The sequence below is a fragment of the Streptomyces sp. NPDC003038 genome, from assembly GCF_040611115.1.
In the GTDB taxonomy this organism is placed as follows: Bacteria; Actinomycetota; Actinomycetes; order Streptomycetales; family Streptomycetaceae; genus Streptomyces.
On sequence record NZ_JBEXNN010000005.1, the window covers coordinates 85,094 to 140,446 of the forward strand.

The following is a 55,353-nucleotide window of genomic DNA, read 5'->3' on the forward strand; positions in this document are numbered from 1 at the left end:
CCGGTCAGCTCCCACAGCTTCTGGCCGTTCGAGGCTTCCCAGCCCTGTACGCCGCCACCCCGCGTGGCGGTGACGACCGTGCCGCGGTCGGCGCGCAGCGCGTACACCCAGGCGTCGGTGGACAGCCGCCACCGCTCGGATCCGTCGGTGGCGTCGAGCGCGTAGAGGGAGGGTCCGTCGGAGGCGTGGATCCTGCCGTCCGAGACGGCCATCGACCAGGCGACGTCGCGCGTCTTGAACTGGCGGCGGCCGCTGGCCACGTCCAGGGCGTGCACCTCGAAGGAGGTGACGTAGAGCAGGTCGCCCGCGACGGTCGGGGTGCCCCAGACCTCGTTGGACATGCGGAAGCGCCACGGGCGCCAGCGGCCGCTGTCCGGACCCGGGTGCCCCGGGCTCGGTACGGCCGGCAGGGCCGAACCCGGGGGAGACGGTGACGGGGACGGAGACGGGGACGGTGGCGCGGACGCCGCGCCGCCGGGCGGGCGGACCCAGCCCGTCGCCAAGTCCGCGGCGGCGGGGGCGGGGGCGTGCGCGGCGGCCGGCGCGGCGGCCGCCGCCCGCGGTCCGGGCCCGATCGGCACCGGGGAGCCACCGATCCGGACGGGCTCGCCCGAGCGCACGGGGGACATCGGCGGGTGGTGCGGGCGCTGCGGGACGGCCTGGCCGGTGCGCGGGTCCACCCAGGCCTCGCCGCCACGCGGACGGCGGTGGGTGGGGGCCGCCGGGGCGGGCCCGCGGGATCCGGCGCCGCCGGGGCCACCAGGGCCGCCGGGGCCGCCGGGGCCGCCGGGGCCGGGTACGACCGGTGCGGGAGGCGTACGGTTCCCCGCCCGCCGGGCCTCGATCATCGCGACGGCCCGCCCGGGCAGCCACGCCGAGGCGGTCCCGCTGTCGTCACCGCCGTCGAAGAGGTGCGGGGCCAGCTGCGCCTGGAGGTCGGCCGGGGTCGGGCGCTGAGTGGCGTCCATCTTCATGCACGACTCGATCAGCGGCCGCAGCTCCTCGGGCAGCCCTTCCAGGTTGGGTCCCTCGCGCAGCAGCATGAAGACCGTCTCCACCGGGTTCGCCCCGTGGTACGGCGGGTGCCCGGTCGCCGCGAAGACCAGCGTCGAGCCGAGCGAGAAGACATCGCTGGCGCCCTTGACGCTGCGCGAGTCCTTCGCCTGCTCGGGCGACATGTAGGCGGGGGTGCCGACGGCGACGTTCGTCATGGTCAGGCGGGTGTTGGAGACGCCGCTCGCGATGCCGAAGTCGATCACGCGGGGCCCGTCCTCGACGACGAGCACGTTGGACGGCTTCAGGTCGCGGTGGACGAGACCGGCGCCGTGGATGGACTGCAGCGCCTCGGCGATTCCGGCCGCGAGCCACCGTACGGCCTGGGCTGGCATGGGCCCGCACTCGTTGACGATCTCCTCCAGGGAGGGCGCCGGGACGTACGCGGTGGCCAGCCACGGCACGGCCGCCCGCGGATCGGCGTCGACGACGGCCGCGGTGTAGAAGCCGGACACGGCGCGCGCCGCCTCCACCTCACGGGTGAACCGCACCCGGAACAACTGGTCCTCGGCGAGCTCGGTGCGCACCGTCTTGATCGCGACCCGCCGTCCGGACGCCGACCGCGCGAGATAGACCAGCCCCATGCCGCCGGCGCCGAGCCGTCCCAGCACCTCGAAGGGGCCGATCCGTCTCGGGTCGTGCTGCGTCAGCTGCTCCACCACTCGCCTCCACACCTCCCCGTACGGGCCCTCACCGGGCCCGCTCCACCAGCACGCGCACCGGTACTCGCACACGTACACGCACACGCGCCGGCACGGGGCCGTGCCCCGTGCAGCGTCTCACCCCGGGCGCCGCCCGGGTCGCGCAACCCGATTCTGTCAGGCCCGCGCCCGGTCCGGCCCCGGCCACACGACCGGGTGCGGGATTGCTCACACGACCTCGTGGCCGACGCGGTGCGCGGGGCCGGTGGGGGAACCGGTTCCGAACGGGGTGCGACACCTGATGCGGGGCGCGTACGAGACCCGGGCGAGGCCTCGTGCGAGACCCGGGCGAGGCCTCGTGCGAGACCCGGTGCGCGGCGGTCGCGCGGCAGCTAGACGACCGGCTTCGACCGCGGTTCCGAGAGCAGCCCGAAGACCGCCCCCTGATTGTCGGCGACAACCGCGATCCGCCCGTACGGCGTGTCGAAGGGGTCGGCGGTGACCCTGCCGCCGAGCCGCTGCGCCATGGCGACGGACTGGTCGCAGTCCGGGACGGCGAAGTACACGAGGAAGTGCGCCGGCATGATCTCCGGGAAGGCGTCGGTGATCAGGCTGCGGCCCATGACGGCCGTGTCCGTTCCGGGCGTGCTGCCGGGCGGGGACCAGAGGCGGTACTCGACGCCGGCGTCGTCCTGGTCCTGCGGGACATAGCCGAAGACGTTCGCGTAGAAGACGTCGACGGCGTCGCGGGCGCGCGTGTAGACCTCGCTCCAGCAGTACGTGTACGGCTCCTGCTGGGCCTCGAAGCCGTAGTGGGTGCCGGGCTGCCAGAGGCCGAAGACGGCTCCGCCGGGGTCGGCGGCCATCGCGGCCGTGCCGTACGGGCCCACCGGCATCGGGTCCATCACCATCTGGCCGCCGGAGGCACGGATGCGGGCGGCGCACGCGTAGGCGTCGGCGGTGTAGAGGTAGACCCCCCACACGGTCGGCATCCGGCCGTCGGGCTTGGGGGCGAGGGCGGCGACGTTGCGCCCGCGGCTGTAGGCCTGCGTGTAGTTGCCGTACTCGGCGCCCGAGCTGTCGCCGAAGGTCCACCCGAAGAGCTCACCGTAGAAGCGCTTGCCCGCCTCGACGTCCGGAAGCGAGGCGTCGACCCAGCAGGGTTCGCCTTCCGCGAATGCGGCCATGAGCCCGGTTCCTTCCGTTGTGCGGGGTTATGTTCCTGCCCACCTGTCCCACCTGCCCCACCCGTCCTACCTGTCCCACGCCTCCCGATACCTGTCCCACCCCTCCCGGCCATGTTCCGCCCGAAAACTTGTCCACAGCCTGTTGATAAGACTATTCGGGGGATATCGCGAGGTTCCGGACGACGCGACCGGATGACGGGACCGAGGGCGCGGCGAAGGCTGGACGCCGCCGGGGAGCAGGGCGCGCGCGCGGGGCATGTGGGGCGCGCGTAGGGCGTACCCGGGGCGTATGTGGGGCGCATGCGCGGCACGCGCCCGGCCGGAATCCGCCCCCACGCCCTGCCAGGACCGGCTCCCACCCGGGCCGGAGCCCCCGTAGCCCCATTTGCAGGCGGCCGAATAGCGCGCCGATCACCCCTCGGTAAGCTGACGGCATGACAGGACAAGTACGCACCGTCGACGGGCGTGTCGCCGGCCGGCGCGGCCAGGCGACGCGGCAGAAGCTGCTCGACTGCCTGAGCGAGATGCTCAGCTCCTCGCCGTACCGCGACGTCAAAGTGATCGACGTCGCCCGCAAGGCCGGTACCTCCCCCGCGACCTTCTACCAGTACTTCCCGGACGTCGAGGGTGCCGTCCTGGAGATCGCCGAGGAAATGGCCACGGAGGGCGCGCAGTTGACGTCGCTCGTCGAAGGCCGGACCTGGGTCGGCAAATCCGGCTGGGCGGCCGCCGAGGAACTCGTCGAGGGATTCCTGGACTTCTGGCGGCGCAACGACGCGATCCTGCGGGTCGTGGACCTCGGCGCGGCCGAGGGCGACAAGCGCTTCTACAAGATCCGCATGAAGATCCTGAACTCGGTCACCAACTCCCTCACGGAGTCGATGAAGGAGCTCCAGGCCAAGGGCAAGGTCGACAAGGACATCAGCCCGGCGGCGATGGCGGGTTCACTGGTCGCGATGCTGGCCGCGGTCGCCTCGCACCAGAAGGGCTTCCAGACCTGGGGTGTCAAGCAGACCGAACTGAAGCCGAACCTGGCACTGCTCGTCCACCTCGGCATCACCGGCAAGAAGCCGTCCAAGTAACGGCGGACCCTTCCCGGGGTCCGCCGTCGAGGGTCCGACGTCCCGGGTCCGCCGTCGAGGGTCCGAACGCCCCGGGTCAGACGTCCCGGGTCAGACGTCCCGGGTCCGACGTCGAGCGTTCCGCCGTCCGCGGGCGGCTTCGTACCGTCGCGCGCGTGGGAGTGCCGTCGTTCGTTCGTCCTGCTCCATACCGTCCCGTGCGTCGTATCGTCGTGGGGCGTACAGCGGCGGGTGGCGGGGCGTACCGTCCTGGGCCGTAGCGCCGTAGGGCGTGGGCCCGTGTGCCGTGGGGCGTACCGTCGTGGGCCGTGCGCTGTGATCAGCGGCGCTCCAGGCGGAACAACCGGATCTCGCGCTCTATGCGCGCCTGGTACGTCGCGTACGGCGGCCAGAACGCCAGCACCGCCCGCCACGCCGCCGCACGATCCTCGCCTTCCAGCAGCCGGGCCCGCACAGCGATGTCCCGGCCCTTCCAACTCACCTCCGCGTCCGGGTGCTTGAGAAGGTTCCCGGTCCACGCAGGGTGTCCGGGCCGGCCGAAGTTCGAGCCGATCAGCAGCCAGCTCGCGCCTCCGTCCTCCGGCATGCACGCGAGCGGGGTGGTGCGCGGTTCGCCGGTCTTGGCCCCCTTGGCGGTGAGGATCACGCCCGGCAGCATCTGGGCGCTGAGCATGACCTTGCCCCGGGTCAGTTTGTGCACAGCTTTGTCCATCGCCGGGATGAAGTGCGGTGCGACCTTGGCGAACAGCCCCGTCGAGGAGACCTTCTGCATCAGCTTGACGCCGAGAGCCATCAGACGGCCACCTTCTCGCTCGGGGGTGGGGGCGTGACGCCGGTGGCGGGGGCGGGGGCCGTCGCGGGGGGGGGGGGGGGGGCCGTCGCGGGGGCGAAGAGGCCCGCGCGGGTGGCGGCGTGCGCCCGCAGCCGGTGGACGGGGCCGAAGAGCAGGTCGTCGGCCGCCGCCCGCTTGAAGTAGAGGTGCGCGTCGTGCTCCCAGGTGAAGCCGATGCCGCCGTGCAGCTGGATCGCCTCGCCCGCGGTCGCCCGAAGGGCCTCCAGCGCCTGGGCGAGCGCGAGGCCGCCCTGGTCCGGGTCCCAGGCGGCGTAGTAGGCCGCCGACCGGGCCGCCTGCACCTGGACGTACAGGTCGGCGAGCCGGTGTTTGACCGCCTGGAAGGAGCCGATCGCCCGGCCGAACTGCTCGCGCTGCCGTACGTACTCCACGGTGCGGGCGAGCGCCTGTCCGGCCGCACCGACCGCCTCGGCGGCCAGCACGGCGGAGGCGGTACGGCCGGCGGCGGCGAGGGCCCGGAGCGCGTCGCCCCCTCCCTCTTCGCTGACGCCGTCGCCGCCGAGCAACTCTGCGGGGGTGTCCCGTAGTTGGATCTTTGCCTGCGGGCGGGTCTCGTCGAGTACGGACTGCCGTGACCGTACGAGGCCGGGCGCGTCCTCCCGTACGAGGAACAGCAGCGTACGGCTCCGCGCGAAGCCCCCGGCGTGGGCGGCGACCAGCAGCAGCGAGGCGCTGTGCCCGTCGAGCACCTGGGCCACCTCCCCGTAGAGCCGCCAGCCCCCGGCGGCGGCGCCGTCTGCCCCGCCTGCGGCGTTGCCGCCCGAGGCGGGGGCGGGGCGTGCCTGGACGCCGCCCGCGCGGCCGCCGCCGGCCCACTCCCCGGCGGCGTTCTCGCCGGTCAGCGCGAGCGCGGTGGCCAGCGCCGGGCCGGGCACGGCGAGGGCGGCGGTCAGGTCGCCGGCCGCGAGCGGCGGGAGCAGCGCGGAGCGCTGGGCCGCGGTGCCGAGGGCGGTGATCAGCGGCACGCAGAGCGCGGCGGTGGCCAGTAACGGCGAGGGCAGCAGCGCCCGTCCGGTTTCCTCGCAGGCCAGGGCCAGGTCGGCGGGTGTGCAGCCGACGCCGCCGTACTCCTCGGCGATGGCGATGCCGGGCAGCCCGAGCTGCCGGGCGAGCTGCCGCCACAGCTCGCGGTCGTGTCCGGCGGCGGTGCGGACGGCTGCCTTGACGTCGTCCGGGCCGCAGCGTTTGCCCAGGATCTCGCGCAGGGTGCGGCGTATCTCGTCCTGCTCCGCGGTGAAGGCGGCATCCATCGTCGGGCTCCTCCCCGTATCTGACGGGCCGTCATGTTAGGGCGAGCGGCGGCAGAAGCACAGGGGTGGGACGGGCGGGGTGCCGAGGGGTCGGCCGCGGGGGCGGGTCACGGGGGTCGGTCGCAGGGGCGGTCGCGGGGGCGGTCGCGGGCGCCTGTCGCAGGGGCTCGTCGGGGAGGTCCGTCGCGGGCGCCTGTCGCCGGGGTCCGTCGCGGGGGTCCGTCGCGGGCGCCTGTCGCCGGGGTCCGTCGCGGGGGTCCGTCGCGGGCGCCTGTCGCCGGGGTCCGTCGCGGGCGCCTGTCGCCGGGGTCCGTCGCGGGGGTCCGTCGCGGGCGCCTGTCGCCGGGGTCCGTCGCGGCGGTCTGTCGCAGGGGTCCTGTATCTGATGCATCGTCAGATATTATGGGCCGGTCGCTCGCTGATGCTGATCGCTGGAAGGCGCCGCCCGCGGAGGACCCATGCCCACGCCGTTGCCCTTGCCGTCGTCGTTGCCCGCACCCTCACCCTCACCCGGCTCCGGGCCACCCGAGCTCCGCTCCCGTCCCCACACCGGACGCCGGGTCGCGGTCGTCGGCGTCGCCCTCTCCGACTGCGGGCGCGTGGACGGCACCACCCCGTACGCCCTGCACGCGCAGGCCGCCCGCCGCGCCTTGGCCGACTCCGGCCTGGACCGTTCCGTCATCGACGGCTTCGCCTCGGCCGGCCTCGGCACGCTCGCCCCCGTCGAGGTGGCCGAGTACCTCGGCCTGCGCCCCACCTGGGTCGACTCCACCTCGGTGGGCGGCTCGACCTGGGAGGTCATGGCGGCCCACGCGGCGGACGCGATCGCGGCCGGGCACGCCGAAGCCGTCCTGCTGGTCTACGGGTCCACCGCCCGCGCGGACATCAAGGCCCGCCGGCGGACCTCGAACCTCTCCTTCGGCGCGCGGGGACCGCTGCAGTTCGAGGTCCCGTACGGCCACACGCTGGTCTCCAAGTACGCGATGGCCGCGCGCCGCCACATGCACGAGTACGGGACGACGCTGGAGCAGCTCGCCTCGGTGGCCGTCCAGGCCCGGGCGAACGCGGCCACCAACCCGGACGCGATGTTCCGTACCCCCATCACGGTCGACGAGGTCCTGTCGGGGGAGATGATCGCGGACCCCTTCACGAAGCTGCACTGCTGCATCCGCTCAGACGGCGGCTGCGCGGTGCTCCTGGCGGCGGAGGACTACGTACCGGATACCGCGAAGGCGCCGGTCTGGATCCTCGGCTCGGGCACCTCGGTCTCCCACACCACCATGTCGGAATGGGAGGACTTCACGGTGTCCCCCGCCGCCGTCTCGGGCCGCCGGGCCTTCGAGCGGGCGGGACTCACCCCTGCGGACGTGGACCTCGCGGAGATCTACGACGCCTTCACCTACATGACCCTGGTGACCCTGGAGGACCTCGGTTTCTGCGCGAAGGGCGAGGGCGGCTCCTTCGTGGAGAAGGGCCGCCTGCTGCGCGACGGCGAACTCCCGGTCAACACCGACGGCGGCGGCCTCTCGGCCTGCCACCCCGGCATGCGGGGCCTGTTCCTCCTGGTCGAAGCGGTCCGCCAGCTCCGCGGCGAGGCGGGCCCGGGCCAGGTCACCAGGCGGGACGGCCACCTCCCGGAGGTGGCCCTCGCCTCGGGCACGGGCGGCTGGTTCTGCTCGTCGGGGACGGTACTCCTGGGCCGGGGGTGAGGGTTCGGGCGGCGGCATGCAGTCGGCCGGGATCAGGGACGTCTTGGGGGTTTCCGGCACAAGCCGCCGGTCGACGACCCTGCGGCTGCCCATGTCAGCCCTTGAGTGCGCCCACCAGCTGGGCCCTGGCGCGCAGGTCTCGTACCGCCCGGACGCTTCCGTGTGGGCGGAGCCGTAGGTTCATCACCTCGAAGTGCTCGTCACCCCGCGCGGACGACAGCGCCTCGTACTCGTCGAGAAAACGACCCCATGACTCGCAGGCGGCCTCCACATGGCCGATGGACAGCTGACGCTGGGCGAGGATCCCGTAGGCGTGTAGGCGACCCTGCCGCTCGTGCGCGGGCTGCACCCGGATCGACTCCCGCAGTGTGCGGACCGACCCCGGCACGTCCTTCGTCTCATTCTGTACGTGGGCGACGTGGAAGAGATAGGCAGTCCGGTCGTACCCTCCTACGCTCTCTCGCCGATCGTCCGCGCGCGAGAGCGCTTCCTCGGCTTCCCTGAGCCGAGCGAAGGCCTGTCGCTTGTCGCCGACCATCGCCGCCCCGTGGGCCTGCTGCCCCCGGAGGAACGCGACCAGTCGCGGCCCGGCCGCCGGTGCGGCCTCGGCCGCCGAGTCGGCTAGCTCCAGGGCGCGTCGGCCGTAGCCGAGGTTCGAGGCCTGGAGGGACATGCCGCGCAGAGTGCGGCAGTAGGTAACGTGCTCATGCGCTTCCCCGGCGAGCTTCAGCGCTGACACGTAGTAGTCCTGGCCGAGGCGGTGTTGCCGCTCGTACATCGCCATCCACCCGGTCAGATAGACCAGGTCGGATGCCGCAGCGAGCAGGCTCCGCCGCACCGGGGCCGACGACTCGGCCTTCAACCACGGCCCGACCGTGTTGACGAGGAAGGCCGCCGCCATGGGGCGCGCATGCCCGGCGCCGAGCTCGTCGAGGATGCCCGCGATCCGGTCGGTCATGGTTCGGACAGCCGTGACCTGCGCCTGTCCCACTCTTGTGGTGGCCTTCCCGGGCCTTATGGGGTCCGGGCTGTCCGCCCGGGCGAGAGCCGGGAACAGGGGGATGGCGAGTGCTGCCGAGAAGACGCCTGCGGCGATCACGCGGCGCCGGGATGGATCCATGTCGGCCCGTCCGAGGTCAACGAGGTCCCGAACGGCATCCGCTTCCCCCGCCCCGCCGGGCGGTGTCATCCCCACCTCGGCATAGGTGACCGGACGCCCGAGTTTGCGCTCGAACGCCTCGACAATCAAGGCACTGACCTGCGGGCGTGGTTGATGGCCGGCGACCCACTGGGACACGGCGGGCTGCCCGTAGGTGAGGGTGAGTCCGGCTTCGGCGCCGATCCGGTTGATGATCGAGGCGAACTGTCGTCGAGACCATCCGGTCTGTTCAAGCAGCTGTTGGAGACCGGCATTTCGTGTGCGTGAGTGTTGCGCCATGGGCTCTCCCGACAGATGCATGGCTTGCATACTTCTCCGACCCTTCAACGGTACTCGCGGAGGGTGCGCGTGCGGTTACCTCTTCACACCGAGTAGTGATCGAGCGGCAGTTATCGGCCGCTGACGACGGTAGGGAGCACCGGCATGGCGAGCACGCGCGCCGATCTGGACATGGGTACGGCCCTCGTGAGGAGGGCCCTCGTCCCGTACAACCAGAAGCCCGACGAGGCGGAGATCGACACCCTGGTCGGGGACCTGATGCGTCACGGCGAGTTCCTCCTCGCCGACGTCGCCCCTCTCGACGAGGCGGCGGCGGCATTGGGCGACTGGGCCGCGCTCGTGAGGGACGGGCCCGAGGACACCGCTCTGGGAACCTGGAACCACGCCCGGGCGCTGGCCCGGACCGTACGGAGTCTCCACCGCGCCCTCCACCACGCGAGTTCCCAGTGAGCGCTGGCGAGTTCTGCATCGCCGTGATCCGGTCGGCTTCCCGGACTGCGGCCCCCACGATGGGCCCTGTCGGCAAGGGCGATCAGCCCGTGGGTCACGCCTGTGTGTGCGTCCATGGATGCGCGGCCTAGCCTGGCGGCATGACTGGTGAGATCAACAGCGACGACTTTCACGCCACCCTGCACTCCCTGCGCGTGTGGGACGTTCCGCTGCCCGGCTTCGACGCCGGGGCCGCGCCCGGCGAGCCGTTGCCGCTGTTTCGTGAGTGGTTCACGCATGCCGCGAAGGCGGGGCAGCCGGAGCCGCACACCATGAGTCTGGCGACGGTGGACGGCGAGGGGCGGCCCGACGTACGCACTCTGATGCTGCACGACGCCGATGCGCGCGGCTGGCACTTCGCGTCGCACTCCACCAGCGCCAAGGGCCGGCAGCTGGCCGCGCGGCCGCAGGCCGCGCTCGGGTTCTACTGGCCGGCCGTGGGCCGCCAGGTGCGGATCCGGGGCCGGGTCACCGCGTGTGGGCCGCAGGAGAGCCGCGCGGATCTGGCCGTCCGCTCGCGGGGTGCGCTCGCCGCCGCGCTCACGGGCCGCCAGAGCGAGGTCCTCGACTCCCGGGAGGAGCTGGCGCGGGCCTCGGCGGCCGCGTGGGAGCGGGCCGCCGTCGAGCCGGACGCGCCGGCCCCGACCTGGACGCGGTACGTCCTCGACGCCGCCGAGGTCGAGTTCTTCCAGGGAGACGCCGCCCGCCGCCACATCCGGCTGCGCTACCGCCGTAACCCTGAAGGCACGTGGACGCGCGAGCTGCTGTGGCCCTGACCGCCCCCTGACGGGGCCCCCCTCACTCGGGCTGGTGCCGGGTCTGCGTGGACCGGTAGCCGGACGGGGAGATTCCGTACCGGCTGGTGAACGCCTGCCGCAGGGACTCCGCGGTGCCGAAGCCGCAGCGGGCGGCCACGCTCTCCACCGGCAGCGTGGTCGACACCAGGAGCTGCGCGGCGGCCTCGGTGCGGGCACGGCGGACGTACCGGCCGGGTGCCTGGCCGAGGTGCTCCGTGAACAGCCGGGTGAGGTGGCGCGGGGTCACTCCCGCGCGGGCGGCCAGGGCCGCCGTGCCGAGGTCGTGGTCCGGGTGGGCGGCGATGTGCGCGACGAGCTCGCGGACCAGGTCGTTGCGGGGCGGCGGGGCGGCGGTGAACAGGCTCATCTGTGCCTGGTTCCCCGGCCGTTGGAGGTAGGTGACCAGGTCCCGGGACACCTGGCGGGCCAGGTCGGGGCCGTGGTCGTCCTCGATGAAGGCGAGGGTGAGGTCGAGGGCGCTGGTGATCCCCGCCGCCGTGTACACGTTCCCGTCGCGGATGTAGATGGGGGCGGCGTCCACGGTGACCCGCGGATGGCGGGCGGCGAGTCGGGCGGCGAACCGCCAGTGTGTCGTGGCCCGGCGGCCGTCCAGCAGTCCGGCGGCTGCCAGAACGGCCGCCCCCGTGCACACCGAGGCCACCCGCCGGCTCTCCCGGGCGAGACGTCGGACGTGCCCGACGAGCCGCGGATCGGCGGCCGCCCGTTCGAAGCCCATGCCGCCCGACACGATCAGTGTGTCCAGCGGGCCGACGAGCCGTTCGAGGGACTGCTGGCTGTTCAAGGTGAGCCCCGATCCGCAGACGATCGGACCGCCGCCCGGGCCGGCCACGCTCACCCGGTACGGCACCGCCGGGTCGCCGATGCCGTTGGCCATGACCAGGCTCGTGGTCACGCACGCGATGTCCAGCAACTCCGCCGATTCGTAGCCGACCACCACCATGTGCCGCTCCGCCATGCGGCGACCCTATGCCGGAAGGACCCGCACCCCAAGGCCGCGGACCGATGTACGGCCGGCGTGCGCGGCCGGTACGGGCCGAGCCGGACAGTGGGACGCAGGGCCGCCCAGCGGTCCCCCATGGCCCCGCACGACTCGGGAGACTCGACGATGACCGACTCCACGCGCGACGAACGGGACGACATGCCGCGCACGACGCGCACGACGCCCGCCCGGAACCACCGGCACCCTTCGCCCTCCGCCACCGCCAGCGGCCTCCTCGGCGCGCTCGGCCACCGATGGCCCACGGCGCTGGCCCTCGCCCTGGCCGTCGCCACCTTCGTCGACGGCATCCCGCCCCTGGGGTTCCTGGCAGGCCTCCTCGTCGCCATGCCGCTGTGCTACCTGCTCTTCGGAGCACTGCGCGGCGAGCTGGGCCGGCCGGGCGTCCTCGCCCTCCAGGCCGCGGGGCTCCTCGGCTTCGGAGCCGTGGCGCTGGCCGCTCTGGCGGTCGACGAAACCCTCGGTCTGCGCCTTGTCGCCGCCGGCTGGCTGACCCACGCCGTCTGGGACTTCGCCCACCTCCGGACCGGGAGGGTCGTCCCCCGGGCATGGTCGGAGTGGTGCGGCGTCGTCGACGCCTCCGGCGCGATCGCGATGGCCGTACTGGCTTAGGTCTTGTCCGGGCGGTCCTTTCGGATCTCACCTTCGGATCTCGTCGGTCCAGCCCGCGGTGTCTGCCGCCGTGCACGGCAAGGCGGAGCCTTCGTACTCACCCCCGGACGGGCCGGGCCGGGCGGAAGACCGGGATCACGACGCCCTGCGCCGCCTCGCGGAAGGTGACCGTCAGCGGCATGCCGATGCGCAGGTCCGGCGGCTCACAGGACACCACCTCCGTCATCATCCGGGGGCCCTCGGCCAGGTCGACCACGGCCGCCGTGTACGGGACGCGCGTACCGAACGGCGGGAGGTCGTTGCGGTGGATCACCGACCAGGTGTAGAGGGTCGCGCGGCCGCACGCCCGCTCCCACGTCACCCGGTCCTCCCCCGCCCAGCAGAACGGGCAGAACTCCCGCGGGTAGTGGTGCGCCCGCCCGCAGGCGGCGCAGCGGCGCAGCAGGAGGCGGCCTTCGGCGGCCGCGTCCCAGTAGGGGCGGGTGAAGTCGTCCGCCTCCGGGAGGTCGTAGCGGACCGTGCCGGTCACAGGAAGAGGCCGATCGCCGCGTCGAGGGACCAGGTCTGCCAGCCCATGGCGAAGAGCGCGACGAGCGAGATGAGCGCCATCATCGCGTTCTGGCCCTGCTCGGCCCAGTCGTGGATCATCAGCACGAGGTAGAGCAGGTTCAGCAGGAGTCCGCCGACCAGTGCGACCGGCGTCAGGAATCCGAGCACCAGGCCCAGTCCGAGGGCGAGTTCCGCGTAGACGACGATGTACGCCATCGTCTTCGGGCGCGGCTTGACGACGAGCTCGAAGCCGCCCCTCACGAACGTCCAGCGGTGCTTGCTCGCGACGTCGGCCGCCCACGCGATGCCGGTGCCGCGTTCGAACCAGCCCTTCTTGTCCTTGTGCCGCCAGCTCTCCAGCCACCACAGGCCGAGGCCTATCCGGAGCACGGCGAGCCATTCGGCCCCACTGAGCCAGACGGTCTGCATCGGCAGCCCCCACCCCTTCCACTCACCAGGTCAACTGACGGTACGTCACTTCAGCTGTACGCAGTTCATCGGATCAGGAGCGATCTCGCAAGGTCCCGTCGCGCGACGGGCCTCGCCGGGCCCCGGGAAACATTCCGTGATCGATCCGCAACCGATTCCCTCCTCGTCCGAGACCCATCTACGCTGCGTGGCGATACGCTCACACCTCATGCCCGCCGACCCCGCAGCACCCGACATGACCACCCAGCCCCGCCCCGTGTACGTCATCGGCGCCGGCCCGGGCGGTCTCGCCGTCGCCGCCGCGCTGCGCGCCCGAGGGGTCCGCGCGGTGGTCATCGAGAAGTCCGAGTCCGTCGGCGCCTCCTGGCGACGGCACTACGACCGGCTCCACCTCCACACGACACGCCGGCTCTCCGCCCTGCCGGGCCTGGCCATGCCGCGCCGCTTCGGGCGCTGGGTCTCCCGCGACAACGTCGTGCGCTACCTGGAGAAGTACGCGGAGTTCCACGAGCTGGAGCTCATCACCGGCGTCGAGGTGACCCGCATAGAGCCGGCCGCCGAGGGAGCCTGCCAGGGAGACGGACAGGGGCAGGCGGACGCGGCCGGGCACGGAGGCGAAGGGAAAGGCGGAGCGGGGGACGGGCACCCGGGCGGCTGGACGCTGCACGCCAGCGGCGGGCGGGTGCTGGCCGCCGGGGCCGTCGTCGTCGCCACCGGCTTCAACCACACCCCCGCCCTGCCCGACTGGCCGGGCCGCGACACCTTCGGCGGCCGGCTGCTGCACGCCGCCGACTACCGCAACCCCCAGCCGTACGCCGGCCAGGACGTCCTCGTCGTCGGCGTCGGCAACACCGGCGCCGAGATAGCCGTCGACCTCATCGAGGGCGGCGCCTCCCGGGTGCGACTGGCCGTGCGCACCGCCCCGCACCTCGTGCGCCGCTCCACCGCCGGCTGGCCCGCGCAGCGCACCGGAATCCTGGTCCGGCGGCTGCCCGTGGGGCTCGTGGACCGGCTCGGCGCGCTCGTCGCCCGGGTCTCCGTCCCGGACCTGTCGGCGTACGGGCTCCCGCGCCCCGCCACCGGCCTGTACAGCCGGGTCCGGGAGGGGGCGATCCCGGTCCAGGACGTCGGCCTGATCGACGCCGTCCGCAGCGGCCGGGTGGAGCCGGTCGCCGCCGTCGAGTCCTTCGACGGCGCCGAGGTGGTACTCGCGGACGGCTCGCGGATCACCCCGGACACGGTGATCGCGGCCACCGGTTACCGGCGCGCGCTGGAGGGCCTGGTCGGTCACCTCGGCGTACTCGACGAGCGCGGCCGGCCCCGTACGGCCGGCGGTCGCGTGCCGGGCGCCCGTACGCCCGGCCTCTACTTCACCGGCTTCTCCAACCCCATCAGCGGAATGCTGCGGGAGCTGGCCCTGGACGCCGAGAAGATCGCCAAGGCCGTCGCGCGCGATCACCGCGGCGCCGGAAGCCGGCGGGCCCGGCAGCCCCGGCGGCCCAAGCGGCCCCGCCTGCCCCGGACCTGACGGCCGCCCCCGAGCCGAACGACGCGCCCCGACCCCCCACCAGGGGCGCCGGGCCGGAAGGGCGCTCTGGACCCGCGCCGGAGGCGTCTGGCACCGTACACACATCACCTCCACCACCTTTTCCGCGCAGCCCTGTTCCTGACGACACGTCAGTTCAGTAATCTGACTACGCGTCAGTTACTGAGTTCGTCGAGCAGGAGCGGGGCGGAACGATGCTTGGATCTACTCACGGCACCTTCACCACCGACTTCCGCGCCCGTGTCGAGGCCTGCGGGGAGACCCCCAAGGCCGCCGTCCACTCCACGGCGGCCCCCTCCGCCGAGGACGCGGTCGCACTGGACGTCAGCGGACGCCCCCTGTACTCCGATGTGCCCGACCTGGACCGGTTCTTCCGGCCGGAGTCCGTGGCCGTCGTCGGCGCCTCCGACGCCGACGGCAGACCGAACACCGGGATCACCCGCCAGCTCATCGCCTGGGCCGGCCGCGTCGGCGCCCGGATCCACCCCGTCCACCCCACCCGCCCCGCCGTCTTCGGGCTGCCCTGCCACGCCTCCGTGGCCGACCTGCCCGAGGACGTGGACCTCGCCGTCCTCCTCGTGGGCGATCCGCTGCCGGTGATCGAGGAACTGGCGGACACGAAGGTCAAGTTCGCCGTGGCCTTCGCCTCCGGCTTCGCCGAGACCGGCGACGCGGGAGCGGCCGCCCAGGCCCGCCTCACCGCCGCCGTACGGCGCTCCGGCCTGCGCCTCCTCGGCCCCAACACGAACCTCAACGCCTTCGAGGAGTTCCGGGACGACCTCGACGGGCCGGCGATCGCGCTGATCACCCAGTCCGGCCACCAGGGCCGGCCCGTCTACGCCCTCCAGGAGCTGGGCATCCGGCTCTCCCACTGGGCGCCCACCGGCAACGAGGCGGACCTGGAAACCGCCGACTTCATCTCCTACTTCGCCGAGCAGCCCGAGGTCGGGGCGATCGCCTGCTACGTCGAGGGCCTCAAGGACGGCCGCTCCTTCCTCCTCGCCGCCGACCGGGCGGCGCGACGCGGGGTCCCCGTGGTCGCCGTCAAGGTCGGCCGTACCGAGACCGGCGCGCGGATGGCCGCCTCCCACACCGGGAAGCTGACCGGCGCCGACACCGTGGTGGACGCCGCCATGCGGCAGTTCGGCGTCATCCGCGTCGACGGGCTGGACGAGCTCCAGGACACCGCCGCCCTGCTCGCCCGCGCCCGCAGGCCGAAGGCCGACGGAGTCGTCGTGTACTCCATCTCCGGCGGCACCGGGGCCCACTTCTCCGACCTGGCGACGGAGGCGGGCCTCACGCTGCCCACGCTCTCCCGGGCCCGGCAGGACGAGCTCCACCAGTGGATACCGCAGTACCTGAACGTCGCCAACCCCGTCGACAACGGCGGTCACCCCGTCGGCGACTGGCGCGGCCGGAAGATCATCGACGCGATCCTCGCCGACCCGTCGGTGGGCGTGCTGATCTGCCCGATCACCGGCCCCTTCCCGCCGATGAGCGACAGGCTCGCGCAGGACCTGGTGGACGCCGCCGAGCAGACGGACAAGCTGATCTGCGTGATCTGGGGCTCCCCCGTGGGCACCGAGGAGGCCTACCGCACCACGCCTCTCGGCTCCTCCCGCGTCGCCACCTTCCGTACCTTCGGCAACTGCATCACGGCCGTACGCGCCTACCTCGGCCACCACCGCTTCACGGCGGCCTACCGCTCCCCCTTCGACGACGCCCCCCGCACGCCCTCGCCCTCCTTCCGCAAGGCGCAGGCGCTGATGCGCCCGGGCCAGCAGCTCAGCGAGCACGCGGCGAAGCAGCTCCTGCGGGCGTACGGGATACGGGTGCCCCGCGAGCAACTGGTGACCAGCGCGGCAGCCGCGGTGCGGGCGGCCGGGCTGGTCGGGTACCCGGTGGTGATGAAGGCGTCGGGCCCGCAGCTCGCGCACAAGACGGAGATGGGGCTGGTGAAGATCGGGCTGACCTCGGCGAGCCAGATCCGCGACGCCTACCGGGAGCTGACCGACATCGCGCGCTACGAGAACGTCCCCCTCGACGGCATCCTCGTCTGCCAGATGGTCGAACGGGGAGTGGAGATGGTCGTCGGCGTCACCCAGGACGACCTCTTCGGCCCGACGGTCACGGTCGGCCTCGGCGGGGTCCTCGTAGAGGTCCTGCACGACGCGGCGGTCCGCGTGCCGCCGTTCGGCGAGGACCAGGCGCGGGCGATGCTGACCGAACTGCGCGGGCACGCGCTGCTGGAGGGCGTACGGGGAGCGCCCCCGGCCGACGTCGACGCGCTGGTCGAGGTCGTCCTGCGGGTCCAGCGGATGGCGCTGGAACTGGGCGAGGACCTGTCGGAGCTGGACATCAACCCGCTGATGGTCCTCCCCCGCGGCCAGGGCGCGGTGGCGCTGGACGCACTGGCCGTCTGCCGCTGACACCACGCCGCCGCACCGCATGTTCAGCCTCGCCGGCGTTTGAGGCGCGGGGTCCGGGGCCGGGCCCCGGGAAACGGAGAAAGGGCGGGGCGGGGACCAGCTCCGCGCAGCGGCACCCCGCACCTCGCGCCGCACCCGGCCCGCCGGCCCGCCCACCACCTGCCCAGCCCCGAAGGGGAGTTCACTCCATGGCCAAGGCCGCCACCCCGGACGACATCCTCCACCGCACCGACAACGCCGTCTCCTGGATCACCCTCAACCGGCCCGCCGCCATGAACGCCCTCACCTGGTCCCAACGCGAACGCGTCATCGCGCTGCTCGCCGACGCCTCCGCCGACCCCGCCGTCCGCGCGGTCGTCGTCACCGCCACCGGCAAGGGCTTCTGCGCGGGCGCCGACCTGCGCGGCGCGCCCGACGCCACCGCCGACGCCACCGCCACCGCCACCGCCCGCGAACGCGTCGCCGGCGACGTGGCCCGCATGATCCGGCTCGGCGCCCAGCGCCTGATCACCGCCGTGCTCGACTGCGAGAAGCCCGTCATCGCCGCCGTCAACGGCACGGCCGCCGGAATCGGCGCCCACCTCGCCCTCGCCTGCGACCTCGTCATCGCCGCCGAAACCGCCCGCTTCATCGAGGTGTTCGTGCGCCGCGGGCTGGTCCCGGACGGCGGGGGCGCGTACCTCCTGCCCCGTCTCGTCGGCCCGCAGAAGGCCAAGGAGCTGTTGTTCTTCGGCGACGCCGTCCCGGCGGCGGAGGCCGCCCGCCTCGGCTTGGTCAACAAGGTGGTTCGGGCCGAGGAGCTGGAGGCCGCGGCCCGGGAGTGGGCGGAGCGTCTCGCGCAGGGCCCGACGCGCGCCCTCGCCATGACGAAACAGCTGGTCAACGCCTCCCTGGACAGTGACCGGGCGGCCGCTCTGGCCGCCGAGGCCACCGCTCAGGAGATCAACATGACCACCGCCGACGCGAACGAGGGCGTGGCGAGCTTCGTGGAGCGCCGCCCGCCCACGTTCCGCGGGGCCTGACGCCCTTATACCTGCCGCGGGTTGGGCTTCAGCAGGGCGAACACGGCACCGGCCGGGTCGGCCGCCCACGCGATCCGCCCGACGTCCGGTACGTCCGCCCCCGGCATGAGGACCGATCCTCCGTTCTCCTCGACCGCCCGGGTGGTGGCGTCGACGTCGGGCACGTTGAAGTACGGCACCCAGCGCGCCTCTTCGCCCGCGCCCTCACCCAGCGGCGCGACCCCGCCGAAGGAGCCGTCCTCCTGGTTCCCGTCGGCGGTGCTCAGGACGCGGTACGTCATCCCGGGTGCCTGCATCTCGGCGTGCCGCCACCCGAAGAGCCCGGCGTAGAAGGCGATGTCGGCGACCGGGTCCGGTACGTGGAGCTCCGCCCACACCAGCGTGTTGTCGGCGGACGCCACCTCGAAGCCGGCCGTCTTCCCGGGCTGCCAGCAGGCGAACTCGGCGCCCTGCGGGTCGGTGAACTGCGCCAGCCAGCCCTCCCCCATGACGTCCATGGGCTCCATGCGGACGCGTCCGCCGCCGGCCCTGACGTCCTCGGCGGTGGCCTGGACGTCGGGACTCTGGAAGTACAGCATCCAGGCGGACTTCGCACCTTCCTCGGCGAGCGGGCCGAGCGCGGCCACGGTCTTGCCGTCCAGCTGGAAGAAGCCGTACCCGCCGGCGTCGGGGCCGGCGGAGACGAACTGCCACCCGAAGACGTTGCGGTAGAAATCGGCGGCGACGCTGGTGTCGGGGCTGCCGAGGTCGAGCCAGTTGGGTGATCCGGTACGGAAGTCGGTGCCGAGCATGGGGGCCTCCCGGGAGTACGGCGGTCGAACGCAGTCGGTGGCCACGATGCCGAGCCCCCACGACCGGGCGGGTGTACGGGCCTTCGGCGGCGGGGCGTTTCACCCGTGTGGAGGCACGGCGGGGGGCGTTTCCGTCAGGGCGGGCTTCCACCCCCCTTCCTATCTGACACACCGTCAGCTTCAATCGTCGGTGTGATGGGACACGCAGGGATGGCGGCCACCGTCGTCCGATACCTCAGATCAGTCGGCTCCGCCACCTCCGCCGCGCCGGAGCCGGAGTCCGTCGACACCCTGCCGCGCCCCGATCTGCGGGCCGTCGGCGAAGACGAACGCGCACCCGTCAGCCCGGCCGAATTCCGGACCGTGCTCGGGAACTTCGCCAGCGGGGTCACCGTCATCACCGCACCGCCCGGCGACGGCGAGGAGGGACCGGCCGGCTTCGCCTGCCAGTCCTTCGCCTCCCTGTCCCTCGACCCGCCCCTGGTCACCTTCATGGTGGCCCGTACGTCGACCACCTGGCCCCGGATCGCCCGCGCCGGGGTGTTCTGCGTCAACATCCTGGGGGCCGAACAGGGCGCGCTGTGCCGGTCCTTCGCCGTCAGCGGCGCCGACAAGTTCGCCGGGGTCGCCCACACCCCCGCCCCCGTCACCGGGTCGCCGCAGCTCGACGCCGTGCCCGCCTGGATCGACTGCCGGATCCACGCCGTCCACACCGGCGGGGACCACCTCATCGTCGTCGGCCGGGTCGTGGCCATGGGCGCGGCCGGTGAGGCGGGTCCGCTCCTCTTCCACAAGGGCCGCTTCGGCCGCATCGCCGGGTGAAGGGGCCCCTCCCCCTACGAGCGCTACGAGCGCTACGAGCGCTGCGAGTGCCCCAGGGCCCCTGCCCGTCCTCGGGTCAGAAGGTGAGGACGCCGCGCGCCACCCGCCCGTGGTGGGCGTCCTCGACCGCCTGGGCGAAGTCCTCGACCGGGTAGACCTCCGTCACCAGCTCGTCCAGCAGCAGCCGGCCCTGCCGGTACAGCTCGGCGTAAAGCGCGATGTCGCGCTGCGGGCGCGAGGACCCGTACCGGCAGCCCATGATCGTCTTGTCCAGGTACATCGACGAGACGAGGAAGGACGCCTCTTCCTTGAAGCCGGGCACACCCAGCAGGACCGCCTGCCCGTGCCGGTCGAGGAGGTCCACGGCCTGGCGGATCAGCTTCACGCTGCCCACGCACTCGAAGGCGTGGTCGGCCCCGGTCGGCAGGATCTCCCGCACCGCCGCGCCCGTGTCCGCCACCGCCGACGCGTCGATGAAGTGCGTCGCCCCGAACTGCCGGGCCACCGGCTCCTTCCCCGGGTTCGCGTCGACCGCGACGATGGTCGTGGCCCCGGCGATCCGGGCGCCCTGGAGCACGTTGAGCCCGATGCCGCCGGCGCCGATGACGACCACCGACTCGCCGCGGTCCACCCGGGCCCGGTTCAGGACCGCCCCGACCCCCGTCAGGACGCCGCAGCCGATCAGCGCCGCCGACGTCAGCGGGATGTCCTGCGGGATCTTCACCGCCTGCACGGCTCTGACGATCGTGCGCTCCGCGAAGGCGGAGTTGGAGGCGAACTGGAACAGCGCGCTGCCGCCCCGGGAGAACGGCTGCCCCGGCCTGCCGATCGCCTTGCGGCACATCGTCGGCCGGCCCCGGTCGCAGTCGGCGCAGGCCCCGCAGTTGGCGAGGGTGGACAGGGCCACGTGGTCCCCGGGCGCCACGTGCGTGACCCCCGGGCCGACCGCCTCGACCACGCCCGCGCCCTCGTGCCCGAGCACCACCGGCGGCGGGAACGGGATGGTCCCGTCGATCACCGACAGGTCGCTGTGGCACAGCCCGGCCGCCGCTATCGCGACCAGCACCTCCCCCGGTCCCGGTTCGCGGATCTCCAGGTCGTCGACGACCCGGGCCTGCTCGCCGTCGAATACGACACCTCTCACGTGGACTCCTTGGGCAGGCCGAGCACGCGCTCGGCGATGATGTTCCGCTGGATCTCGTCCGAGCCGCCGTAGATGGTGTCGGCGCGGGTGAAGAGGAAGAGGCGCTGTGCCTCGTCGAGCCCGAGTTCGTACGGGAGGTTGGGCGCCCAGGCCGCCGGACCCGCCGTGGCCGCCGCGCCGCGGACCTCCACCGCGAGTTCACCGAGCCGTCGGTGCCACCCGCCCCACAGCAGCTTGGCCACGCTCGGAGCGCCCGTGTCCCCGGCCGCCCCCAGGGTCCGCAGGGCGTTCCAGCGCATGGTGCGCAGCTCGGCCCACTGCCGTACGAGGCGGTCGCGCAGGGCCGGATCCCCGGGGGGAGCCGTGGCCGGCGCGGCACCCGTGGCCCCGCCCGCGTACGCCGCCCCGCCCGACCCCGCGTACGCCGCCAGCACCCGCTCCAGTTCCGCCGCGAAGCCGATCTGCTGGACCAGCGTCGAGACCCCCCGCTCCAGCGCGAGCAGCCCCATGGCGACGGTCCAGCCGTCCCCCTCCGCGCCGACGACCTCGGCCGCCACCGCCCCGTCGAAGAACACCTCGTTGAACTCCGACGTCCCCGACATCTGCCGGATCGGCCGGACCTCGACCCGGCCCGGCTGGTCCATCCGTACGAGGAGGAACGACAGTCCCCGGTGGCGCCGGGATCCCGGCTCCGTGCGGGCCAGCACGAAGCACCAGTCCGCCTCCCGGGCCAGGGAGGTCCAGATCTTCTGCCCGCTGACGCGGAAGAGCCCGGCCGCGCCGCGGGAGGGCTCCCGTACCGCTGTCGTACGGATCCCCGCCAGGTCGGATCCGGCGCCCGGCTCGCTGTACCCCTGGCACCACAGCTCCTCGCCCCGCGCGATGCCGGGCAGGAAGCGGGCCTGCTGTTCCCGGCTGCCGTACGCGATCAGGGTGGGCGCGAGGAGGTTCTCGCCGATGTGGCCGACCCGGCCGGGCGCGCGCAGCGCCGCGTACTCCTCGGCCCACACCACCTGCCCGGTGAGGGAGAGCCGCTGCTGTCCGTACTCCCCGGCCGGGAGGTCCCAGCCCTGCCCGATCCAGCCGCCGCGCCCCAGCTCGCGCTCCCACGCGCGCCGCGCCGCCACGTCCTCGTGCTCGCTGCCCGGCCCGCCGCGGCCGACGGCCTCGGCGTACGGCCCCACCAGGTGCTCCGCCAGCCAGGCCCGGGCGCGGGTACGCAGTTCCTCGTCCTCGGCCCCGAAACTGAAGTCCATCCGGTCCCGCCCCCTACGCGTTGGGGCGGTCCTTGGCGGCCGCCGCCTTGGCCATGGCCTCGATCTGCGCCAGCATCGGCATCGGGTCGGTGCCGACCGTCCCGGGCAGGAAGTCGGCGATCTTCTCCGGCGTCCAGGAGCCCTCGGCGTATCCGGCGCGCAGCTCTCGCGGCTGCGCCCAGACGGCGATCTTCGGGCCGGCGATCGTGTACACCTGTCCGGTGATCCTCTCGCCGCCGACGGCGACGGCCTTGTCGCTGAGCAGATAGGTCACCAGCGCCGCCACGTCCTCGGGCTCGCCGATCTCCTTGAGCTCCATGGGGACGTTGGCCGACATGCGGGTGCGGGCGACGGGTGCGACGGCGTTGGCGGTGACCCCGTACTTGGCCAGCCCGAGCGCGGCACTGCGTACCAGGGAGATGATCCCGCCCTTGGCGGCGCTGTAGTTGGCCTGGGCGACCGAGCCCTGGTGGTTGCCGCTGGTGAAGCCGATCAGGGTGCCCGTCCCCTGCCTGCGCATGACGGCGGAGGCCGCGCGGAAGACGGTGAAGGTGCCCTTGAGGTGGGTGGCGACCACGGGGTCCCACTCCTCCTCGGACATGTTGAACAGCATCCGCTCGCGCAGGATGCCGGCCACGCACACGACGCCGTCGACGCGTCCGTAGCGGGCGAGCGCCGTGTCGACGATGCGCTGTCCTCCGGCCATGGTCGAGATGTCGTCGGCGACGGCCACGGCCTCGCCGCCCGCCGCGGTGATCTCCTTCACGACGGTCTCGGCGATCTCGCTGGTGGGCTCGCCGCCCTCGATGCCGACGCCGTAGTCGTTGACGACGACCTGGGCGCCCTCGGCCGCCGCGGCGAGTGCCACGGCCCGCCCGATGCCCCGGCCTGCGCCGGTGACGGCGATGACCTTGCCTGCCAAGAAGTTCCCCACGCCCGGCCCCTTCCCGCGTTTTCTGACGGACCGTTAGATTCTATGGGCAGCCGGATACGCGAGCACAAGCCCCGGTCGCCGTTCGTTCCCACACAAGGAGCTGATGAGGCCCATGACTCTGCCCGCCGCATTCCATGAGATCGCCGAGCGCGTCAACAACTGGGGGCGCTGGGGCGCCGACGACGAGATCGGCACCCTGAACCTCATCACCGACGAGGTCGTACGGGCGGCCGCGGCCGGAATCCGCAGCGGCCGCCGGATCCCGCTCGCGCTCCCGCTCAAGGAGGACGGCGTGCAGGCCGGCCTGATCCCGGGGCGGATCAACCCGCTGCACACGATGGTGCAGATCAACCAGGAGATCTTCGGCCCGGGCACGGTGGCGTGCAGCGACGACGCCGTCTCCATGGGCCTGCAGGCAGGCACGCACTGGGACGCCCTCACGCACGTCTCGCACTCGGGAAGGATCTACAACGGCCGCCCGGCCTCCTCGATCACGGCGCACGGCCGCGCCCGGTTCAGCGGCATCGACAAGGCCGGGCACATCGTCTCGCGCGGCGTCCTGCTCGACGTCGCCGCCGCGAAGGGCCAAGGCCGCCTGGCGGGCGGCCACGCGGTGACCCCCGAAGACCTGGAGCAGGCCGAGGAGTTCGGCGGGGTGACGGTCCGTCCCGGCGACATCGTCCTCGTCCGCACCGGCCAGATCCAGGTCTACCTGGCGGGCGACAAACACGGCTACGGGTTCCCGTCCCCCGGCCTCTCCGTCCGCACGCCGGAGTGGTTCCACGCCCGGGACGTCGCCGCGGTCGCGAACGACACCCTGACCTTCGAGATCTTCCCGCCGGAGATCGAGAACCTGTGGCTGCCGGTGCACGCGCTCGACCTGGTCGAGATGGGCATGCACCAGGGCCAGAACTGGAATCTCGAAAAGTTGTCCACAGCCTGTGCACAAGAAAACCGCTACGCGTTCCTGCTGTCCGCGATGCCTGAGCCCTTCGTCGGCGCCACGGGCACCCCGGTGGCGCCGGTCGCCGTTCTCTGACGGCGCGTCCGATCGTCCCTGGCGACCCGGGCCCGGCCGGGACCGTCCACATCAGCCAGGCCGTCCCCTCGATCGGCGGGCCGACCTGGGCGCCGTCGCCGCCCCACGGGGCAGGGTCGTGGGACTGATCTGCGGGTGGCGGCGGCGCACGTGCACGCCCCGAGCGCGGCACGGCAGCCGCCACCCCGCGACCCGCACTCGTCAAGGCGTGCCCTTGGCGTCCCCTCGCGTCGAATCGCTCCACACCAGAGTGATCAACATGTTACGAACCGTCAACACCTCGTTAGAGGTACACGCGCGGTTCCCGCCTCGGGCCACATTCTTCCGACACGCCGTCGGGTCCGTCCGCCGCGCAGTCGGCCGCGGGCTTCTCCGCGCAGTCGATCTCGCACCAGATCCGCTTGCCCGCACCCTCGCGCTGCCAGCCCCAGCGGTCCGCCAGCCCGTCCACCAGCTCCAGTCCGCGTCCGCCCGTGTCGTCCCCGGCGGCCTGCCGGGGACGCGGGGCCCGGTCGCTCGTGTCGGCCACCTCGACCCGCACCCCCGGCCCGCCGAACAGCATCCGCAGCACGGCCGGACAGCCCGTGTGCACGACCGCGTTGGTGACCAGCTCGGAGATCAGCAGGATCAGCGTCTCGGCGAGCGGCTCGTCTTCCCCTATGCCGGACCCTGCCAGCCGTGACCGGGCCCACCGGCGGGCCCGGCCGACCTCGGCGGGATCCGCTCCTACCTCCAGCTGAACCTGAAGCACCTGCACCGCTCACACCATCCGAACCGGCGGACACTTCGCCTCGCGACAGGACGGGATCACCCCAAGTGATCCCCTTGCGGAGGAGCATGGTTGACCTACAGTCACCACAACAAGCGCTTCGGGCATATTCCCGCGCGAAGGAGGGGGCGTGGTGCATACTGTGCGACGCTCGCGCCGCTCAACCGCTCGCATTCGTGGGAGCGTACCGGAGCAGGCCCCCGACTCCGGTCCGTTACGGCTCGGGCTAAGGACACAAACCGATATCAACTCTCTGTAATCGGACATGCGTCCCGCGCCGTTCCTGCCGCACCTTCCCCACGCCCCTTCCGCGCCGTTGCTCCCGCACCTTCCCCGCGCCGCTTTCCCCACGCCCCTTCCCCGCGCCCTTCCGTAACGGCCGGCTACGGCGGTGAGCCCGCCAGGAGTTCCGCCGCCAGCAGTTCCTCCGCCTCGGGGGCCGTACGCCACTGCTCGGCCCGTACCCAGGCCCGCTTCAGGTGCAGGTGCACATCCGCCTCCCAGGTGAAGCCCATCCCGCCGTGCACCTGCAGGCAGTCCCGCGCATTGCGTACGGCCGCCTCGTCGGCGAGGAGCTTCGCCGCCGCGATCTCGCCCCCCTCCGCCGTCACCGCCGCCGCGTAGACCGCCGTACGGGCCACCTCCGCCCGCACCAGCATCCGCGCGCACAGGTGCTTGACCGCCTGGAAGGCCCCGACCGGCTGCCCGAACTGCTCGCGCTCGCTTCCGTACGCCACCGCCAGCTCCACCGTCCGCAGCGCGCTCCCCAGCTGGAGCGCGGCCGTCAGCAGCGCGCCCTCCTCCCGGAACTCCGCCACGTCGCCCCCGGCCGCCATCCGGTGCAGCGGTGTCAGCGGGTCCGCCGAACGCACCGGCTCGCCGGCCGGCACCGCCGGCGCCCCGAGCACCGCGTCCGCCTCGCCGAGGTACGCCACCAGCGACTCCCCGAGGTCGAAGGCCGTCACCACCGCGGTCCCCGCCGCGGCCCCCGGGACCGTCCCGGCGGCCAGGTGCGTGGCGACCAGCGGTCCCGGCACCAGCGCCCGCCCGGCCTCCTCGAAGACGAGCACCGCCTCGGGCAGCCCGAGCCCGACCCCGCCGTCCGCCTCCGGGAGCCGCAGCGCGAAGAACCCCGCCCCGCCGAGCTCACGCCACAGCGCCCGGTCCACGGCGGGTCCGCGGTCCACCGACGCCCGGAGCTCCTCGCGCCCGTACCGCCCCGCCAGCAGGTCCCGTACGCCTGCCCGCAGGTCCCGCTGCTCCTCGGTCGGCTGGAAGTGCATGCCGTCACCGGCCCTTCGGGAGGCCGAGGATCCGCTCGGCGACGATGTTCCGCTGGATCTGCGAGGTGCCCGCCGCGATGGTGTAGGACAGCGACGACAGGCGGTCTTGGACCCATTCCTCCTCCAGGGCGAGGGAGCCGGCCCCCAGGACTTCCGCCGCCGTGTCGTACAGCTCCTGGCGGGCGTGCGAGTAGGCCAGCTTGAAGACGGAGCCGCCGGTGCCGGGGACCGGGCCCGTGCTCCGCGACTCGCTCACGTTCCACTGCGTGAGCCGCCACAGCGCGCCGAACTCCCCGTACAGCCGCCCGAGCCTGCGCCGCAGGACCGGATCGTCCCAACGGCCGTTGGCCTTCGCCGCGCGCGCGAGCTCGCCCAGGGTCCGGCGGCAGGCGACGACCTCGCCGACGAAGGCGGTGCCCCGCTCGAAGGACAGCGTCACCATGGTGACCCGCCAGCCGTCGTTCTCGGCCCCGACCCGGTTCGCGACGGGGACCCGTACCCCGTCGAGGAACACCTGCGCGAACTCGGCCGTCCCGGCGAGCGTGCGCAGCGGCCGGACCGTGATCCCGGGCGCGTCCATTGGCATGGCCAGCCAGGAGATACCCCGGTGCTTCGGGGCCTGCCCGTCCGTCCGTACCAGCAGCTCGCACCAGTCGGCGACTTCCGCGTGCGAGGTCCAGATCTTCGACCCGGTGACGACGTAGTCGTCGCCGTCCCGGACCGCTCGGGTGCGCAGGGCGGCCAGGTCGGAGCCCGCCTCCGGCTCGCTGAAGCCCTGGCACCACACCTCGTCGCCGCGCAGCACCGGGGGCAGCCAGCGCGCCCGCTGCTCGGCGGTGCCCTCGGCGGCGATGGTCGGGCCTGCGTGCAGCAGCCCGACGAAGTTGGCGCCGACGTACGGGGCCCCGGCGCGCTCCGTCTCCTCCAGGAAGATCAGGTGCTGGGTGGGGGTGGCCCCGCGGCCGCCGGCGTCGAGCGGCCAGTGCAGCCCCGCGTAGCCGGCGTCGTAGAGCCTGCGCTGCCAGCCGAGGTCGTAGGCGCGCCGCCCCGGCCAGTCGTCGGGCGACGGCTTGGGGGGCAGTTCGGGCAGCACCGCGGCGAGCCAGGCGCGCAGCCTCGCCCTGAAGTCCTGCTCCTCCTGCGTGTAGGCCAGGTCCACTACTTGACCCGCTCCCGGCCCAGACCCGGATCGAGGTCCGGATCGAGGTCCGGATCCAGGCCCAGTTCCCGGTGCAGATCGAGATCGAGGCCGAGCATGCGGATGGCGTTGCCGCGCATCAGCTTGTAAACGGTCTCCTCGTCGAGGCCCTTGACGTGGTCGAGGGCCACCTCCTTGGTGTGCGGGAAGGTCGAGTCCACGTGCGGGTAGTCGGTCTCGAAGGTGGCGTTGTCGCGGCCCACCACGTCGAGCGAGGCGATCCCGTGCTTGTCGCGGAAGAAGCAGCAGAACATCTGCCGGTAGTAGTACGTGGACGGCGGCTCGGGGATCAGGTCGCGGACCCCGCCCCAGGCGCGGTGTTCCCGCCACACGTCGTCGGCGCGCTCCAGGGCGTACGGGATCCAGCCCATCTGGCCCTCGCTGTAGGCGAGTTTCAGCGTCGGGAACTTCACCAGCACCCCGCTGAAGAGGAAGTCCATCATCGAGGCCATGGCGTTGTTGAAGCTGAGCGCGGCCTGCACGGCGGGCGGCGCGTCGGGGGAGGCGGCGGGCATCTGGGAGCTGGACCCGATGTGCATGTTGACGACCGTCCCGGTCTCCTGGCAGACGGCGAAGAAGGGGTCCCAGTAGCCGGAGTGGATCGAGGGCAGGCCCAGGTAGGTGGGGATCTCGGAGAAGGTCACGGCGCGGACCCCACGCGCCGCGTTGCGCCGGATCTCGGCGACGGCCAGGCCGATGTCCCACAGCGGGATGATGCACAGCGGGATCAGCCGGCCGCCGCTGTCGCCGCACCATTCCTCGACCATCCAGTCGTTGTAGGCGCGTACGCAGGCCAGCGCGACCTCCTTGTCCCGCGCCTCGGCGAAGGTCTGGCCGCAGAAGCGCGGGAAGGTCGGGAAGCACAGGGAGGCCTCGACGTGGTTGAGGTCCATGTCGAGCAGCCGCGCCTTGGGGTCCCAGCACCCCCTGCGCATCTCCTCGCGGGTGATGCCCTCCAGGGTCATGTCGTCGCGGTCGAAGCCGACGGCGGCGATGTTGCGCTTGTACGGGAACTTCAGGTCCTCGTAGATCCACCAGTCGGTCGGCGGGCCGTCGGGGTCCATGGAGATCACGTACTTGCCGCCCGTGTACTCGAGCTCGCCGATGCCGGCGGTGAGCGCCTTGGGCCCCCGGTCGCGGTACTTGGCGGGCAGCCACACGTCGAACAGGTGGGCGGGCTCGATCACGTGGTCGTCAACGCTGATGATCCGAGGCAGTTCCATTGATCTCCCCAATCTGATGGATCGTCAGAAACAAGCTAGCCCCGGCACCCCTGGACCGACAAGCGCCGGAGCCCTACGCTCCCGCTTGATCTGACTTACCGTCAGGTGGGGCCAAGGGGAGGTCTGGGATGACGGACACCGCGCACACCGCGCACACCGCGCACACCGCGACGGGCGCCGCGTCGAGTGCCTCGACACGCGTCGCGACAGAACTGAGCCGGTCCCGCACCCTGTGGGAGCTGGTCACCCGCCGGGCCGCGCTGACCCCGGACACCACGGTCCTGATCGAGGCTGCCGACACCGCCCCGGCGGACCGCCGGCTGACCTTCGGAGAGCTCCACGCCCGCTCCGAGCGCGTGGCGGCCGGCCTCCACGCCGTGGGCGTACGCCCCGGCACGGTCGTCGCCTGGCAGCTCCCCACCCGCATCGAGACCGTGCTGCTCTCGATCGCCCTCGCCCGGCTCGGCGCCGTCCAGTCGCCCGTCATCCCCTTCTACCGGGACCGCGAGGTGGGCTTCGCGCTCCGCGAGTCCAAGGCCGAGTTCTTCGCCGTCCCGGGCGTCTGGCGGGGCTTCGACCACGCGGCGATGGCCCGGCGGCTCGGCGCCCGCGGCGTCTTCGAGGCGTACGGGACCCTGCCCGAGGGCGACCCGTCCGTACTCCCGCCGCCCCCGGCCGACGGCACCGACGTCCGGTGGATCTACTGGACCTCCGGCACCACCTCCGACCCCAAGGGCGTCCTGCACACCGACCGCTCCCTGATCGCGGGCGGCTCCTGCCTCGCCCACGCCCTGCGCCCGAGCCCGGCCGACGTCGGCTCGATGGCCTTCCCCTTCGCGCACATAGCCGGGCCCGACTACACCGTGATGCTGCTGCTCTACGGATTCCCCGCGGTGCTCTTCGAGAGGTTCGCGATGCCGGACGCACTCGACGGCTACCGCCGCCACGGGGTGACGGTGGCCGGCGGATCAACCGCCTTCTACTCCATGTTCCTGGCCGAGCAGCGCAAGGCTCCCGACGTCCCGCTCATCCCCACCCTGCGCCTCCTGGCCGGCGGCGGCGCCCCCAAGCCGCCGGAGATCTACCACGCGGTCGTCCGCGAACTCGGCTGCCGGCTGACCCACGGCTACGGCATGACCGAAGTCCCGATGATCACCATGGGCGACCCGGACGACACCGCCGAGAACCTCGCCACCACCGAGGGCCGGCCCCCGGCGGCCATGTCCATCCGCATCACCGCCCCCGACGGGACACCGCTGCCCGCGGGCACGGACGGCGAGGTGCGCCTGCGCGGCGAGGCCGTCTGCCAGGGCTACCTGAACCAGGACCCGTCCGCGGAGGTCTTCGACTCCGAGGGCTACCTGATCACCGGCGACCTGGGGCACCTGACGCGGGACGGCTACCTCGTCCTCACCGGCCGCAGCAAGGACGTCATCATCCGCAAGGGCGAGAACATCTCCGCCAAGGAGATCGAGAACCTCCTCCACCGCCTCCCCGGCGTCGGCGACGTCGCCGTCATCGGCCTCCCGGACCCGGAACGCGGCGAACGCGTCTGCGCGGTCGTCGAGCAGCCCCCGGGCGCCGCCCCGCTGACCCTTCCCCAACTGACGGCGCACCTGCGCGCGGAGGGTCTGGCGACCCACAAGCTTCCGGAGCAACTGGAGCTCGTGGAGTCCCTGCCGCGCAACGAGGCCCTGCGCAAGGTCCTGAAGTACAAGCTCCGCGAGCGCTACGCCTGAGGCTGGGCTGGGCGGTGGGTGCAGGCGGGCGGGCGCGGGTGGGCGGGCGCGCGGTGCCCCTCCCCCACCCGCCGCTCCGGACCCGGGGTGTCTACATCCGGCTCAGGGAGGCCGCCGCGAAGAGGACGTCCCGGATCGCCTCCCGGTCACCGTGCTGCCCCACGGCCGCCTCCTCCGGCGATATGCGCCCGGCGGCCAGCTGGCAGAACTCCGCGCCGTCCAGCGCGATCTCCGCCACCCGGTGCTCCGGCGACGGCTTCGCCGCCGGGGAGTCCAGGGCGATGTCCCAGCCGCCACCGCCCGCGCCCTCGATCTCCAGGTGCAGGGTCCGGCCGGGGGCTCCCGCCGCGACCAGGCCGCGCGGCGGAGCCGCCAGACCCGAGCGGCGGCGCTGGGCGAGGGCGCCCGGCAGGAGCCGCGCCGCCAGGTCGACCATCCCGTGCAGGTGGGGGCCGGACGGCGGCTCGTACGGGTAGTCCACCGCGTCCGCGATGTCCCACGCGTGCACCCAGCACTCGAAGGCCCGCTCCAGGAACGCGTCGCCGAGCGGGAGCTCAAAGTCCCCGTAGTCCACCGTCAGTTCGGCCACACCACGGCCCGCGAAGGACACCGTACGCACCAGCGTGTGGCCCTGCTCCCGCCACGGCTCGCGGACGTGCCGCGTGGCCGGGTACGCCGACGCGCTCCAGAAGTGCTCGGTCCGCGCGGCCGGGCCGCCCTTCGGGGCGTCCTGGCCCAGCGGGTCGTCCAACCCCAGCGCGGTGGCGACCAGCCCGTCCACCGTCAGCAGGTGCCCGATCACCCCGGCCACCGTGGTCCGGTGGGACTGGCGCCGCTCCTCCTCGAACCACTTCAGCCGCACGGGGGTGTGCCATTCCGCGTCCCCGAAGTCCTGGAGCAGCGCGTCGAGCCGGGCGGTCTCGGTGTCGTACGGATTCGCCCACACCGGCACCGGGATGCGGGCCGGCCTCTTGCCCAGGCAGTCCTCCAGCACGCGCGAACGCAGCAGCGGCTTGAGGTCGAGGCTCTCCTCCGGGTGCAGCAGCCCGACCGCGTCGCGCAGCCGCAGCGCCTCCTCCGCGCAGGGCGCGCACTCGGTGAGGTGGTCCTCCACCGCCTGCGTCTCCTCGGCGGAGCAGGCCGCGAGCGCCCAGGCGCCGAGCAGGGACTTCAGTACGGCGTGCGAGGGCGGCGGCTGCGGAGGCGGCTGCGGAGGCGAGGACGGCAGCGCTTCCAGGAACGGTGAGGGCGCGTACCGCGGGTCGAAGTCGTCGGCCGCCCCGCGCTGACCCGGTATCCGCGGCGGACCGCCGGGCCGCTCGTATCCGTCGTCATGCGACTCGGCGGAGCCGTTCATCGGGGCATTCCATATCCGGGCGGGCCGTATCCGGGCTGGGCGGCGTCCTCCTGCGGGAGGGCGTTGGCGGTCGACAGCAATTGGAGGCCGAGCCGCAGCCGGCGCCGCGCCTCGTCCTCGCTGATCCGGAGGTCGGCGGCGGCCTGGCGGTAGTCGCGCCGCTTGAAGTACGCGAGTTCCAGCGCGGCGCGCAGCGGCGCGGGCATCGAGGTGACGATGAAGTCGGCGCGGGCGGCGGCGTTGGCACTGCGCACCTTCTGCTCCAGCTCCTCGCGCGAGCCGCGGCCCAGTTCGGCCTGGCGCAGCCGGGCCACCGCCTGGCCCTGGGTGATGCGGGCGACCCACGAGCGCATGGAGCCCTGCTTGGGGTCGTAGGCGTCCGGGTTCTCCCAGATGTACCCGAACACCTCGCGGGTGATCCGGTCGGCCGCCTTCTCGTCGCCCAGCACCCGGTGCGCCAGGCTGTGCACGAGCGAGGCGAAGCGGTCGTACAACTCCCCGAGCGCGGCGGCCTCGCCGCGGGCGAGGCGCTGCTGCATGCGGCGGTCCCAGCGCGGTGGTGCGTCCTTCGGCATCTTGCCCCCAGCCGTGTGTCGACGCATCGAATGTAGTCGGCACAGAGCGGGCGGCGCCCGTTTTGGGAGAACCTCGTCCAGGAAACGCGCCCTGCGTGATAGGAGCGTGGCAGCGAGTGAACGGCTGTGCGGGCCACGGCACATGGGCACACGCGTACGCGCCCCACCGCGCTCCCCGTGCGCTGGTTCGATGCGGCCACCTGCTTGACCACTTCACTTAACGCGCAGGCCACGAAGGCCGTACGCTCCTGCCTGTCTTGATCTGTACCTCACCGCACATGTGAAGGCGGAACGCCGAATATGGAAAGCGCAGAATACGAGCGCAAGATCGCCGCCCGATTCGCCAGCTTCGACCAGGACGGGTCCGGCTATATCGACCGGGAGGACTTCAGCGCGGCCGCGAAGGCCGTCCTGGCCGAATTCGGTACCACCGCCCGGTCGTACAAGGGCCAGGCCGTCTTCGCGGGCGCCGAGGCCTTCTGGCAGGGGATGGCCGGGATCGCGGACGTGGACGGGGACCAACGGGTGTCCCGCGAGGAGTTCATCACCGGCGCGGCGAAGCGGCTGCGGGACAGCCCGGAGCGGTTCGCGGAGATCGCCCGGCCGTTCCTGCGAGCGGTGATCGCGGTGGCGGACGAAGAGGGCTCCGGCGCGACGCCACCGGCCACCGCGCGGGTCCTGCGCGTCCTGGGCACCCCCGCCGACCTGGCCGACCAGGTCGCGGCGGCCCTGGACGCCGACGGCGACGGCCGCATCTCGGAGGACGAGATCCTGACGGCGTTCGCGGGCTACTGCGGCGTGGAGGCCCCCGACGCGTAACGCCTGCGGCGCGCTCGGCCGACGAAAGGCGGGGCCCCGTGGGCCCCGCCGCCCCGGGCCCGGCCCGGGCCCCGTCCCGACGGGGTCCCGCCCGACGGGTCCCGACCCGAACGGGTCCCGACCCCACGGGTCCCGACCCCACGGCCTGCCCTCAATCGCCGGGCGGGCTGGCTTCTGCCCCGCCGGCGTTTGAGGCGCACCCTCAGCCCCGCCGGCGTTTGAGGCGCGGGGTGCCGGGCGGAGCCCCGGGGCTTTCAGCCCCACCAGGGGGCACCTCCGAGGGGTCCCCCCGGACGGAGTCTGGGGAGGTAGCTGGGGGAGTTCGAGGCGCGGGGTCTGGGGCGGCGCCCCAGCAGCCGCCCGCGGGGACGGGACGGGGGCCGGCGCGGAGCCCCAGGGGGCGGCTACGCGAAGACGACCGTGCGGGTGCCGTTCAGGAGCACGCGGTGCTCGCTGTGCCACTTCACCGCCCGCGCCAGCGCCTGGCACTCCACATCGCGCCCGATCGCGACCAGCTGGTCCGGCGTCACCTCGTGCCCCACCCGCTCGACCTCCTGCTCGATGATCGGCCCCTCGTCGAGGTCCGCCGTCACGTAGTGGGCGGTCGCGCCGATCAGCTTCACACCGCGCGCATGCGCCTGGTGGTACGGCTTCGCGCCCTTGAAGCTCGGCAGGAACGAGTGGTGGATGTTGATGATCCGCCCGCTCAGCTCCTTGCAGAGGGTGTCCGACAGCACCTGCATGTACCGCGCCAGCACCACCAGCTCGACGTTCTCGGACCGCACGAGCTCCAGCAGCTCCGCCTCCGCCGCCGCCTTCGTGTCCTTCGTGACCGGGATGTGCACGAACGGAACGTCGTACGAGGCCACGAGCTCCGCGAAGTCGGTGTGGTTGGAGACCACCGCCGCGATCTCGACCGGCAGGGCCCCGATCCGGGAGCGGAACAGCAGGTCGTTCAGGCAGTGACCGAACTTGGACACCATCAGCACGATCCGCATGCGCTCGTCAGCGCGGTGGATCTGCCAGTCCATCCGGAAGGAGTCCCCGATCGCGGCGAAGCTGGCGCGCAGCTTCTCGACCGTCATCGGCTCCTCGGCGGAGAAGTGGACCCGCATGAAGAAGAGGCCGGTGTCGTGGTCGCCGAACTGCTGGCTGTCCTCGATGTTGCAGCCGGTCATGAACAGGTAGCTGGACACGGCGTGCACGATGCCCCGCTTGTCCGGGCATGACACGGTCAGGACGTACTGCTGGGGTTCAGCCTGTGGTTCAGCCTGCGGCTGCGGCTGGGACTGGGGGTGGTCGCTCATGACTGCACAGCCTTTCACACCGTACGGGTGAGCAGCCTCAACACTTCCAGCGACCGCGGCCGGACGTCCGGGTCCTCACCGTCGGCCGTCGCGAGCCGTACGTGGGCCTCGCGGGCGGCACGTACCGCCTCGGGCCAGGCGTGGTGTTCCAAGTAGGCGGAGACGGGTGCGTCGGGTCCGACCTGGTGCATGATCCGGAGCACTCGCAGGACGGCGAGGTCGACGAGGGCGGCTTCCTGTGAGTCGCGGAAGATCGTGCCGACGTACTTCTCCGCCGACCAGCTGTCGAGCCAGGTGTCCTCCACGAGCCGGTACACGGCGTCGGTGACGTCCCCGTACCCTTCGGCCCCGGCCAGCCACGTGTCCTCGTGGAAGGCCGGATCGGAGAGCATGTGCAGCGCCGAGCGCACATTGCTGCGCCAGCGCCACCACGGCATGTCGTTGAGGGGCATGCCGCCCATGGTGGAGGAGCGGCCGCCGCGGCGGGAAGAGTTCTTCGAACCTTCGACGAATGTCACGCTTTCGATCGTACGTTCCCGACATCCGTGATCTTCAAGCACCTGTGCGTGACGGACGGCGGCGGCGCCCTCCCCTTCGCCCCCCGGTAATTCACCCGGGTGTCACCGAATGTTGTGCACACCTCACTCTTCAGTTACCCGTGGAGCGGAATGGTGCATGGACATGACCGATTGGCGACGCGCAGCATCCCGCTCCCGCACCTTCCTGGCCACGGCCATCGGCGTGGGTCTCGTGGTCGGGTGCGGGGTGCTCCCCGGAGAGGGCTCACGGGGCTCTGGGGACACCATCACCGTCATGACCTTCGCACCCGAGGGCACCAAGGCGACCAACATGCCCGGAATGCCCGGCATGGCCAAAGCTTACGAACGCTGGGTCAACGCCAAGGGCGGCATCAACGGCCGCACCCTCCGCGTACTGACCTGCAACGAGAAGAACACGCCCACCGGAGCCGCCGACTGCGCCCGCAAGGCCGCGGCCGAGAAGGCCGTCGCCGTCGTCGGCTCCTACAGCCAGCACGGACGCGCGTTCATGGCCCCGCTCGAAGCCGAGGGGATCCCCTTCATCGGCGGGTACGGAGTCTCCTCCGAGGAGTTCCAGTCCACCTTCTCCTACCCCGTCAACGGCGGCCAGCCCGTCCTCCTCTCGGGCGCCGGCTACCAGCTCGGCCGGATCTGCGACCAGGTGGCCCTGGTGCGGCCCGACACCTTCGCGGGCGACTCGCTGCCGGTCATGCTCAACTCCGGACTGCGGGCCAACAAGATGGCGGACGCCTCCGACATCCGGGCCGCCGAGGACTCCGCGGACTTCGCGCCGCAGGCCCGGGAGGCACTGGCCCACGCCTCCGCCGGCAAGAACAAGAGCTGCGTGACCGCGGTGCTCGGTGAACGTACCGAGACCTTCTTCGACGCCTTCCGCCGGGCCGACGCCCAGCGCAAGAAGCCGCAGATCGCCTCGGTCCTGGGCAGTGTCAGCCAGTCGCTGGTGGACCGCACCGGCGGCAAGGAAAGCCCCTTCGAGGGCGCGTTCCTCACGAGCTGGTACCCGGTGTCCAGCGATCCGCTCTGGGAGCCGATGCGGAAGGTGATCTCCCAGCACGCCTTCGGCGACGGCAGCGTCGACCCCGACGACAGCGGCACGCAGACCACGTGGATCGCCTACACCGTGCTGAGCGAGATCGTGAACCGCTTCTCGGCGGACGAGGACATCACCGGCCGCAAGATCGCCCGGCTCCTGAACCACTCGGAGGCCGTCAAGACCGGCGGGCTCACTCCCGAGCTGAGCTGGCGCTACCAGGACATGCGCGCCGTCGCCGGCTTCCCCCGCATGGTCAACGGCCGGGTCACCTTCCAGATCGTCCAGTCCGGCCGCCTCGTCGCCCAGCAGGGCGAGCAGCCGATGGACATGACGCAGATGCTGGAACAGGCCCCGCGCACGGCCTGATCCGCGGGGCGACCGGGGCTACAGCTGGGACTTGTCCCGCTTGGTGAGGCCGTACTTGGCCGCGATCGTGTTCCACAGGGTCGCGGCCGACTCCTTGGCCTTCGTCGCCTCACCGCTCGCCTTGTTGCCGGCGACGGCGTTGTCACTGGACTTCGCCCTGCCGTCCTTGCAGCCCTTCTCGTCCTTGTCGTCCTTGTCGCCCTTGCCGCCGCCCACGTCCTGCGCCCACGCCGCGTAGCTGTTGTCGGCGTCCGCGGAGGACTTCCAGGCCTTGGTGAGGGCCGCGGACAACTTCACGTGGTCCGGGAGCTGGTCCAGCTTCAGCTCCTGGAGGCGGGTGACGAGCTCCTCGCGCTGGCGGGCCGCGGCGCGCAGGTCGACGGCCGCCTGGTCGAGGTTCTTGCAGACCTTGATGTCCTCGACGGCCTTGATCACCGCGGCCCTGCTGTCGTTGCTGTCCGCGAGGAGCTTGTCCAGCTGGACGGCCTGCGGGCGGGCCGGGTCGACGGGGGCCTCCCCGGCGGGCGCCGCGGAACCACCGCTCGCGGCGGGTACGGAGGGCACCGCGCCCGGGTCGTTGTTCTGCGGCTTGCCGTCGCCGAGCAGCGCGCCCACGCCGAGCCCGACGACGGCCAGGCCGATGACCACCGCGGCGATGATCGCGGGCGACACCTTGCGCGGGGCCTCCGGCGGCGGGGGCGGGAGCGGCGGCGCGTACTGCGGGTGCTGCGGGGGCGGTACGGGGCCCTGCGCGCGCGGCGGGTAGGGCCGCGGCGGCGGTCGGCGCAGCACCGGCTCCTGGATCGGCGGCAGGTGCTGGGTGTGCCCGGCGGTGTCGTCCTCGCCGCGGAAGAGCCCGTCGAACTCGGCGGCCGGGACGGGCGCGATGTACTGCGTGGCGGCCTCGTCGTGCGCCGGGCCTGCCGGACCCGCGGGCACGGGCGGGATGTACTGCGTGGCCGCCTCGTCGTGACCCGGACCTGCCGGGACGGGCGGGATGTACTGGGTCGCGGCCTCGTCGTGAGGGTGGCCTGCCGACGCCGCGGGCACGGGCGGGATGTACTGGGTCGCGGCCTCGTCGTGCGCCGGGCCTGCCGGGACGGGCGGGATGTACTGGGTGACCGCCTCGGGCAGCGGCGGGTAGCCGTAGCCGTGCGGATCGCCCGGCCCCTCGTACCCCGGCCCCACCACGTGCCCCACCGCCGGCTGGGCGGGCGGGGCGTGTTGCGGGTAGCCGTACGCGGGCTGCGGCTCCTGGCCGGGCTGCTGCCACTCTGGCCGCTCCGGGTAACCGGACGCCGGGTCCGGACCCCACGGGGCTCCCGGCTGGGGGGCGCCCCCTTGTCCGCTCTCCGTCACCGGGTCTCCTTCGCCGACTCGTCCGCACCTACGGAACCGTCGGCTCACGCTACCTGGTCACCCACCGCCACCGTCAGGCCACCCGGCTCCCCTGGCGCATTAAACCCCCGCCGGCCCGTGAGGCACGACGACCCGGCGCCAAAGCCCCGATCCCCAGCCCCGCCGGCGCTTGAGGCGCGAGACTCCGGGGCAGCGCCCCAGGCTTTCAGCCCCGCCGGCGTTTGAGGCGCGGGGGCCCGGGGGCAGCGCCCGGCAACGGCGCCGCACCCGCCCCGCCCCGCCCGGCCAAGCCGGATCCGCCCGGCCCGCCCGCGCCGCCCCGCCCGGCCGAGCCGGATCCGCCCGGCCCGCCGCTAGGCGGCCCTCGCCTCCAGCCGCGCCCCGAACTCCCGTACCGCCGCCTCCTCCCGGTACGGCTCCAGCCGCAGCCGGAAGTCGTCCAGATACTCCGCGCCCCGGTTCGAGCGGAGGTCCGCCAGCAGGTCCGCCGCCTTCGCGGCCGTCTGGCAGGCCTGTTCCACCTCCCGCTGCTGCACCTGCGCCGCGGCCAGCAGCAGCAGCCCGATGGCCCGGCGGCGGGCCTTCGTCGCGGGGAGGCCCCGTAGCGCCTCCTCCGCACGCTTGCCCGCCGCCTCCGCCTGGCCCAGGTCCCGGTGGCAGTGGGCCAGTTCGTCCGCCAGGTAGGCCTGGCCGAAGTGGCGGATCCACACCGGGTCGTCACCCGACTCCGGCTCCGCCCGCTCCAGCGCGGTCACCGCCCGCGAGGACAGCACCGCCGTGGCCCGGGTATCGCCGAGCAGCGCGTGCCCGCGCGCCTCCGCCGCGTAGAACATGGCCTCCACCCGCGGGGTGACCTGCCCCCTCGTGCCCTCCTGGGCCGCCCGCGCCAGCTGCGCGATCTCCCGCGGATTGCCCAGTTCGGCGGCGAGGTGGCTCATGGACGCCGCGAGCACGTAGCCCCCGTACGCGCGGTCCCCGGCCGCCTGGGCGAGGCGTAGCGCCTGGATGTAGTAGCGCTGCGCCAGCCCCGGTTGACCGGTGTCCACCGCCATGTAGCCCGCGAGCTCGGTCAGTCGGGCCACCGCCCCGAACAGTGCCCGTCCGACCGGTTCCCGGTACGAGCCGCCGATCAGGCCGGACACCACGGAGTTGAGGTAGTGCACGACCACGGGCCGGATGTGCCCGCTGCCGAAACGGTGGTCGAGGTCGGTGAGGGCCTCGGTAGTCGCCCGTACCGCCTCCACGTCGGACATGCCGACCCGCGAGCCGCCGCTGCGGGCCACCTGCGTATCGGCCGCGGTGATCAGCCAGTCGCGGCTCGGTTCGACGAGCGCGGAGGCGGCCACGCTCGATCCCGCCAGGAAATCGCGGCGCCCGACGTCGCTGCGCCACAGCTCGCAGACCTGCTCGATCGCGCCGATGACGGTCGGGGAGAACTGCAGGCCGACGCCGGAGGCGAGGTTCTTGCCGTTGGCCATGCCGATCTCGTCGATGGTGACGGTCCGGCCGAGTTTGCGCCCGAGCGCCTCGGCGATGATGCCGGGTGCCCGGCCGCGGGGCTGCTGGCCACGCAGCCAGCGGGCCACGGAGGTCTTGTCGTAGCGGAGATCGAGGCCGTGTTCGGCCCCGCACATGTTGACGCGCCGGGCGAGCCCGGCGTTGGAGCACCCGGCTTCCTGGATGAGTGCCTGCAGCCGTTCGTTCGGCTGGCGGGCAACGAGAGGCCTGGCTGCCATGAAAACCCCCTGAGGCCGCGGGTGATCGTTCGGAATGATCACTTCCCGCCTGAAGTGCGGAGAATCTTCCCCTCTGCGTCTTGTCGTTACCCAGCGACCGCGCCCCGGCCTCCTACGCGCCCCCGCCAATGCACCGGTGCGCCCCGTGTGCAGGATCGATGCTCCGCCCACCGGCTGGTTTACGCCCGTAACCCCGGGTGACGCGGGGAGTTGTGATGGGCGTGGAAGAGACCATCGGAGTCACGGAGACCGCACCCATCCCCAAGCAGCGCGGCGAGCAGCTGCTGGACCATGCCGTGCGGTACGCGGAAGAACGGCACTGGGACGTCTTCGCCGGCACCTGGCTGGAGGTGGCCAACGGGCGGGAGCTGTGCTCCTGCGGGGCGGAGGACTGCGCCGCGCCGGGCGCCCATCCGGCCGTCAAGGACTGGGCGGCGCAGGCCACCGGCAGCGCGGTGCAGGTCCGGCGGATCTGGGCCAAGCACCCACAGGCCTCGATCCTGATGCCGACGGGCCGGACGTTCGACGCGCTGGACGTCCCCGACTCGGCCGGCTTCCTGGCGCTGGCGCGGCTGGAGCGGATGCAGCGCACCCTCGGGCCGGTCACCCTCAGCCCCGACCACCGGATGCTGTTCTTCGTCCTGCCGGGCGCCGGGGCCAAGGTGGCGGACCTCGTACGCAAGCTCGGCTGGTCACCGGCCGCGATGGACCTGTCCGCGCGCGGCGAGGGCGAGTACGTGGCCGCCCCGCCCACCCGCTACGGCGGCCGGGGCGCCGTCCAGTGGGCGCGGCGGCCCACGCCGGCGAACCGGTGGCTGCCGGACACGGAGGAGCTGATCGACGCGCTGGCGTACGCGTGCGGGCGTGAGGCGGCGGCGGAGCGGGCCCGCCGGAGCCGGTAAGGGGCCGTGCGCATGGGATTTCGGGCCGGAAACTCATGACATAAGTAATGCTCGGGCCTTTCCCGCTCCTCCTATGGTGAGAAGAGAACGACCAACGGGGACGGAACGAGAGGCACACGCATGCCAGACCAGGCTGATGCGATGGCGGGGACGTACGGAACGGGCGGCGCGCGATCCGCGCCGCCCGCCGTGCGGGTGGAAGGCCTGTGGAAGCGCTTCGGGGACCAGGTGGCCGTGGCGGGGATCGACCTGGAGCTGCCCGCCGGCCAGTTCATCGGCCTGGTCGGCCCGAACGGCGCGGGCAAGACGACGACACTGTCGATGATCACCGGTCTGCTGCGGCCGGACATGGGGCGGGTCGTCGTCGCCGGACACGACGTGTGGGCGGACCCGGCCGAGGTGAAGTCCCGGATCGGTGTGCTGCCGGAGGGCATGAGGCTCTTCGAGCGGCTGTCGGGGCGGGAGCTGCTCGGCTACATCGGCCGCTTGCGCGGCCTGCCGGGCGAGGAGACCGACAAGCGGGCGACGCAGCTGCTGGAGGTCCTCGACCTCGCGGGCTCGCAGCACAAGCTGGTCGTGGACTACTCGACGGGCATGCGCAAGAAGATCGGCCTGGCGGCCGCCCTGCTGCACAACCCGGAAGTGCTGTTCCTGGACGAGCCGTTCGAGGGCGTGGACCCGGTGTCGGCGCAGACCATCCGCGGAGTGCTGGAACGTTACACCGCGTCCGGCGCCACGGTCGTCTTCTCCTCCCACGTGATGGAGCTCGTCGAGTCGCTGTGCGACTGGGTCGCCGTCATGGCCGCCGGACGCATCCGCGCCGCGGGCCCGCTGGCCGACGTACGGGGCGCCGCGCCCTCCCTCCAGGCCGCCTTCCTCGAACTGGTCGGCGCGCTCGGGCGCGACGCGGCCGGCGACTCGCTGGACTGGCTCGGCGGCGGGACGGCCGCGCGATGACCACGGCCGCCGCACCCGTCTCCCTGACCCCGGTCTTCGTCCGCCTCAAGCTGTCGCTGCTGCGCAACGGCCTCAAGGGCTCCTCGAAGCGCAAGGCCGCCTACTTCACGAGCCTCGCCTTCGCGCTGGTGGTCGGCTTCTTCGTCACGCTCGGCCTCGCCCTGCTCCGCGGGAACGACCACGCCGGCACGGTCGTCGTGCTGCTGGCCGCGATCCTGGCGCTCGGCTGGACCTTCATGCCGCTGTTCTTCCCCACCGGTGACGAGACGCTCGACCCGAGCCGGCTGGTCATGCTGCCGCTGCGCCCGCGTCCCCTCGTACGGGCCCTGCTCGCCTCCTCCCTGGTCGGCATCGGCCCGCTGTTCACCCTGTGCCTCGCCGTCGGCTCGGTGATAGCGGTCGCGCGGGGCGGCGCCGGCATCGCCGCCGCCGTCCTGGCCGTCCCGCTGCTGCTCGTCGGCTGCGTGGTCCTCGCGCGGGCGGTGGCCACGGCCAATGTGCGCCTGCTGACCAGCCGCAAGGGGCGCGACCTCGCGCTGCTCAGCGGGCTGCTGATCGCGGTGGGCGCGCAGGTGGCCAACTTCGCCAGTCAGCGCCTGTTCCAGACGGGCGGCCTGTCCCAGCTGGAGCCCGTCGAGGCGGTGGTGCGGTGGCTGCCGCCCGCGACCGCCGTCGGCATGGTGGACTCGGCGAGCGACGGCGCGTACGGGGTGGCGGCGGCCCAACTCGCTGTCACGGTCGGCGCGCTGGTCCTCCTCCTGTGGTTCTGGGAGCGGAGCCTGACCAAGCTGATGGTGACGCCGGACGGCTCGACGATCGCGGCGGCCTCCAACCCCGCCAAGGAGCCCGGCGCGGCCGGCTTCTGGTCCCTGCTGCCGGGCGGCCGGACCGGCGCGGCCGTGCAGCGCACCCTGCGGTACGCCGTGCGCGACCCGAAGACCAAGTCCGCGTGGGTGACCGCGCTGGCGATCGGCATGATCGTCCCGGTCTTCAACGCCCTCCAGGGCACCGGATCCATCTACCTGGCCTGCTTCGGCGCGGGCATGCTCGGCATCCAGATGTACAACCAGTTCGGCCAGGACACCTCGGCGTTCTGGATGGTCGCCCAGACCATCTCCACCCCGCGCGACGCGTACGTGGAACTGCGCGCCCGCGCCTGGGCACTGGCCCTCGTCACGGTCCCGTACACGGTCCTCGTCACGGCGGTCACCGCCGCGCTGATCGGCGACTGGCGCGCCTTCCCGGCCGCCCTCGGTCTGGGCCTGGCCCTGCTGGGCTCGATGCTGTGCACGGGGGCGCTGGCCTCGGCCCGCTTCCCGTACTCCATCCCGACGGACGGCGCCTTCAAGAACGTCGCCCCGGGCCAGGCCGGACTCGCCTGGATGGGCATCTTCGGCGGCATGCTGGCCTCGGCGGTGATCTGCGCCCCGGTGATCGCCCTGACGATCTGGTTCAACGGGGCGGACCACCAGAGCGCCTCCTGGACGCTGCTCCCCCTCGGAGTGGCCTGGGGCACCCTGGCCACCTGGGCGGGCCTGCGCCTGGCGGCCCCGACGGTGGCCCGCAAGCTGCCGGAGATCCTGCTGGCGGTGAGCAAGGGCTGAGTCCCGCGCGGGACGTCTGCCGGGGAGGGGCGAACGGCCGGTGGCCCGTCGCCCCTCTTTCCTTTGCCGTCCCGATTCACTCGCGCGACCCGCACTCCACCCAGAGCAGCTTGCCCGCCTGCGCCCCGCCTTCGAAGCGGTAGGAGCCGTACCGGTCCGCGCACAGCCGTACGAGGGCCAGCCCGCGCCCGCCCTCCGCGCCGGACACGGACGGTGCGGGCTCGCCGCCGAAGGGGGCCGGGATGTGCGGGTTGGTGTCCCAGACGCCGACGCGGACGCGGTCGGCGTCCACCGCCCGCAGGCGGAGGGCGCAGGGCCCGTACGCGTGCCGGTAGGCGTTGGAGACGAGCTCGCTCGCGAGGAGCTCGGCGGTGTCCGCCGGCCCGGTCATGGCGTGGCTACGGAGCACCGCCCGCAGCGTGGAGCGGGCGATTCCCGCTGCGCGGGGGTCGTGCGGGAGTTGGAGGGTGTAGGCCCAGGACGGAGTTACGGTTGCGTCCACGGAAGTGTCCGATCGCGGAGGAGAGTTGAACCGTGGGCGTGTGGTGCCCGGTGACCAGGTCGCTCCGTCGAGCGGGGTACTTCCAGGCGGTGGCCTGCATCCCAAAGTAGCGGCTCGATATAACTTGCTTCACGACTTCCTTGTAATTGAATACATTGCCACTCATGTGGGTGACAGCCCTCTGCGAAAGGCGAGTTGAGTATGGCGACTGCCCGTCAGCTCAGGTTCGGCGCCGAGCTGCGCAAGATGCGCGAAAGCGCCGGCCTGAACGCAACCGAGGCCGCCCAGCGCATGGGGATCCGGCAGAGCCAGATCAGCAACCTGGAAGCCGCGCGGTTCGGCGTCAGCCCAGAGCGCCTCCGTACGCTGGCCGACCTCTACGGATGCACGGACCAGCCGTACATCGAGGCACTGGTCGGGATGATCGGAGAGCGTCGCCGCGGGTGGTGGGAGGAGTACCGCGGGATCCTTCCCGACCCCCTCCTGGACCTCGCCGAACTGGAGCACCACGCGCGGGCGCTGCGCGACGCGATCACCATGCACGTTCCCGGACTGCTCCAGACCGTCGAGCATGCCCGCGAGATCTTCCGCCAGGCTGTTCCCGCGCTCCCGCCGCCAGACGTGGAGGACCGCGTCTCATTCCGCGTGAAACGCCAACGGATCCTCTACGAGGACACCCCGACCCCCTACCAGGTGATCATCCACGAGGCGGCACTACACATCGCCGTAGGCGGACCGGCCATTGCTGACGCCCAGTTGAAACACCTGCTCGACATGAGCGACCGTGACCACATCACCATCCAGGCAATTCCGTTCTCAGCAGGCGCCTTTCCGGGGTCCGGCCAGTCCATCTATTACGCGCACGGCCCGGTGCCTCAGCTGGACAGCGTCCAGCTCGACCAGTCGCACGGACTGGTGTTCCTGGATGCCGAGCCACAACTGGCCAAGTACCGCACACTGTTCGAGCGACTGGAAGCGGTGGCCCTCAACCCGGCCCAGACCCGCGACCTCATCAGCTCCATCGTCCGGAACCGGTGAAAGGCAGCCCCACATGACCCCCTACGACTGGCAGAGGTCGTCCTACTGCGCGGAGGGCAACTCCTGCGTCTACGTCGCCACCGCACCCGGCGACGGCGGCGACGCCGGCCACGTCCTCGTCGCCGAGAGCGGCGACCCCGGCGGGCGGGTGCTCCGGGTCGCCGCCCACGCGTGGGCCGCTCTGCTCGACGGGGTCAAGGCCCGCCGGGTCTGAGTCAGCTCCGGGTCGCCTTGACCCCGTCCAGGAAGTGCTCCACGGCCGCGCGCCACGCGGCCGGCTGGTCGTAGTGGAGATAGTGGCCGGCGTCGGGGATCTCCGCGTACTGGCCGGCCGGGAGGACGCGGACCATTTCCTGGGCTTCGGCCCGGCCCAGTTCGCCGTCCAGGCCGCGGACCACCAGGGTCGGGCAGCGCACCTGGGCCAGTTCCTCCCAGTGCGCGTCGTGGACCCACGTCGCGCGGGCCGTCAGCATCTGGCGGCGGGAGAAGAGCGGGCGCCAGCCGTCCGGGGCCTCCTGCATGACGTCGGCGAAGAAGGCACCGCGGGCGGGGTCGGGGCGCTCCACCCGGGGGTCCTCCTCGCCGAACCAGCGGCGGGCCGCGTCCTGCGTGGGGAACGGCAGGGGCCAGCGGTGGAACCAGTCCTCCCAGTCCTGCTGGGAGGCTTCGCCGAGGGCGGAGGCGCGCATGTCGCAGATCACCAGCGCCTCGACCAGGTCGGGGCGGCGGGCCGCGAGCTGCCAGGCGGTCAGCGCGCCCATGGAGTGGCCGATCAGGGTCACGGGCGCCAGGCCGAGCTGCTCGACGGCGGCTTCGGCGTCGGCCACGAAGGCCTCGCGGCCCAAGGAGGCCGAGAGGTCCGGGCCGACGGGCAGTTGGTCGCTCAGGCCGTGGCCGCGCTGGTCCAGTGCCACGACGCGGCGGCGCTCGCCGAGCCAGCGGGCGGTGCCGGCCCAGTGGAGGGCGCGGCCCATCAGACCGTGGAGTAACAGGACTCCGGGCAGCTCCGCGGGCGCCGGCCGCGCGGTCGATCGCCGGAACTCCCAGGCGGCCAGGCGCACACCATCGGCCCCTGTCACATCGATGCGCTGTACCACCGCAGATGCACCCCCTTCACTCCCGACCAGACTATCGAACCCGCATTCGAAAACTGGGTTCTCGCCCACAACACCGCTCTTTCGAGTGACCTTGCTCAAGGATTGGCCGCCGCTGCCGATGGAGATCCTTTCCACAGGGAGACGGGCCGCTCGGGGAAGACGGTCCGAAGGGGGTGACCTTGAGAGCTCGGGGCTCCAGGTCACAAGGGGAGGACCGGTCCCGGCGCCGTGAGGCGCCGGGACCGTCCACACCAGGGGCTTGCCGACTACTCCAGCCCCATGACGCCGGCTGCTACCGCTGCTACGGGCGCTTCGCGACGAAGACGTGCGAGGCGACATCCGCCTCCAGCTCGGCAGCCTCCCCGCCGCTGCCGACCAGCACACCGCCCGGGGATTCGGTCACGCTGACCACCGAGCCGGGCTGCACGCCCGCCCGCCGCAGGGTGTACATCAGCTGCGCGTCCGTCTGAATCGGCTCGCCGATCCGGCGGACGATCACGGTCTTGCCCTCCGTACCCGGGTCCAGCTCGGCGAGGCTCACCATCCCCGCGTCGAGGAACGGGTCCGCCTCGGCCTTCTCGCCCAGCTCCTCCAGCCCCGGGATCGGGTTCCCGTACGGCGACTCGGTCGGGTGACGCAGCAGCTCCAGCACCCGCCGCTCCACCGCCTCGCTCATCACGTGCTCCCAGCGGCAGGCCTCGGCGTGCACCTGCTCCCACTCCAGGCCGATGACATCCACGAGCAGGCATTCGGCCAGCCGGTGCTTGCGCATCACGCGCGTCGCCAGCCGCCGGCCCTCCTCCGTCAACTCCAGGTGCCGGTCGCTGGCGACGGCGACCAGCCCGTCCCGCTCCATCCGCGCCACGGTCTGGCTCACCGTCGGGCCGCTCTGATCGAGCCGCTCGGCGATACGGGCGCGCATGGGGACCACACCTTCCTCTTCCAGCTCAAGGATGGTGCGGAGATACATCTCCGTGGTATCGATCAGTCCGGACATTCGTGCCCCTCGGATTGCGTGCGCTGGCCCTGCCCCCAATTCTGACGCATCGGGCGGACAACCGTCCCGTGCCGGGCGGTCACAGCCCGTACAGGACATCCCGCAGCACCTTCGGGCAAGGGATTGACGTCCGTATTGACACGCCCTTGGTCCAGACCGCACGGTGAGCGGCGGACACGCACGCGCACCCACCTCTGGAAGGGCCCTCGGCGTATGAGCGAGAGCAAGCTGGCCGGTCAGTTCTTCGACGCCGCCATCGGCCTGCTGGAGCGGGTGCGGGACGAGGAGGCCTCGCACATCGGCGAGGCCGGCTCCCTCATCGCCGACGCCGTGGCCGCCGGCAAGCGGCTCTTCGCCTTCGGCGCCGGCCACTCCTCGCTGCCCGCCCAGGACGTGGTCTACCGGGCCGGCGGGCTCGCCGTGATGAACTTCCTCGCCGTTCCGGGCACCGTCGGCATCGATGTCATGCCCGCGACGCTGGGCAGCGCCCTGGAGCGGGTCGACGGCCTCGCCGGCGCCGTCCTGGACAGCAGCCCCGCGTCCGACGGCGACGTCCTCGTCATCATCTCCCTCTCCGGGCGCAACGCCCTGCCGGTCGAGATGGCCATGAACGCCCGCGCCATCGGCCTCAAGGTCATCGGCGTGACCTCGGTCGCCTACGCCACCGAGACCAAGTCGCGCCACGTCTCCGGCACCTTCCTCCGCGACCACTGCGACGTCGTCCTCGACAGCAAGATCGCGGTCGGCGACGCCGAGCTGAGCATCGACGGCATCGCAGCGCCCTTCGCCCCCGCCTCCACCGTCGTGACCAGCGCGATCATGCAGGCGGTCATGGCGGCGGCGGCCGGGGAGCTCGCCGCGCGCGGGGTCGAGCCCCCGCTGCTGCGCTCCGGGAACGTCGACGGCGGCCACGAGTGGAACGGCCGGGTGATGCAGGAGTACGGCGACCGGATCTTCTTCCGCCACTGACCGGCCTCCGCCGCCGGCGGGTCGCGCGCAGCGCCCCCATGGACTGCCGGGTCCGCCGCCCGTGGCCCGCCTCCGCCCGCCGACTGACCTCCGCCGCCAGGGAGCCGGGTCCGCCGCCCGTGGCCCGCCTCCGCCCGCCGACTGACCTCCGCCGCCAGGGAGCCGGGTCCGCCGGCCGTGACCGGCCTCCGTGCCGGTGGCCGGGTCCGCCCGCCGGATCCGGAATGCCCCGCCCTGACGCGCGGCTACTTCCCCGGCGCCCCCGGCCCGCCCGGTGCCCCCGCCGCGAGGTCGAGATCGGCCGCGACCCGGGCGGCCACCTCCTCGGCGTACACGGCGTCCGCGCGCTCGAAGGCCGGCCGCGAAGGCCCGCGCAGGAAGGTCAGCGCCCCCAGGGTCCGCCCCCGGCTCCGCAGCACCGTGCACAGCCCGTGCACCGCGCCCTCCGGCCACCGGCGCGCCCGCGCCCACGCCTCGGCCGCCTCCCCGCCCGGCGCGCTCGCCCGCACCGAGCCGATCCGGTCCAGCGCCTGCAACGCCGGATGCCCGGCCTCGTACCGTACGGGGATCGCACCCGGCCCCGGGAGCACCGGCGGCGACGCGACAGCCCGTACGAGCCGGCGCCGCCGCGAGCCGCCCGACGGCTCCAGTACGTCGAGCAGCGCGTGCTCGGCGAAGCCGGCGAGCGCGAACTCCAGGCGTACGGCGGCCGCCTCGGCCGGGTCCTCGCACTCGGCGGCCGCCCGCCCCGCCCGGTGGAGCTGATGGGAGCGGAACCGCAGCTGCGCGGTGTCCAGCTGCTCCTGCCGGGCCTCGGTGACGTCCTGGAACAGCCAGCCCACCCCGAGCGGCACCGGCTCCTCCGCCAGCGGCGAGGCCAGCCGCAGGAACCCGCACCGCCAGCACCGCCGCCGCACCCCCTCCGCCGTGCGCACCGACACCCACAGCTCCACCGGTGCGGGCGGCGCCCCTTCGGCGAGCACGTGCTGGAGTGCGCCCTCCAGCTCCTCCACGCCCTGCGTGAGCAACTCCCCGAGCGGCCGCCCCAGCAACGCGGTGCGGCCGGTGCCGAAAGCGCGCGCGGCATGCGTGTTGACCACGGCGGGCCGCAGGTCCACATCGACGAGGACGACGCCCCACGAGGCGTCCTCCATCAGCGCCTCGCTCAACGCGATGGACCGCTCCAGGTCGATCTGCGCGTGCACCTCGCTGAAGGCGCAGTACACCCCGGCCGGTTTCCCGTCGGCGCCCGGCACCCCGGCGGACTGGGTCCGTACGAGGACGCGTCCGCCGTCCTTGGTCAGCAGCGCGAACTCGTGCACCTGCCGCCCCGGCACGTCCTGGGCGGCCATGAGTCTGTCGTGTACGTCCTGCGCGTCGGCGGCCCGCACCGCCCACCCGGCGAACCCCTCGCGCCCTACGGCCTCGGCGGCGGACCAGCCCAGGATCCGCTCGGCCTCCCTGTTCCAGTGCGTGATCACGCCGTCGGAGTCGAACGCGCACAGGGCGGCGTCCATCCCGTCGAGCAGCGCTGCGAGCAGATCGTCGGTGGTCTCCCCACGTCCGGAAGCACTCACCTGGCACCCCCTGCAGGTGTTCGCGTGTGCGGCACGTCAGATCATTGAACTGGAACGTGACGCAGCCCACACCGCGTTCTGGGAAATCGATGTACCCGTGGATGCCGTGGACGGTACGGCCACAGTGGAATCCGTGAGAGCAGACACCCCCGGGAGCAGGGACGAAACGGCTCACGGACTCCCAGCCGCAAGGCCGGGCACCGGCGTCGAACATGGGCGAGGGCAGACCGGCGGGAACCGCACCTGGACCCGTCGGCGGAACGCCGGATCCGCTGCTGCGCCAGCGGTCATGGCAGAGACCGGGAGCGGTGACGCTCCCCGCAGAACGGCAAGCCGGGTGTTCGTTCTGGCAAAGGGAGGCGAGCCGCTCATGCCCTGCCACCCTGCCCGTGCCCGCGAGTTGCTCGACAGAGGACGTGCCGTCGTAGCAAGGCGCGCTCCCTTCACCATCCGGCTCAAGCACCGAACCCGTGCTGGCTCCGTCGTCGCGGGCGTACAGCTGCGCCTCGACCCCGGCTCGAAGGCGACAGGGGTCGCTGTGATCGCAGCAAAACCCACCATGGGTACACCACCGGCGACCTGGTGCGAGCCGTCGTTCCCCGGGGGAAATGGGTCGGCATCTGGGTGGGACGCATCGCGGTCCGGACGAGCGGTCAGCATCGCATCACCACGTTGACCAGCCGTTTCGACGTCTCCTACCGGCATCTCCGGCTGCTCCAGAGGGCCGATGGGTACACCTACGGATTCACGCCCGAAATTCGGTTGAGCGGAGAGCACAGGGCTGCTTAGGGTGGTCGCACACTGAAAGGAGGTGATCCCGGAAATGTATGAAATCCGGACGCGTGAGGTGGCTGCGGGCTAAGCGCCCGTCGTCGCACGCACCCAGTGCGGTGCCCGGCGGGATCGCCAGGCGCCAATCCACAGCAGTCACCCGACCCGCGGGCTCGCCGGTACGTCCGGCCGGCTTCTCTCACTGCAGGAGAGACCCGAGCCCGCGGGTCGTCTGTTTTTCCGGGCCGGCCACGGCCTGCGGGACCACGGGCTACGGGACCACGGGCTACGGGCAGAGGCGCTCGACGCGCCACTTGCCGCCGTCCAGGACGTACCGCAGCCGGTCGTGGAGACGGTTCTCGTGGCCCTGCCAGAATTCCACCGCGTCCGGGGTGACCCGCAGGCCGCCCCACTGCGGCGGGACCGGTACCTGTTCGTCCTCGGGGTAGCGGGCGGCGAGCTCGGCGTAGTGCCGGTCCAGTTCCGCGCGGGAGCCGATCACGCTGGACTGGTCGCTCGCCCAGGCGCCCAGCTGGGAGCCGTGGGGGCGGGAGCGGAAGTACGCCGCCGTCTCGTCGCGGCCGATACGGGCCGCCGTGCCGGTGACGATGACCTGGCGGGCGATGGCGTGCCAGGGGAAGAGCAGGGCGACGTGCGGGTTCTCGGCCAGCTCGCGGCCCTTGCGGGAGCGGTAATTGGTGAAGAAGACGAAGCCGCGCTCGTCGAACTGCTTCAGCAGGACCGTGCGCGAACTGGGCCGGCCGTCCGGGGTGGCCGTGGAGACGACCATGGCGTTCGGTTCGAAGAGCTGCGCGTCGGCGGCCTGCTGGAACCACCGCGCGAACTGCCGCATGGGGTCCTCGGCGAGGCTCTCCTCGGCGAGGATCTGCGAGCGGTACTGCTTGCGCATGACGGCGGGGTCAAGGTCATGGTCGGTCACGCGTGCCATCCTGCCGCAGGACGACGGTGGGCGGTGTGCCGTATGTCACGCTTCCGCAGGCCATCGGGAACGGACAAAATCTTGGGGCCGGTCCGAAGGTTCCCGCACGGGTGACCATCGGCCGTGCCGGGCATCAACGGGGATGACCGCGCCGGACCGCGAGTCACGCCGGGAGCCGCGCGTGTTCGCACTATCTGAGGAGCCGCCTGATGTCCGACTTCGTACCCGGGCTCGAAGGGGTCGTCGCGTTCGAGACGGAGATCGCCGAGCCCGACAAGGAAGGCGGAGCCCTCCGCTACCGGGGTGTAGACATCGAAGACCTCGTCGGCCACGTCTCCTTCGGGAACGTCTGGGGCCTGCTCGTCGACGGTGCCTTCAACCCCGGCCTGCCGGCCGCCGAGCCCTTCCCGATCCCCGTCCACTCCGGTGACATCCGTGTCGACGTGCAGTCCGCGCTCGCCATGCTCGCCCCCGTGTGGGGTCTGAAACCGCTGCTCGACATCGACGAGCGCACCGCACGCGACAATCTCGCGCGGGCCGCCGTGATGGCGCTGTCGTACGTCGCCCAGTCCGCCCGCGGCCAGGGCCGGCCGATGGTGCCCCAGCGGGAGATCGACAAGGCCGAGTCCGTGGTCGAGCGGTTCATGATCCGCTGGCGGGGCGAGCCGGACCCGCGGCACGTCAAGGCCGTCGACGCGTACTGGACCTCGGCCGCCGAGCACGGCATGAACGCCTCGACCTTCACGGCGCGGGTGATCGCCTCCACCGGTGCGGACGTGGCGGCGGCGCTGTCCGGCGCGGTCGGCGCCATGTCGGGCCCGCTGCACGGCGGGGCGCCGTCGCGCGTCCTCGGCATGATCGAGGAGATCGAGCGCACCGGCGACGCCGTGGCGTACGTGAAGAAGGCCCTGGACAAGGGCGAGCGGCTGATGGGCTTCGGGCACCGCGTGTACCGCGCGGAGGACCCGCGCGCCCGCGTCCTGCGGCGTACGGCCAAGGAGCTGGACGCCCCGCGCTACGAGGTGGCCGCCGCGCTGGAGAAGGCTGCGCTGGAGGAGCTGCACGCGCGCCGTCCCGACCGGGTGCTGGCCACCAACGTGGAGTTCTGGGCCGCGATCATGCTCGACTTCGCGGAGGTTCCGGCGCACATGTTCACCTCCATGTTCACGTGCGCCCGTACGGCCGGGTGGTCGGCGCACATCCTGGAGCAGAAGCGCACGGGCCGCCTGGTCCGCCCGTCGGCCCGGTACGTCGGCCCGGCCCGGCGCGACCCCCGCGACATCGAGGGCTACGAGGGCATCGCCTGATCACTCGCCGCCGAACGCCGGGCGCCGTATCCCGTACCGGGGTGCGGCGCCCGTCGCGTTTCAGCCCAGGGCGGCGTCCAGGATCCGGGACCACTGGGCGACCACGCGGGCGCGGCGGGCCGTGTCGTCGGTGAGGACGTTGGCCAGGCCGAGGCCGCGGGCCATGTCGAGGAAGCCCTGCACGGTCTCCCGTACGCCGGGGACGGACTCGTCGGCGCCCAGGAGCTCGACGGCGATGCGGTGGGTCTCGCGGCCGACGCGCGCCTCCAGCTCGGTCACCTGGGGGCGCAGTTGCTCCTCGTTGGAGGCGGCGACCCACAGCTGGAGGGCGGCGCGGAAGAGGGCGCCGGTGTACAGGTCCACGAGCGCCTCCACCACCGCGGGGCGGGCCACCGGGCCGGCGTGGAAGAGGTCGCGCAGGGCGGTGGACCGCTCCTCCGCGACGTACGCGACGGCCGCGGTGAACAGGGCCTCGCGGGTCGGGAAGTGGTGCTGGGCGGCGCCTCGCGAGACCCCGGCCCGTTCGGCGACGACGGAGACGGTGGAGCCCGCCCAGCCGTGTTCCGCCAGGCAGGAGACGGCCGCCTCCAGGAGATGGCGCCGGGTGGCACGGCTGCGCGCCTGCTTGGGGCCGGAGCGGGTGTGGGTGTGGGGGTGGGCGTCGGGGCGGGAGTCGGCACGGGAGTCGGCGCGGGGGTCGGGGTCCGTCACAGCGACCATGACGGGTCCCGGCGCTCGAAGCGGGCGGTGATGCCCTCACGGGCCTCGTCGGAGGCGAAGAGCGACGCGGAGAGTCCGGTCAGGCGGGCGCCGTCACGGTCCAGGGTTTCCCGTACGGCGGCGGTCGTCAGCGCCTTCGAGGCGGCCAGGCCCTGCGGGGAGGCCTTGCGCAGGCCGGCCAGGACGGGTTCCAGGGCCTGGTCCACGTCCTGCGCGTGCAGGGTGAGCAGGCCGATCCGGGTGGCCTCGGCGGCGTCGAAGCGCTCGGCGGTGAGGAAGTAGCGGGCGGCCGCGCGCGGGTCGAGCCGCGGGAGCAGCGGCATCGAGATCACGGCGGGGGCCAGGCCGAGGTGGGTTTCGGTGAACGCGTACGAGGACTGCGGCCCGGCGGCGGCGATGTCGCAGACGCCGAGCAGGCCGAGGCCGCCGGCGCGGACGTGACCGGTGACCCGGGCGACGACGGGCTTGGGCAGCTCGGCGATCTCGCGGAGCAGGGCGAGGAAGTCGGCGGGGTCGCAGGGGGACTTGAGGTCGGCGCCGGCGCAGAAGGTGGTGCCGGTGTGGGTGAGGACGATCGCCCGGACCGCGGGGTCCGCGGCGGCGGTGTCGAGCGCGGTGCGGAGTTCGCGGACGAGGTCCGCGGAGAGCGCGTTGCGGTTGGCCGGGGAGTCCAGCGTGAGGGTGGTGAGGCCGGCCGCCGTTGCGGCGTGCAGGAGTGGGGCCATGTCTCCTCCGGAGCGGGTGAGCGGTTCGGGCGGATGTACGGGGCGGGCGGGGCCTCCCCCGGGGAGGGTAAGCGGGCGGGGCCTCCCCCGGCCAAGCCGCCCTCCGGCGGCGCCGCGGCGACGCCCCGGGGGCGCCCATCCGCCTCCGGCGGGTCGGGACGAACCGCGGGACCCGCCGGGCGGCGGCCGCTGGTCCGCCGACCGAGCCGCACCCGGCCGGAGGCGACCAGGGCGCCACCCCGCGCGGGCGGGCCCGGGGTCGGACCGGTCGGCGGGGCGGCGTGGGGCAGCGGGCGGGCCCGATGGCGGGGCGAGGGGTGGTGCTGCTGCCGCGCGCGGTCCGGCCAGGAGGACTTTCCGTGGGTCAGTAGGACTTGGGGAGGCCCAGGGTCTGGTGGGAGACGAAGTTGAGGATCATCTCGCGGCTGACGGGGGCGATGCGGGCCACCCGGGAGGCCGTGATGAGGGAGGCGAGGCCGTATTCGCGGGTGAGGCCGTTTCCGCCCAGGGTGTGGACGGACTGGTCCACCGCCCTCACGCAGGCCTCCGCGGCGGCGTACTTCGCCATGTTCGCCGCCTCGCCCGCCCCCATGTCGTCGCCCGCGTCGTAGAGACGGGCCGCCTTCTGCATCATCAGGCGGGCCAGTTCCAGCTCGATGTGGACCTGCGCGAGGGGGTGCGCGAGGGCCTGGTGCGCGCCGATGGGCTCCTTCCACACCTGGCGGGTCTTGGCGTAGTCGACGGCCTTGGCGACGGCGTAACGGCCCATGCCGATGGCGAAGGCGGCGGTCATGATGCGTTCGGGGTTGAGGCCGGCGAAGAGCTGGAGCAGGCCCGCGTCCTCGTCGCCGACCAGGGCGTCCGCGGGCAGCCGCACCTCGTCCAGGACCAGTTCGAACTGCTTCTCCGCGGCGTGGATTTCCATGTCGATGACGGAGCGGGAGAAGCCGGGGGTGTTGCGCGGGACGATGAACAGGCACGGCTTGAGGCGGCCGCTGCGGGCATCCTCCGTGCGGCCGACGATGAGGGTGGCGTCGGCGATGTCGACGCCGGAGATGAAGACCTTGCGGCCGTTCAGGATCCACTCCTGGCCCTCGCGGCGGGCGGTGGTGGTGATGCGGTGGGAGTTGGAACCCGCGTCGGGTTCGGTAATGCCGAAGGCCATGGTGCGGCTGCCGTCGGCGAGGCCGGGGAGCCAGGCCTGCTTCTGGGCGTCGGTGCCGAAGCGGGAGATGACCGTGCCGCAGATGGCGGGCGAGACGACCATCATGAGCAGCGGACAGCCCGCGGCGCCCAGTTCTTCGAGGACGATGGACAGTTCGGCGATGCCGCCGCCCCCGCCGCCGTACTCCTCGGGGAGGTTGACGCCGAGGTAGCCGAGCTTGGCGGCGTCGGCCCACAGCGCGTCGGGGTGGCCGCCTTCGCGGGCGACACGGGCGAGGTACTCGCGGCCGTAGCGCTGCCCGAGGGCGGCGACCGCCGTGCGCAGGGCCTTGTGCTCATCAGTTTCGAGTACAGAGGTTCCGATGACAGAGCTCATGCGTGCGTTTCCTCCTGTGCTTCCTGGACCACGGCGAGCAGGGCGCCGAATTCGACCTGTTGGCCGGTGGCGGCGTGGAGTGCGGTGAGCGTGCCGGAGGAGGGCGAGACGATGCGGTGCTCCATCTTCATGGCCTCCAGCCAGAGCAGGGGCTGCCCGGCGGTGACGGGGCAGCCGGGGGCGAGGCCCTGCGCGACGCGGACGACGGTGCCGGGCATGGGGGCGAGCAGGGAGCCGGGTTCGGTGCGGTCCTGGGGATCGGCGAACCGGGGGACGGGGGTGAGGGTGTGGGC

General features: G+C 72.8%; 52 protein-coding genes (2 of these 52 only partly in view). 21 read left to right on the forward strand and 31 right to left on the reverse strand.

The features are described from left to right. A protein-coding gene (locus tag ABZX75_RS08590) for a PQQ-binding-like beta-propeller repeat protein (RefSeq protein WP_355409232.1) crosses the window boundary here: on the reverse strand, positions 1-1,715 show its 5' portion. It extends 772 nt beyond the left edge of the window; the window shows 1,715 of its 2,487 coding nt (coding positions 1-1,715); the start codon lies at positions 1,713-1,715; its stop codon lies off the left edge, out of view. 371 nt (positions 1,716-2,086) lie between these two features. After that, positions 2,087-2,881 (reverse strand): VOC family protein, encoded by a 795-nt coding sequence (locus ABZX75_RS08595; protein ID WP_355409234.1) that lies wholly within the window; start codon positions 2,879-2,881, stop codon positions 2,087-2,089. Between the two features lie 434 nt (positions 2,882-3,315). On the opposite strand from ABZX75_RS08595, the gene ABZX75_RS08600 reads away from it, so the two are divergent. After that, the gene (locus ABZX75_RS08600; RefSeq protein ID WP_355409236.1) at positions 3,316-3,963 is read left to right on the forward strand and encodes a TetR family transcriptional regulator; all 648 of its coding nucleotides are present in this window, start codon (positions 3,316-3,318) and stop codon (positions 3,961-3,963) included. 319 nt (positions 3,964-4,282) lie between these two features. On the opposite strand, the gene ABZX75_RS08605 is transcribed toward ABZX75_RS08600, so the two are convergent. Continuing rightward, on the reverse strand, positions 4,283-4,756 hold the full coding sequence (locus tag ABZX75_RS08605; RefSeq protein ID WP_355409237.1) for a nitroreductase family deazaflavin-dependent oxidoreductase: 474 nt from the start codon (positions 4,754-4,756) through the stop codon (positions 4,283-4,285). After that, entirely contained in the window at positions 4,756-6,066 is a 1,311-nt protein-coding gene (locus ABZX75_RS08610; protein ID WP_355409239.1) for an acyl-CoA dehydrogenase family protein, read from the reverse strand. Before ABZX75_RS08610 ends, ABZX75_RS08605 begins: the two co-directional genes overlap by 1 nt. A 458-nt stretch (positions 6,067-6,524) precedes the next feature. Here ABZX75_RS08610 and ABZX75_RS08615 point away from each other — a divergent pair, with 458 nt between their 5' ends. Then, positions 6,525-7,775 carry an acetyl-CoA acetyltransferase gene (locus tag ABZX75_RS08615; RefSeq protein WP_355409241.1) on the forward strand — a complete coding sequence of 417 codons (1,251 nt, stop codon included), beginning with the start codon at positions 6,525-6,527 and terminating at the stop codon, positions 7,773-7,775. Between the two features lie 94 nt (positions 7,776-7,869). Here the strand turns inward: ABZX75_RS08615 and ABZX75_RS08620 are convergent, their stop codons facing one another. Continuing rightward, positions 7,870-9,213, reverse strand: a complete 1,344-nt coding sequence (locus ABZX75_RS08620; RefSeq protein ID WP_355409594.1) for a hypothetical protein — start codon at positions 9,211-9,213, stop codon at positions 7,870-7,872. Positions 9,214-9,357: 144 nt separating this feature from the next. On the opposite strand from ABZX75_RS08620, the gene ABZX75_RS08625 reads away from it, so the two are divergent. Then, positions 9,358-9,663 (forward strand): DUF6415 family natural product biosynthesis protein, encoded by a 306-nt coding sequence (locus ABZX75_RS08625; protein ID WP_355409243.1) that lies wholly within the window; start codon positions 9,358-9,360, stop codon positions 9,661-9,663. Positions 9,664-9,803: 140 nt separating this feature from the next. Continuing rightward, entirely contained in the window at positions 9,804-10,478 is a 675-nt protein-coding gene (locus ABZX75_RS08630) for a pyridoxal 5'-phosphate synthase (RefSeq protein WP_355409245.1), read from the forward strand. Positions 10,479-10,500: 22 nt separating this feature from the next. Here ABZX75_RS08630 and ABZX75_RS08635 read toward each other — a convergent pair whose 3' ends face one another. Then, positions 10,501-11,475 (reverse strand): helix-turn-helix domain-containing protein, encoded by a 975-nt coding sequence (locus ABZX75_RS08635; protein ID WP_355409247.1) that lies wholly within the window; start codon positions 11,473-11,475, stop codon positions 10,501-10,503. Positions 11,476-11,625: 150 nt separating this feature from the next. Here ABZX75_RS08635 and ABZX75_RS08640 point away from each other — a divergent pair, with 150 nt between their 5' ends. Beyond that, the gene (locus tag ABZX75_RS08640; protein WP_355409249.1) at positions 11,626-12,129 is read left to right on the forward strand and encodes a hypothetical protein; all 504 of its coding nucleotides are present in this window, start codon (positions 11,626-11,628) and stop codon (positions 12,127-12,129) included. Positions 12,130-12,226: 97 nt separating this feature from the next. Here ABZX75_RS08640 and ABZX75_RS08645 read toward each other — a convergent pair whose 3' ends face one another. Together ABZX75_RS08645 and ABZX75_RS08650 are read right to left on the reverse strand one after the other, a co-directional pair. Next, positions 12,227-12,658 carry a Zn-ribbon domain-containing OB-fold protein gene (locus tag ABZX75_RS08645; protein WP_355409251.1) on the reverse strand — a complete coding sequence of 144 codons (432 nt, stop codon included), beginning with the start codon at positions 12,656-12,658 and terminating at the stop codon, positions 12,227-12,229. After that, entirely contained in the window at positions 12,655-13,107 is a 453-nt protein-coding gene (locus ABZX75_RS08650) for a DoxX family protein (protein WP_355409253.1), read from the reverse strand. The genes ABZX75_RS08645 and ABZX75_RS08650 overlap by 4 nt, the downstream gene beginning before the upstream one ends. A gap of 208 nt (positions 13,108-13,315) precedes the next feature. Here ABZX75_RS08650 and ABZX75_RS08655 point away from each other — a divergent pair, with 208 nt between their 5' ends. The 3 genes from ABZX75_RS08655 (at position 13,316) to ABZX75_RS08665 (ending at position 18,104) form a co-directional block, all read left to right on the forward strand. Beyond that, positions 13,316-14,635: an NAD(P)/FAD-dependent oxidoreductase gene (locus tag ABZX75_RS08655; protein WP_355409255.1), complete on the forward strand. Its 1,320-nt coding sequence runs from the start codon at positions 13,316-13,318 to the stop codon at positions 14,633-14,635. Between the two features lie 212 nt (positions 14,636-14,847). Beyond that, positions 14,848-17,082 (forward strand): acetate--CoA ligase family protein, encoded by a 2,235-nt coding sequence (locus tag ABZX75_RS08660; protein ID WP_355409257.1) that lies wholly within the window; start codon positions 14,848-14,850, stop codon positions 17,080-17,082. A 188-nt stretch (positions 17,083-17,270) separates the two neighbouring features. Continuing rightward, positions 17,271-18,104, forward strand: coding sequence for an enoyl-CoA hydratase-related protein (locus tag ABZX75_RS08665; RefSeq protein WP_355409259.1), 834 nt, complete (start codon positions 17,271-17,273; stop codon positions 18,102-18,104). 5 nt (positions 18,105-18,109) lie between these two features. Here the strand turns inward: ABZX75_RS08665 and ABZX75_RS08670 are convergent, their stop codons facing one another. Beyond that, on the reverse strand, positions 18,110-18,895 hold the full coding sequence (locus ABZX75_RS08670; RefSeq protein ID WP_355409261.1) for a VOC family protein: 786 nt from the start codon (positions 18,893-18,895) through the stop codon (positions 18,110-18,112). Between the two features lie 210 nt (positions 18,896-19,105). On the opposite strand from ABZX75_RS08670, the gene ABZX75_RS08675 reads away from it, so the two are divergent. Further along, positions 19,106-19,717 carry a flavin reductase family protein gene (locus ABZX75_RS08675; RefSeq protein ID WP_355409595.1) on the forward strand — a complete coding sequence of 204 codons (612 nt, stop codon included), beginning with the start codon at positions 19,106-19,108 and terminating at the stop codon, positions 19,715-19,717. Positions 19,718-19,793: 76 nt separating this feature from the next. Here the strand turns inward: ABZX75_RS08675 and ABZX75_RS08680 are convergent, their stop codons facing one another. The 3 genes from ABZX75_RS08680 to ABZX75_RS08690 are packed head-to-tail and all read right to left on the reverse strand — an operon-like array spanning position 19,794 to position 23,051. Beyond that, positions 19,794-20,861, reverse strand: a complete 1,068-nt coding sequence (locus ABZX75_RS08680; protein ID WP_355409263.1) for a Zn-dependent alcohol dehydrogenase — start codon at positions 20,859-20,861, stop codon at positions 19,794-19,796. Further along, positions 20,858-22,117, reverse strand: coding sequence for an acyl-CoA dehydrogenase family protein (locus ABZX75_RS08685; protein ID WP_355409265.1), 1,260 nt, complete (start codon positions 22,115-22,117; stop codon positions 20,858-20,860). Before ABZX75_RS08685 ends, ABZX75_RS08680 begins: the two co-directional genes overlap by 4 nt. Before the next feature lie 13 nt (positions 22,118-22,130). Continuing rightward, positions 22,131-23,051 carry an SDR family NAD(P)-dependent oxidoreductase gene (locus tag ABZX75_RS08690; protein WP_355409267.1) on the reverse strand — a complete coding sequence of 307 codons (921 nt, stop codon included), beginning with the start codon at positions 23,049-23,051 and terminating at the stop codon, positions 22,131-22,133. Positions 23,052-23,163: 112 nt separating this feature from the next. Here ABZX75_RS08690 and ABZX75_RS08695 point away from each other — a divergent pair, with 112 nt between their 5' ends. Continuing rightward, entirely contained in the window at positions 23,164-24,090 is a 927-nt protein-coding gene (locus tag ABZX75_RS08695; RefSeq protein ID WP_355409269.1) for a cyclase family protein, read from the forward strand. A gap of 283 nt (positions 24,091-24,373) precedes the next feature. On the opposite strand, the gene ABZX75_RS08700 is transcribed toward ABZX75_RS08695, so the two are convergent. From ABZX75_RS08700 to ABZX75_RS08715, 4 genes are all read right to left on the reverse strand, one after another. Further along, positions 24,374-24,847: an ATP-binding protein gene (locus ABZX75_RS08700; RefSeq protein WP_355409271.1), complete on the reverse strand. Its 474-nt coding sequence runs from the start codon at positions 24,845-24,847 to the stop codon at positions 24,374-24,376. 395 nt (positions 24,848-25,242) lie between these two features. Further along, the gene (locus tag ABZX75_RS08705; protein ID WP_355409273.1) at positions 25,243-26,142 is read right to left on the reverse strand and encodes an acyl-CoA dehydrogenase family protein; all 900 of its coding nucleotides are present in this window, start codon (positions 26,140-26,142) and stop codon (positions 25,243-25,245) included. A 4-nt stretch (positions 26,143-26,146) separates the two neighbouring features. Then, positions 26,147-27,301: an acyl-CoA dehydrogenase gene (locus ABZX75_RS08710; RefSeq protein ID WP_355409275.1), complete on the reverse strand. Its 1,155-nt coding sequence runs from the start codon at positions 27,299-27,301 to the stop codon at positions 26,147-26,149. Then, a complete protein-coding gene (locus tag ABZX75_RS08715; protein WP_355409277.1) occupies positions 27,301-28,563 on the reverse strand; it encodes an amidohydrolase family protein in 1,263 nt (420 codons plus the stop codon). The genes ABZX75_RS08710 and ABZX75_RS08715 overlap by 1 nt, the downstream gene beginning before the upstream one ends. A gap of 128 nt (positions 28,564-28,691) precedes the next feature. On the opposite strand from ABZX75_RS08715, the gene ABZX75_RS08720 reads away from it, so the two are divergent. Further along, complete coding sequence (locus ABZX75_RS08720; protein ID WP_355409279.1) at positions 28,692-30,302, forward strand: AMP-binding protein; 1,611 nt, start codon at positions 28,692-28,694, stop codon at positions 30,300-30,302. Positions 30,303-30,393: 91 nt separating this feature from the next. Here ABZX75_RS08720 and ABZX75_RS08725 read toward each other — a convergent pair whose 3' ends face one another. Both ABZX75_RS08725 and ABZX75_RS08730 read right to left on the reverse strand, forming a co-directional pair. Continuing rightward, positions 30,394-31,659 (reverse strand): zf-HC2 domain-containing protein, encoded by a 1,266-nt coding sequence (locus tag ABZX75_RS08725; RefSeq protein ID WP_355409281.1) that lies wholly within the window; start codon positions 31,657-31,659, stop codon positions 30,394-30,396. Continuing rightward, complete coding sequence (locus ABZX75_RS08730; RefSeq protein ID WP_355409596.1) at positions 31,656-32,234, reverse strand: sigma factor; 579 nt, start codon at positions 32,232-32,234, stop codon at positions 31,656-31,658. Before ABZX75_RS08730 ends, ABZX75_RS08725 begins: the two co-directional genes overlap by 4 nt. Before the next feature lie 300 nt (positions 32,235-32,534). Between ABZX75_RS08730 and ABZX75_RS08735 the strand changes: the two genes are divergently transcribed. Beyond that, a complete protein-coding gene (locus ABZX75_RS08735; RefSeq protein ID WP_355409283.1) occupies positions 32,535-33,053 on the forward strand; it encodes an EF-hand domain-containing protein in 519 nt (172 codons plus the stop codon). Between the two features lie 404 nt (positions 33,054-33,457). Here the strand turns inward: ABZX75_RS08735 and purU are convergent, their stop codons facing one another. Both purU and ABZX75_RS08745 read right to left on the reverse strand, forming a co-directional pair. After that, a complete protein-coding gene (purU, locus tag ABZX75_RS08740) occupies positions 33,458-34,360 on the reverse strand; it encodes a formyltetrahydrofolate deformylase (protein WP_355409285.1) in 903 nt (300 codons plus the stop codon). 14 nt (positions 34,361-34,374) lie between these two features. Continuing rightward, the gene (locus ABZX75_RS08745) at positions 34,375-34,821 is read right to left on the reverse strand and encodes a hypothetical protein (RefSeq protein WP_355409597.1); all 447 of its coding nucleotides are present in this window, start codon (positions 34,819-34,821) and stop codon (positions 34,375-34,377) included. A gap of 220 nt (positions 34,822-35,041) precedes the next feature. On the opposite strand from ABZX75_RS08745, the gene ABZX75_RS08750 reads away from it, so the two are divergent. Beyond that, on the forward strand, positions 35,042-36,319 hold the full coding sequence (locus tag ABZX75_RS08750) for an ABC transporter substrate-binding protein (protein WP_355409287.1): 1,278 nt from the start codon (positions 35,042-35,044) through the stop codon (positions 36,317-36,319). Positions 36,320-36,337: 18 nt separating this feature from the next. On the opposite strand, the gene ABZX75_RS08755 is transcribed toward ABZX75_RS08750, so the two are convergent. Both ABZX75_RS08755 and ABZX75_RS08760 read right to left on the reverse strand, forming a co-directional pair. Next, positions 36,338-37,678: a hypothetical protein gene (locus ABZX75_RS08755; RefSeq protein ID WP_355409289.1), complete on the reverse strand. Its 1,341-nt coding sequence runs from the start codon at positions 37,676-37,678 to the stop codon at positions 36,338-36,340. 353 nt (positions 37,679-38,031) lie between these two features. Further along, on the reverse strand, positions 38,032-39,414 hold the full coding sequence (locus ABZX75_RS08760; protein ID WP_355409291.1) for a transcriptional regulator: 1,383 nt from the start codon (positions 39,412-39,414) through the stop codon (positions 38,032-38,034). A 215-nt stretch (positions 39,415-39,629) separates the two neighbouring features. On the opposite strand from ABZX75_RS08760, the gene ABZX75_RS08765 reads away from it, so the two are divergent. The 3 genes from ABZX75_RS08765 (at position 39,630) to ABZX75_RS08775 (ending at position 42,877) form a co-directional block, all read left to right on the forward strand. Next, entirely contained in the window at positions 39,630-40,316 is a 687-nt protein-coding gene (locus tag ABZX75_RS08765) for a bifunctional DNA primase/polymerase (protein WP_355409293.1), read from the forward strand. Between the two features lie 120 nt (positions 40,317-40,436). After that, positions 40,437-41,273 carry an ABC transporter ATP-binding protein gene (locus tag ABZX75_RS08770; RefSeq protein ID WP_355409295.1) on the forward strand — a complete coding sequence of 279 codons (837 nt, stop codon included), beginning with the start codon at positions 40,437-40,439 and terminating at the stop codon, positions 41,271-41,273. Beyond that, positions 41,270-42,877 (forward strand): transporter, encoded by a 1,608-nt coding sequence (locus tag ABZX75_RS08775; protein WP_355409297.1) that lies wholly within the window; start codon positions 41,270-41,272, stop codon positions 42,875-42,877. The genes ABZX75_RS08770 and ABZX75_RS08775 overlap by 4 nt, the downstream gene beginning before the upstream one ends. A gap of 76 nt (positions 42,878-42,953) precedes the next feature. Here the strand turns inward: ABZX75_RS08775 and ABZX75_RS08780 are convergent, their stop codons facing one another. Next, positions 42,954-43,379: an ATP-binding protein gene (locus ABZX75_RS08780; RefSeq protein WP_355409299.1), complete on the reverse strand. Its 426-nt coding sequence runs from the start codon at positions 43,377-43,379 to the stop codon at positions 42,954-42,956. A gap of 201 nt (positions 43,380-43,580) precedes the next feature. Between ABZX75_RS08780 and ABZX75_RS08785 the strand changes: the two genes are divergently transcribed. Together ABZX75_RS08785 and ABZX75_RS08790 are read left to right on the forward strand one after the other, a co-directional pair. Next, a complete protein-coding gene (locus tag ABZX75_RS08785) occupies positions 43,581-44,417 on the forward strand; it encodes a helix-turn-helix transcriptional regulator (protein ID WP_355409300.1) in 837 nt (278 codons plus the stop codon). Positions 44,418-44,430: 13 nt separating this feature from the next. Further along, a complete protein-coding gene (locus ABZX75_RS08790) occupies positions 44,431-44,631 on the forward strand; it encodes a DUF397 domain-containing protein (protein ID WP_355409302.1) in 201 nt (66 codons plus the stop codon). 1 nt (position 44,632) lies between these two features. On the opposite strand, the gene ABZX75_RS08795 is transcribed toward ABZX75_RS08790, so the two are convergent. After that, entirely contained in the window at positions 44,633-45,514 is an 882-nt protein-coding gene (locus ABZX75_RS08795; protein WP_355409304.1) for an alpha/beta hydrolase, read from the reverse strand. 301 nt (positions 45,515-45,815) lie between these two features. Next, positions 45,816-46,511 carry a metal-dependent transcriptional regulator gene (locus ABZX75_RS08800; RefSeq protein WP_355409306.1) on the reverse strand — a complete coding sequence of 232 codons (696 nt, stop codon included), beginning with the start codon at positions 46,509-46,511 and terminating at the stop codon, positions 45,816-45,818. Between the two features lie 213 nt (positions 46,512-46,724). Here ABZX75_RS08800 and ABZX75_RS08805 point away from each other — a divergent pair, with 213 nt between their 5' ends. Next, positions 46,725-47,480, forward strand: coding sequence for an SIS domain-containing protein (locus tag ABZX75_RS08805; RefSeq protein ID WP_355409308.1), 756 nt, complete (start codon positions 46,725-46,727; stop codon positions 47,478-47,480). 245 nt (positions 47,481-47,725) lie between these two features. On the opposite strand, the gene ABZX75_RS08810 is transcribed toward ABZX75_RS08805, so the two are convergent. After that, positions 47,726-49,057 carry a PAS domain-containing protein gene (locus tag ABZX75_RS08810; RefSeq protein WP_355409309.1) on the reverse strand — a complete coding sequence of 444 codons (1,332 nt, stop codon included), beginning with the start codon at positions 49,055-49,057 and terminating at the stop codon, positions 47,726-47,728. A 289-nt stretch (positions 49,058-49,346) separates the two neighbouring features. Here ABZX75_RS08810 and ABZX75_RS08815 point away from each other — a divergent pair, with 289 nt between their 5' ends. After that, positions 49,347-49,733, forward strand: coding sequence for an RRXRR domain-containing protein (locus ABZX75_RS08815; protein ID WP_355409313.1), 387 nt, complete (start codon positions 49,347-49,349; stop codon positions 49,731-49,733). A gap of 381 nt (positions 49,734-50,114) precedes the next feature. Here the strand turns inward: ABZX75_RS08815 and pdxH are convergent, their stop codons facing one another. Continuing rightward, complete coding sequence (pdxH, locus tag ABZX75_RS08820) at positions 50,115-50,738, reverse strand: pyridoxamine 5'-phosphate oxidase (RefSeq protein ID WP_355409598.1); 624 nt, start codon at positions 50,736-50,738, stop codon at positions 50,115-50,117. Between the two features lie 239 nt (positions 50,739-50,977). Between pdxH and ABZX75_RS08825 the strand changes: the two genes are divergently transcribed. After that, the gene (locus ABZX75_RS08825; RefSeq protein ID WP_355409315.1) at positions 50,978-52,075 is read left to right on the forward strand and encodes a citrate synthase 2; all 1,098 of its coding nucleotides are present in this window, start codon (positions 50,978-50,980) and stop codon (positions 52,073-52,075) included. Between the two features lie 60 nt (positions 52,076-52,135). Here the strand turns inward: ABZX75_RS08825 and ABZX75_RS08830 are convergent, their stop codons facing one another. The 4 genes from ABZX75_RS08830 to ABZX75_RS08845 all read right to left on the reverse strand — a co-directional run. Continuing rightward, positions 52,136-52,795, reverse strand: coding sequence for a TetR/AcrR family transcriptional regulator (locus tag ABZX75_RS08830; protein WP_355409317.1), 660 nt, complete (start codon positions 52,793-52,795; stop codon positions 52,136-52,138). After that, complete coding sequence (locus ABZX75_RS08835) at positions 52,783-53,520, reverse strand: enoyl-CoA hydratase family protein (protein ID WP_355409319.1); 738 nt, start codon at positions 53,518-53,520, stop codon at positions 52,783-52,785. The genes ABZX75_RS08830 and ABZX75_RS08835 overlap by 13 nt, the downstream gene beginning before the upstream one ends. A 364-nt stretch (positions 53,521-53,884) precedes the next feature. Beyond that, the gene (locus tag ABZX75_RS08840) at positions 53,885-55,060 is read right to left on the reverse strand and encodes an acyl-CoA dehydrogenase family protein (protein ID WP_355409321.1); all 1,176 of its coding nucleotides are present in this window, start codon (positions 55,058-55,060) and stop codon (positions 53,885-53,887) included. Further along, positions 55,057-55,353 carry the 3' portion of a biotin carboxylase N-terminal domain-containing protein gene (locus ABZX75_RS08845; RefSeq protein WP_355409323.1) on the reverse strand. It continues 1,659 nt past the right edge of the window, so only the last 297 of its 1,956 coding nucleotides appear in the window; its start codon lies beyond the right edge, outside the window; its stop codon occupies positions 55,057-55,059. The genes ABZX75_RS08840 and ABZX75_RS08845 overlap by 4 nt, the downstream gene beginning before the upstream one ends.

Bases quoted from the DNA above. Each gene is read 5' to 3' on its own strand.
- ABZX75_RS08595 (WP_355409234.1), bottom strand. From the start codon at position 2,881: ATGGCCGCATTCGCGGAAGGCGAACCCTGCTGGGTCGACGCCTCGCTT.
- ABZX75_RS08600 (WP_355409236.1), top strand. From the start codon at position 3,316: ATGACAGGACAAGTACGCACCGTCGACGGGCGTGTCGCCGGCCGGCGC.
- ABZX75_RS08605 (WP_355409237.1), bottom strand. From the start codon at position 4,756: ATGGCTCTCGGCGTCAAGCTGATGCAGAAGGTCTCCTCGACGGGGCTG.
- ABZX75_RS08610 (WP_355409239.1), bottom strand. From the start codon at position 6,066: ATGGATGCCGCCTTCACCGCGGAGCAGGACGAGATACGCCGCACCCTG.
- ABZX75_RS08615 (WP_355409241.1), top strand. From the start codon at position 6,525: ATGCCCACGCCGTTGCCCTTGCCGTCGTCGTTGCCCGCACCCTCACCC.
- ABZX75_RS08620 (WP_355409594.1), bottom strand. From the start codon at position 9,213: ATGGCGCAACACTCACGCACACGAAATGCCGGTCTCCAACAGCTGCTT.
- ABZX75_RS08625 (WP_355409243.1), top strand. From the start codon at position 9,358: ATGGCGAGCACGCGCGCCGATCTGGACATGGGTACGGCCCTCGTGAGG.
- ABZX75_RS08630 (WP_355409245.1), top strand. From the start codon at position 9,804: ATGACTGGTGAGATCAACAGCGACGACTTTCACGCCACCCTGCACTCC.
- ABZX75_RS08635 (WP_355409247.1), bottom strand. From the start codon at position 11,475: ATGGCGGAGCGGCACATGGTGGTGGTCGGCTACGAATCGGCGGAGTTG.
- ABZX75_RS08640 (WP_355409249.1), top strand. From the start codon at position 11,626: ATGACCGACTCCACGCGCGACGAACGGGACGACATGCCGCGCACGACG.
- ABZX75_RS08650 (WP_355409253.1), bottom strand. From the start codon at position 13,107: ATGCAGACCGTCTGGCTCAGTGGGGCCGAATGGCTCGCCGTGCTCCGG.
- ABZX75_RS08655 (WP_355409255.1), top strand. From the start codon at position 13,316: ATGCCCGCCGACCCCGCAGCACCCGACATGACCACCCAGCCCCGCCCC.
- ABZX75_RS08660 (WP_355409257.1), top strand. From the start codon at position 14,848: ATGCTTGGATCTACTCACGGCACCTTCACCACCGACTTCCGCGCCCGT.
- ABZX75_RS08665 (WP_355409259.1), top strand. From the start codon at position 17,271: ATGGCCAAGGCCGCCACCCCGGACGACATCCTCCACCGCACCGACAAC.
- ABZX75_RS08670 (WP_355409261.1), bottom strand. From the start codon at position 18,895: ATGCTCGGCACCGACTTCCGTACCGGATCACCCAACTGGCTCGACCTC.
- ABZX75_RS08675 (WP_355409595.1), top strand. From the start codon at position 19,106: ATGGCGGCCACCGTCGTCCGATACCTCAGATCAGTCGGCTCCGCCACC.
- ABZX75_RS08685 (WP_355409265.1), bottom strand. From the start codon at position 22,117: ATGGACTTCAGTTTCGGGGCCGAGGACGAGGAACTGCGTACCCGCGCC.
- ABZX75_RS08695 (WP_355409269.1), top strand. From the start codon at position 23,164: ATGACTCTGCCCGCCGCATTCCATGAGATCGCCGAGCGCGTCAACAAC.
- ABZX75_RS08705 (WP_355409273.1), bottom strand. From the start codon at position 26,142: ATGCACTTCCAGCCGACCGAGGAGCAGCGGGACCTGCGGGCAGGCGTA.
- ABZX75_RS08715 (WP_355409277.1), bottom strand. From the start codon at position 28,563: ATGGAACTGCCTCGGATCATCAGCGTTGACGACCACGTGATCGAGCCC.
- ABZX75_RS08720 (WP_355409279.1), top strand. From the start codon at position 28,692: ATGACGGACACCGCGCACACCGCGCACACCGCGCACACCGCGACGGGC.
- ABZX75_RS08725 (WP_355409281.1), bottom strand. From the start codon at position 31,659: ATGAACGGCTCCGCCGAGTCGCATGACGACGGATACGAGCGGCCCGGC.
- ABZX75_RS08730 (WP_355409596.1), bottom strand. From the start codon at position 32,234: ATGCCGAAGGACGCACCACCGCGCTGGGACCGCCGCATGCAGCAGCGC.
- ABZX75_RS08735 (WP_355409283.1), top strand. From the start codon at position 32,535: ATGGAAAGCGCAGAATACGAGCGCAAGATCGCCGCCCGATTCGCCAGC.
- purU (WP_355409285.1), bottom strand. From the start codon at position 34,360: ATGAGCGACCACCCCCAGTCCCAGCCGCAGCCGCAGGCTGAACCACAG.
- ABZX75_RS08745 (WP_355409597.1), bottom strand. From the start codon at position 34,821: ATGGGCGGCATGCCCCTCAACGACATGCCGTGGTGGCGCTGGCGCAGC.
- ABZX75_RS08750 (WP_355409287.1), top strand. From the start codon at position 35,042: ATGACCGATTGGCGACGCGCAGCATCCCGCTCCCGCACCTTCCTGGCC.
- ABZX75_RS08760 (WP_355409291.1), bottom strand. From the start codon at position 39,414: ATGGCAGCCAGGCCTCTCGTTGCCCGCCAGCCGAACGAACGGCTGCAG.
- ABZX75_RS08765 (WP_355409293.1), top strand. From the start codon at position 39,630: ATGGGCGTGGAAGAGACCATCGGAGTCACGGAGACCGCACCCATCCCC.
- ABZX75_RS08770 (WP_355409295.1), top strand. From the start codon at position 40,437: ATGCCAGACCAGGCTGATGCGATGGCGGGGACGTACGGAACGGGCGGC.
- ABZX75_RS08775 (WP_355409297.1), top strand. From the start codon at position 41,270: ATGACCACGGCCGCCGCACCCGTCTCCCTGACCCCGGTCTTCGTCCGC.
- ABZX75_RS08785 (WP_355409300.1), top strand. From the start codon at position 43,581: ATGGCGACTGCCCGTCAGCTCAGGTTCGGCGCCGAGCTGCGCAAGATG.
- ABZX75_RS08790 (WP_355409302.1), top strand. From the start codon at position 44,431: ATGACCCCCTACGACTGGCAGAGGTCGTCCTACTGCGCGGAGGGCAAC.
- ABZX75_RS08800 (WP_355409306.1), bottom strand. From the start codon at position 46,511: ATGTCCGGACTGATCGATACCACGGAGATGTATCTCCGCACCATCCTT.
- ABZX75_RS08805 (WP_355409308.1), top strand. From the start codon at position 46,725: ATGAGCGAGAGCAAGCTGGCCGGTCAGTTCTTCGACGCCGCCATCGGC.
- ABZX75_RS08815 (WP_355409313.1), top strand. From the start codon at position 49,347: ATGGCAGAGACCGGGAGCGGTGACGCTCCCCGCAGAACGGCAAGCCGG.
- pdxH (WP_355409598.1), bottom strand. From the start codon at position 50,738: ATGCGCAAGCAGTACCGCTCGCAGATCCTCGCCGAGGAGAGCCTCGCC.
- ABZX75_RS08825 (WP_355409315.1), top strand. From the start codon at position 50,978: ATGTCCGACTTCGTACCCGGGCTCGAAGGGGTCGTCGCGTTCGAGACG.
- ABZX75_RS08830 (WP_355409317.1), bottom strand. From the start codon at position 52,795: ATGGTCGCTGTGACGGACCCCGACCCCCGCGCCGACTCCCGTGCCGAC.
- ABZX75_RS08835 (WP_355409319.1), bottom strand. From the start codon at position 53,520: ATGGCCCCACTCCTGCACGCCGCAACGGCGGCCGGCCTCACCACCCTC.
- ABZX75_RS08840 (WP_355409321.1), bottom strand. From the start codon at position 55,060: ATGAGCTCTGTCATCGGAACCTCTGTACTCGAAACTGATGAGCACAAG.